Origin of the sequence: Caballeronia sp. ATUFL_F2_KS9A (genome assembly GCF_023630765.1) — a bacterium.
GTDB classification, from domain to species: Bacteria; Pseudomonadota; Gammaproteobacteria; order Burkholderiales; family Burkholderiaceae; genus Caballeronia; species Caballeronia zhejiangensis.
On sequence record NZ_JALQEK010000010.1, the window covers coordinates 113003 to 166602 of the forward strand.

The following is a 53600-nucleotide window of genomic DNA, read 5'->3' on the forward strand; positions in this document are numbered from 1 at the left end:
GTCGCGTCGAGATGTCGTACATCGGCGGCTGAGCGCGGCGGATCGTTCGTGCTGAGCGCTCATTCATCGTCCAGCGTCACGGCGCTCGTGCTCGCGGGCGGACGCGGCTCGCGCATGGGCGGCATCGACAAGGGCATGCAGCCGTTTCGCGGTGAGCCGCTCGCGTTGCATGTGATGCGGCGCATCGCGCCTCAGGCGGGCGCGCTTCTGATCAGCGCAAATCGTTCCATCGAAGACTACGCGCGCCTCGGCGCGGCATTCGGCGCGCGCGTTGTCGCGGACGCGCGCGCGGATTTCCCCGGGCCGCTCGCCGGCATCGCCGCTGCGTTGCGCGTTGCGAGCACCGAATTCGTTCTGACCGCGCCTTGCGACGCCCCTTTCGTCGACGAACACATCGGCGCCGCGTTGATGCAAGCACTCGACGCGCACGGCGGCGACGTTGCATACGCAGCAACAATCGACGCGTCGGGCGAAGTCATGGCCCACCCCGTTTTCGCGTTGCTGCGTACATCGCTCGCCGACGACCTGGACGCCTGGCTGGACGCGGGCGAGCGCAAGGTGCGCGCGTGGTACGCGCGCCACAAGGCGGTGGAAGTGCAATTTCACGACGAACGCGCGTTTTACAATATCAACGATTTACAGCAGCTCGCCGATCTGGAACGCCGCTGACTCGTTCAACCGGCTGCCCGCTCACATCGCCATTGCGGGCGCTCAACCACCGCGCGGCCATGTGCTGCTTCGCCGGATTCCGGCCGCGATCCACGCCGATTCATGACCACGTCCAAGGATTTTTCCGCCTGCGTCGCCCACTACGATCCGAATGCGCTGCCCGTTGAAGCCGCGCAGGAAATCGTGCGTCAGTGGGCCATGCCGCGCATGCGGGACGCGCAGATCGAGCGCGTGAGCCTGTTTGACGCGCTCGGCCGCGTGCTCGCCGAGGATGTGATCTCGCCCATCGACGTCCCCGCTTACGACAATTCCGCGATGGACGGCTACGCGTTCGCCGGCGATGTGCTCTCGCGCGGTGGCGATACGGTCGGCTTGTCCGTCGCGGGCACGGCGCTCGCCGGGCGGCCGTTCGAAGGCGCGCCGGGCGCGGATCAATGCGTGCGGATCATGACGGGCGCGCTCATCCCGCCCGGCTGCGACACGGTCGTGCCGCAGGAGTTCGTCACGCGCGAAGGCGACGCGATCCGCTTTTCGCCGGCGACGATCCGTGCCGGCCAGAATCGCCGCCTCTCCGGCGAGGATCTCGCGAAAGGCAAGCCGGCGCTGCTCGCGGGTCGCGTCGTGCGGGCGTCGGATCTCGGTTTGCTCGCGTCGCTCGGTATCGGCGAAGTGTCGGTTCGCAGGCGGCTCACCGTCGCCTTCTTTTCGACGGGCGACGAATTGCGTTCGGTCGGCGAAACGCTGAGCGCTGGCAGCCTTTACGACAGTAATCGCTACACGCTCTTCGCAATGCTCAAGCGGCTCGGCGTCGAAACCGTCGATCTGGGTATCGTGCGCGACGATCGCGCCTCGCTCGAAAAGGCGCTGCGTCATGCGACCGAAAGCGCCGATGTCGTCATCAGTTCGGGCGGCGTGTCGGTCGGCGATGCGGACTTCACGCGCGCGCTGATGAATTCGCTCGGCGACGTCGCCTTCTGGAAGATCGCGATGCGCCCCGGCCGCCCGCTGGCATTCGGCCGGCTGTGGTCGGGCGAGCGCCCGGGCGCGGGCGAGTCGGCGCTCTTCTTCGGGTTGCCGGGGAACCCGGTCGCCGTAATGGCGACGTTCTACTTCATCGTGCGCGAGGCGCTTCTGGCGATGTCGGGCGCGATGCGCCAGCCGCTCACCGTCATCCGCGCGCGCGCCGCCGAGCCGATGAAAAAGCGCGCGGGCCGCACCGAGTTCCAGCGCGGAATCGCGACGCGCGACGACGACGGGCGCTTTCGCGTCGTCACTACCGGTCCGCAGGGTTCCGGCGTGCTGAGTTCGATGAGCGAAGCGAACTGCTTCATCGTGCTCGAGCACGCGCGCGGCGACGTCGAAGCGGGCGACGAAGTCGAAATCGTGCCGTTCGACGGCCTGATCTGATCCGGCGCCGCCGCCAGCCGGTACAAACATTCCTACATCGATAGACGGGGCTTTCCTTCCATGAAAAAGCAGATTTCATTCATCGCACCGGGACAGACCGCCAAGGCGCTGATTCTCGTGTACCTGACTTTCAGCGTGCCCATTGTGCTGCTCGGCGTCGTGGTCGCGTTCGTGCGATACGGCTCGGTGGAAGTGAGCACCGTCACGAGCGCGCTGCTCCTGAACGCGATTCTCGGTTTCATCCTGCTGTGGATCGCGTGCCACGCGTACAACTGGGTGGCCTCGCGTTTCGGCGGCATCGAGATCGTGCTCTCCGACGCGCCGGAGGAAGCGTGAGCGCCCCGATCATCCGCGCGGCCTCGCCCGCCGACGTCGCCGCGATTTTCGGCCTGATGTACGAGCTGGCCGAGTTCGAGAAGCTCACGCATCTGTTCATCGCGACGGAGCAAGGCGTGCATGACGCGCTCTTCGGCGCACGACCGGCCGCTGAAGCGCTCGTCGCGGAAGTCGAAGGCGAAATCGTCAGCTATGCGCTCTTCTTCCAGAACTTCTCGACTTTCCTCGGCAAGCGCGGCCTGTATCTCGAAGACCTCTACGTGCGTCCTTCGATGCGCGGCAGCGGCCTCGGGACGCTGATGCTGAAAAAGCTCGCCGCGCTCGCGGTCGAGCGCCAGTGCGGCCGCTTCGAATGGTCGGTGCTGGACTGGAATCAGAACGCCATCGATTTCTACGAAAAGATGGGCGCGACCGTGCTGCCCGACTGGCGCATCGTGCGCGTGACGGGCGAGCCGCTCGAACGCCTCGCGTCCTGAATCGCGTCCTGCATCACGGCTCGTCGTCGCCTTCGGGCGATGACGGATCGCCGAACGCCTCGCCCAACAACCCCGCCGCCTGTTCGCCGGGCAACGCCTCGACATCCCGAAGGCGCTTGCCCATCTGCCGCGTGCGCGTCTGCGCCGCTTCGATCGAGCGCGTCACCGTTTCGAGCTGCGACTTTGTTCGCGCCAGCACTTCGCCGAACTTGCCGAACTCGGTCTTCACCGCGCCGAGCACCTGCCACACTTCGCTGGAACGCTTCTCGATGGCCAGCGTGCGGAAGCCCATCTGCAGGCTGTTCAGGAGCGCGGTCAGCGTCGTGGGTCCCGCGACGGTCACGCGAAACTCGCGCTGCAACGAATCGCTCAGGCCAGGACGGCGCAAGACTTCCGCGTAGAGACCTTCGGTCGGCAGGAAGAGCAATGCGAAGTCCGTCGTGTGCGGCGGCGCGACGTACTTCTGCGCGATCGATTTCGCCTCCGCGCGCAAGCGCCCTTCCAGCGCGCGCGACGCGTCCTCGACACCGGCCGGGTCCGCGCGTTCCTGCGCATCGATCAGACGCTCGTAGTCCTCGCGCGGAAATTTCGCGTCGATGGGCAGCCACACGGGCGTAGCCACGTCGCCCGGCGCACCCGGCGCGTCGTGCCGGCCAGGCAGCCTGATCGCGAACTCGACGCGTTCGTTGCTCTTCGGAACCGTCGCGACGTTCTTCGCGTACTGATCGGGCGTGAGCAACTGTTCCAGCAGCGCTTCGAGCTGCACTTCGCCCCAGATGCCGCGCGTCTTGACGTTGGTCAGCACCTTCTTCAGATCGCCGACGCCCGCCGCGAGCGTCTGCATCTCGCCGAGTCCCCGATGCACCTGCTCCAGCCTGTCGGAGACGAGCTTGAACGACTCGCCGAGCCGTTGCTCCAGCGTCGCGTGCAACTTTTCGTCGACGGTGCGGCGCATCTCGTCGAGCTTCGTCGCGTTGTTCGCCTCGATGTCCTTCAGGCGCGCTTCGAGCGTCGCGCGCACTTCGCCGAGCCGCCGCTCGTTCGCTTCGGAAAGCTGCGCGAGATGCAGCGACATGGAATCGGCGAAGCGCTTCAACGCGTTGCCCTGATCCTCGCGCGCCTGCTGGCTTTGCTGTGCGAGCTGCTGCGCAAGCGCGTCGAATTGCGCGTTCTGCACGTTCGACGTGCTCGCCAGTTGCGTCGAAAGCGTCTGATGGAATTGCGCGAAGCCGCTTTGCGATTCCATGCGCGAGACGCGCGCGCTCTCCGCGATATCGCCACGCAAGCCGCGTTCGAGCCGTTCCTGCGCGCGCGCGTGTGCCTCGCCCATGTCGTTGACGCGATCGGTGAGCGCTTCGAACTCGTCGAAGATGACCGCGTTCGAATTGCGCCGCATCGTCATGACGAGCGCGACGAGCGAGACCACCAGCGCGATCGCCAGCACGGCGATCGCGCCAAGCAGCAGTTCCATCATTTCTTCAGTACGTCCGGATTGATCGGGTTCGGCGGATTGCCTGCGCGCGGCCCTTCGCCCAGCGCGGCGATGAGATTGTCGGCCGCGAGATTGGCCATCGCGCGGCGCGTGCCTTCGGTCGCGCTCGCGATATGCGGCGTCAGCACGACGTTGTCGAGCAGCAGGAAATCCGGGTTGAAATTCGGCTCGCCCTCGAACACGTCGATGCCCGCCGCCGCGATGCGCTTGTCGCGCAACGCCGCGATCAACGCCGCATCGTCGACGATGCCGCCGCGCGCGATATTCGTCAGCGTCGCCGTCGGCTTCATCAGCGCGAGTTCGGCCGCGCCGATCGTATGATGGCTTTCCTTCGAGTAAGGCACGACGAGCACGACATGATCCGCGCGCTTGAGCAGATCTTCCTTCGACGCGTACTCGGCATTCAGCTCGCGCTCGATTTCCGGCGCGACGCGCGAACGGTTGTGATACATCACGCGCATGTTGAAGCCGGCCGCCCGCCGCGCCAGCGCCTGCCCGATGCGCCCCATGCCGATCACGCCGAGCGTCGAGCCGTAGACATCGGTGCCGAGGAACGAGTCGAACGACCACTTCTGCCACTTGCCCGCGCGCAGAAAGTGCTCGGATTCGGTGACGCGACGCGCCGCCGCCATCATCAGCGCCCAGCCGAAATCGGCCGTGGTTTCGTTCAGCACGTTGGGCGTGTTGGTGCCGAGCACCTTGTGCGCGTCGAACGCCTGCATGTCGAAGTTGTTGTAGCCGACCGCCATGTTCGCAACGACCTTCAGATTCGGCGCGCCCGAAAGCTCTTTCTCGCCGACCATCTCGCCCGCCGTGAACGCGCCGTCCTTGTCGGCGAGACGCCGCGCGAACTCTTCCTGCGGGAGCACGTCGCCGAGATTCACATCGACATCGAAATGCTGCTTCAGTCGCTCGATCACGTCGGGAAAAGTGGGACGCGCTACCAGCACTTTCTTCTTCATCGGTTGCTCCTAGAAAAATAGCCAGCCCAGAACGGCGAAAAGCGGCAAGAGAATCGCGCCCGACCACGCCATGAAACCGAAGAAACTCGGCATGCGTACGCCGCGCGATTCGGCGATCGCCTTCACCATGAAATTCGGCGCATTGCCGATATACGTGTTCGCGCCCATGAAGACCGCGCCCGCGGAGATGGCGGCGAGCGTCGTGGCGTCGCTGGTCATGAGCGTGCGTGCGTCGCCGCCCGCGAGATTGAAGAAGACGAGGTAGGTCGGTGCGTTGTCGAGAAACGACGACAGAAGACCGGTCGCCCAGAAATACGCGATGTCGACGGGCTTGCCCTGCGCATCCGACACCGCGTGCACGATGCCCGCGAACGCGCCCGATTCACCCGCGCGCAGGATCGTGATGACCGGCGCGATGGTGATGAAGATCGCCGCGAAGAGCTTCGCGACTTCCTCGATGGGCGCCCAGTCGAACGCGTTCCCCGCGCGCGCGCTTTTCGGCGTGAGCGCGAGCGATGCGAGCAGCACGGCGACGAGCAGCACGTCGCGCACGAGATTCTGCAACTGGACATGCGTGCCGAAGATGTCGAACGTGATGCCGGGTTTCCAGATGCCGCTCATCAGCACGAGCACGACGATCGCCGCGAGCAGCGCGAAATTGATCTTGCCGTCGATGCCGAGCGGAGGCGTATCCGGCGTCGGGTCGAGAAACGCGGGCCGCGCGTCGTGCCTGCGCCAGTAGAAACTGTCCAGCACGAAGAACACCGCGAGGAGCACGGCGCAGACGAAGAGCATCGGCAGCGCGAGATGCACGGTAGTCCAGAAGAAGCCGACGCCGTTGAGAAAGCCGAGAAAAAGCGGCGGATCGCCGAGCGGCGTGAGCGAGCCGCCTGCGTTCGCGACGAGAAAGATGAAGAACACGACGACATGCACGACGTGCTTGCGATTGTCGTTCGCGCGCAAAAGCGGACGGATCAGCAGCATGGCCGCGCCCGTCGTGCCCATGACGCTCGCGAGCGCGGTGCCGAGCGCGAGCAGTCCGGTATTGAGATGAGCCGAGCCGTGCAGGTTGCCGCGCACGCAAATGCCGCCCGCGACCGTATACAGCGCTGCGAGCAGAATGATGAACGGCACGTACTCTTCGAGCATCGCGTGGACGAGCACGCTGCCCGCCGTGTCGACACCGAACGCAAGCCCGAACGGCGCGAGGAACGCGATCGCCCACCCCGCCGCGATCTTGCCGAAATGGTGATGCCAAACCTTCGGCGCGACGAGCGGAAACACCGCGATGGAAAGCAGGATGCCGACGAACGGTATGCCCCATGTGGCCGGGAGCGTCGCGCCGTCGAGCGTCGCAGCAGCGGCCGGCGCCGCGATCAGCGCCAGCATCGCGCAAGGCACGTACAAAACCAGACGCCGCATCTGACTCACGCTCCGCGCACGACGATCACATGCACGCGATACGGCCCATGCGCGCCGAGCACGATGGTCTGTTCGATATCGCCGGTGCGCGACGGACCCGACACGACGTTCACCGCGCGCGGCAACTCGCCGCGCTCGGCGCGCATCAACGCGAATGCATCTTCATGCGCGGCGACGATGCGCGACGCCGGCACGATCGCGATATGCGTCTGCGGCAAGAGCGCGCCGGATGCGGGCGTCTGCGCGCCCGAGAGCAGCACGAGCGAACCGGTTTCAGCAGTCGCGCAGAAGCAGCCGGTGATGCCGACGAGATCTTCATCGGCAGGCTTGCGAAACGCCGCCCGAATGCCCGCTTCGGACCAGCGCAGATGAGCAAGCGCGGGCCACGCGACGACATTGACGGGAAGGTTCAGCGATTGGAGATAGCGCACGGCTTCGGCGGGCGCATCGTCGATCGATTCGACTTCGGCGACGGTCGTGGAAAGACGCTCCGCTTCGAGCGTGAAGCGCGCGATGAGCTCGTCACGCGTCTGAGGCAACGGAGGACGCGGACCCGCCGGATGTCGCTCGACATACTCGTCTGCGCCAGCGCGCTCGGCATCCGTAGCCGTGCCGCGACGGCCCTGCGCGCTGCGAATGCGCGCGAGAATATTGCGGCGCGCGTCCGATGTATCCATGGTGCCGTCCTCGTGTTGGCGTGCTTGAGATTCGTGCGCGCCGCGATGATTTACGACGCGTCCGAATTATAGCGAGCGGCATACACGCACGAACCTCGGCCGAACGGCATAGGCCGAATGGACGAATGCGCGTCGCTCAGTCGTCGCCGACCGGCTGCTCGATGCCGAAGACCTGACGCAGATAGGCGAGATACGCCTTGTCGTCGCACATGTTTTTGCCGGGCGAATCGGAGAGTTTCGCGACCGGCTGACCGTTGCATCGAACCATCTTGATGACGATCTGCAGCGGCTGATAGCCGAGATCGTTGGTGAGATTCGTGCCGACGCCGAACGCGAGCTGGCAACGTCCGCGAAAACGCTCGTACAGCTGCAGCACCTTCGGGATATCGAGCGCGTCGGAGAACACGAGCACTTTGGTGCGCGGGTCGCAGCGGTTTTCTTCGTAATGCCGGATGAGGCGCTCGCCCCAATCGAAGGGATCGCCCGAATCGTGGCGCGCGCCGTCGAACAGCTTGCAGAAGTACATGTCGAAGTCGCGCAGAAACGCCTTCATGCCGTAGACGTCCGACAGCGCGATGCCGAGGTCGCCGCGATATTCCTTCGCCCACATCTCGAAGCCGAAGATCTGCGAGTCGCGCAGACGCGGGCCGAGCGCCTGACACGCCTGCAAGTACTCATGCGCCATCGTGCCGAGCGGCCGCAAGCCGTGCTTCATCGCATAGAAGCAGTTGCTCGTGCCGGCGAACTGCGCGCCGAGCTTGTCCTTCAGCGTGAGCACGACTTCCTCGTGCCACTGCCCCGAAAAACGGCGGCGCGTGCCGTAATCGGCGATCTTGCAGTCCGAATATTCGGGTGGCGTGGCGAGCAGCTTGATCTTGTCGCGCAGGCGCTCGCGGCCGGTTTCGTACTCGGGCTTGCGCTGCGTGTTGCGGAAATAGACTTCGTTGACGATCGCGAGCACCGGAATCTCGAAGAGAATCGTGTGCAGCCACGGCCCTTCGATCTCGATGTCGATCTCGCCGTTCTTCTTGGGCGACGGCGAAATGCGGATCGACTTTTCATTCAGATGGAAGAGCGCGAGGAAATCGATGAAGTCGCTCTTGATGAAGCGCATGCGCCGCAGATAATCCAGTTCCTCTTCCTTGAAGCGCAGATTGCAAAGCTGGCGCACTTCGTCGCGAATTTCATCGATATACGGCACGAGATCGACATTCGGCGTGCGGCAGCGGAAGCGATATTCGACATGCGCCGCGGGGAAGTGATGCAGCACGACCTGCATCATCGTGAACTTGTAGAGGTCGGTATCGAGCAGCGAATTGATGATCATGGTTCTGACGGGAACATCCACGCGAATGGACCGCGCGCTTTGCCTGCTTGCCAGCGCGCAGCCCGAGGCCTTTAGGGTCATGTTACCCGAATGTCCGCGCGGACATGATCCGCGCCCTGCCCTTTTGCGACGCCGCGCATACATACATCACGAATCGATATAAAGAGCGCTTCGCGCGCCGCGCGCCCACTTTTACCGTTACGCTACAATATGCGTTTCGGCAAGCGCACCTTCCGGCCCATGCAGCCGCCAGGGCGCCGCCCCCACGAATTCCGCATGCAGGAGCCTGAATGACTCACGTTGTGACCGAAAGCTGCATCAAGTGCAAGTACACCGATTGCGTGGACGTGTGCCCGGTGGATTGCTTCCGCGAAGGTCCCAACTTTCTCGCGATCGATCCCGACGAGTGCATCGACTGCGCCGTGTGCGTCGCCGAGTGCCCGGTGAACGCTATCTACGCCGAAGAAGATGTGCCTGGCGACCAGCAGCATTTCACCGAACTGAACGCTGAACTCGCGCGTAACTGGCCGAGCATCACGAAGACGAAAGGCTCGCTTCCGGAAGCGGACGAGTTCAAGGACGTCAAGGAAAAGCTGAGTCTGCTCGAGCGTTGATTGTTGCGCTCGCCGACGCACGCGCTTCATTTGATTGCAAAAAATGCGTATCAAATGAAGATTGAGCGTTGACACGCCAAAAGCAGCCCCCTATAATTCCGCTTCTCTGCTGTAGATGTTCCCCGATAGCTCAGTCGGTAGAGCGCCGGACTGTTAATCCGTAGGTCCCTGGTTCGAGCCCAGGTCGGGGAGCCAAAAACTCCAGCAAGTCGGTTTCAAAAGAACTCGGTCAATTGGCTGAGTTTTTATTTCAGTTGTAGATGTTTCAGTTGTTCCCCGATAGCTCAGTCGGTAGAGCGCCGGACTGTTAATCCGTAGGTCCCTGGTTCGAGCCCAGGTCGGGGAGCCAAAAGCTTCTGTCAAAAAGCCCAGTCGCATGACTGGGCTTTTTGCTTTGTGCGCTGACTTCATCGCTTCACGCAAGCCACACGACGGTCAGCGAGCGCACGCCCTGCGCGCCGCGAATCAGCACGCCTTCGATATCCGCCGTCGCCGACGGCCCCGTCACGAGTACCGCATAGCGCGCCGCTTTGAAATCGTCGCGTCGATACACCTGCTGCAAGCCCTCGACGAGTTGCGCCGGGTCGAGCAGCACGACGAGATGCTGCGACAGATAGCCGATCGCGTTCACGACGTACTCTTCTTCGCTGAACCACACCGAGCCCGTTTCAGCCACGCCGAAGCGCCCTCGCACGATGCCCACATCGACATCCTGAAGCGATGCCGGCACGGTATCGGATGAAAGCGGCCGCGTGCCGTCGACGCCCGGAACCGCCGATGCAATCACCTTCGCATCGGCAAAGCGTGTCGCGATCAGCGCGTTCACGTCTTCGAGACTGGCCGCTTCGACGCATGTGCCGCCCATCGCGGTGAGCGCGGTCGTAAAGCGCGCCTTCAGTTCGCCTTCCGGCGACGGGAACACGGGCACGTCCGGACGCGGACGCGATGGGGGCTGCGCCGCGCGGATCTTCGAGAGAAAAGCTTCGCGAGTCGTCATTTATCGAGCTTCCGGTTTTTCCTGTACCACTCGTGAAAAGTCTCGGCGGGCGCTTCGGGCAGATCGCGGCCGCGTCCCCAGATATTGAGCGGGTTGTAGAGCACGAAGTTGGGCAGGCGCTTCAACGCGCCGCCGAGCGATGCGACCGTCGCACGATAGAGCGTCGGGCTCGCGAGCAGGCGCCCCGCCATCTTCAGCACTTCCTGCTTCACGAACGGCACTTCGTGCTTCTCGGCGATGACCTCGCGCCACTTGTAGATCTGCTCGTGAATGTTCACCTTCACGGGACAGACATTCGTGCAACTGCCGTTCATCGTCGACGCGAACGGCAGCGCGCTATAGCGCTTCAAGTCGTGCGTCGGATTGATGATCGCGCCGATCGGACCGGAGTACGTCCCGCCATACGAAAGCCCGCCGCTTCTGCGATACACCGGACACGTATTCATGCACGCGCCGCAGCGGATGCATTTGAGCGAGTACCAGAAATCGTCCATCGCAAGGCGTTCTGAGCGGCCGTTATCGACGAGGATGAAGTGCATCTCCGTGCCCGGACGCGGCGCGCGAAAATGCGACGTGTACTGCGTGATCGGCGAGCCGAGCGCGCTTCTCGACAACATTCGAACGAACACGCCGAGATCGCTGATCGTCGGAATGATCTTTTCGATGCCGATCGACGCGATATGCAGCGGCGGCACGTTCGCCGAAAGATCCGCGTTGCCCTCGTTCGTGCACACGACGACCGTGCCCGTCTCCGCGACCGCGAAGTTGCAGCCCGTCATGCCCGCCGTCTTCTCGCGCACGAAATATGGCCGCGTGTTCATGCGCTGGCTTTCCGCGAGATAGTGGATGTCGCTGTTCCGCGGATCGGTGCCGATCGTCTTGCCGAACAGTTCGGCCACGTCCGCGCGCAGCTTGTGCACGGCCGGCACGACCATATGGCTCGGATCCTGATGATCGAGTTGCTGGATGCGCTCGCCGAGATCAGTTTCCATCACCGTGATGCCGCGCGGTTCGAGATAGTCGCGCATGTAGCACTCGTCGGTGAGCATCGACTTGCTCTTCACGAGCGACGTCATGCCGCGCTCGCTCATCAGCTTGAAGACGAGCGCGTTGTGCTCCTCGGCGTTCGCCGCGAAATGCACGACGACGCCGTTTTTCTCGGCCTGATCGACGAACTGCGCGATGTAATCGGCGAGATTGGACAGCGTGTGTTCCTTGATCGCCGATGCGAGATTGCGCATCGTCTCCCATTCGGGGATGCCGTGCGCCTGCGCGTCGCGCTTGCTGCGCAAGTCCCACAGACGCTTGTCGTGGAACGCGACGTGATCTGGCTTCTGCAGGAACGCGCCCGCCGCCTTCGCGTGATCGATACGAACGCTTTTGCTCATGCGCGCGCTCCGTTCAGAACCTGCGCGATGTGGATGAACTTCGCATCGGCTTTCATGCGCTCGGCGCAGCCTTGCTGATGCATGAGACACGACATGTCGCCCGACACGATGTACTCCGCGCCCGCGCCGACGTGATCGCGCACCTTGTCCTGACCCATCCGCACGGAGACGGCCTCTTCCGTCACCGAGAACGTGCCGCCGAATCCGCAGCATTCGTCGGGACGCGCGGGCGCGACGAACTCGATACCCCTCACCCGTTCGAGCAGCGTGCGCGGCTTCGAATACGGCGTTCCGGCCACTTCAGAATTCGACGTTTCGCGCAGATGCCGCACCGCGCTGCAACTGTTGTGCAGCCCGACCTTGTGCGGAAATTCGGCCCACGGAAACTCGCGCACCTTCAGCACGTCGTGCAGGAATTCGACGAGCTCGAACGTATTGCGCCGCACCTTCTGCACGGCGCTCGTCTGCTCGATCGCGGTGAAATGCTCGCGTACGTGATGCGTGCAACTCGCCGATGGCCCGACGACATAGTCGTAGTCGGCGAAATTGCGCGCGAACACGCGCTCGGCGCCGGCAGCCTCCTTGTGTGCGCCGCTATTGGCCATCGGCTGGCCGCAACAGGTCTGATCCTGCGGATAGTCGACGTCCACGCCCAGCCGTTCGAGCAGTTCGAGCGTGGCGATGCCGACTTGCGGATAAAAAGCGTCGATGAAACAGGGGACGAACAAGGCGACTTTCATGACGGGTTCGGCGATTTGGTAAGCTTGGTCTGACCAAGACTTTAATGAGATGCCTCTTTCGTGTCAAACTCGGGCATTCCCCGGCTTTCACCTCGCATTCACGTCGAACGATGACTTTCCAGCCCGTCCATGCGCATTCCTACGCCCGCGTGCGTCTCTCCGATGTCGTGTCGGGACAGATCCGGGAATTGATTTCGAACGGCACGCTGCTGCCGGGCCAGCGCCTGCCCGCCGAGCGCGATCTGGCGGAGCAGTTGAACGTGTCGCGTCCGTCGCTGCGGGAGGCGTTGATCCGTCTGGAGTCGGACGGATTCATCCGCGCGGCCGGGCGCGGCGGTTTTGTCGTATCGGATGTGACCGCGCCGCTCGTGTCGCATCCGCTCGCCGCCCTGCTCGAGCAACAGCCGAACGCGAGCGCCGACGTTCTCGAACTTCGCCACGGCCTCGAAACGCTCTCGACCGCCTACGCCGCCGAGCGCGCCACCGACGACGATCTGGCGCGCATCGCCGCTGCCTTCGACGCGCTGCAAAACGCCGTCGCCGAAAAAAGCACGCGCATCGCGGAGAGAGACGCGGCGTTCCATCTCGCCATCGCGGACGCGACGCACAACGTCGCGCTCACGCACGTCATGCACGGACTCAATGAACTGGTGCGCGAATCGATGCTCACGTCGCACCGTCTCGTCGATTACGACGACGAAGTCGAAGCGAACCTGATGACGCAGCATCGCGCGATCTTCGATGCGATCGTAGCGCGCGATCCGGCGCGGGCGCGGGAGTGCGCGGGCGCGCATCTCGATTACGTGCGCACGCTGTATCGCGATGTTCCCGCGAAGAAAAACCGCGCGGCCTGATCCAATCACATTACGAATCTGTAAGCCGCAAGAAAGTGATGATAGGACGTCGCCTACACGCATTTCGGACACGCACGGCTAACGCGGGCGGCGCATCCTCGCGATACTGAAACCGTCGAAAACAACATGCGAAGGAGGACAACATGCCTTATCTACTCGGATGGCTGCTCGGCGTGCCGGTCATCGTGCTGGTGATTCTGTATCTGATCTTTCATTGACCGCATGCGGGCACGAGATGCATCGAAGAGCCAAGGGCGTCGATACAATACGACGCCCTTTCTCTTTTCCGAAGGATGACGATGAACCGCTCCGTCCTCGCGCTCGCCGCATCGCTCGCACTTTTCTCCGGCGCCGGACTCGCGCACGCGGAGGAAATCGCGAGCGTCAACACCAACTTCCGCTTCACCGGATCGGACCGCGTGACCGTCGATGCGTACGACGATCCGCTCGTCCAGGGCGTCACCTGCTATGTGTCCCGCGCGCGCACGGGCGGCGTGAAAGGCACGCTGGGCATCGCCGAAGATCCGACCGAAGCGTCGATCGCGTGCCGCCAGGTCGGGCCGATCAAGATCGCCGAACCGCTCAAGCAGAAAACCGACGTGTTCTCGGCCGGCATGTCCTTCATCTTCAAGACGCTGCATGTGGTGCGCGTCGTCGATACGAAACGCAATACGCTCGTCTATCTGACTTACAGCGACCGCATCGCGACCGGCAGCCCGAAAAACAGCGTGACGGCGGTTCCGATGCCCGAGGGCACGACCATACCGGTGAAGTGACACGCAACTGTCCGGCCGGGCGCGAAGCAAAGTTGTAAACTGGGCGATTCCGCTTATCTCAGAATTGCTCGATCATGCACGCCGACCGTTTCCGCAACGCCGCACGCTACTGGCGCTCGCCGCTCGTGCCGGACGCGGACATGGTCACGGCCGAATACTACGATCACGAATTCTCGCCGCACTGGCATGACGCCTATACGGTGCCCGTGATCGAGGCCGGCGCGGAGTGCTTCGACTATCGCGGCGCGCATCACGTCGCCGAAGCCGGTTCGGTGCCGGTGATCAATCCCGGCGAAGTGCATACCGGCGCGCGGGCCGTCGATGCGGGCTGGCGCTATCGCGTGTTCTATCTGCCGGTGCCGTTCGTCGAAACTCTCGCGCGCGACCTGTCGGGGCGGCCGGAATCGTCGCCGTGGTTTCCGGATGAAATCATCCGCGATCCCGATCTCGCGCGGCGTTTGGAGATCGCGCATCGCCTGCTGGAAAACGGCGCCGACCCGCTCGCCGCGGAACTGGCGCTCGTCGATGCAGTGACGACGCTGCTCGGACGCCACGCGCTCGAACGTCCGCGCATCGCGCCGCTCGCCGCCGACGCGCACCGCGTCACGACGATGAAATCCCGCCTCGCCGAGGATCTCCTCGAACCCGTCACGCTCGCCGAACTCGCGCAGACGGTCGGTCTCTCGACCTTCCACGCCGCGCGCCTCTTCACGCGCGAAACCGGTCTCGCGCCGCATGCGTGGCGCAATCAGCTGCGGATCGTGCGCGCGCTGCCGGCGTTGCGCGCGGGCGCATCCGTGACGGATGTCGCGGCGGCGAGCGGTTTCACGGATCAGAGTCACTTCACGCGCCATTTCAAGCGCACGTTCGGCGTGCCGCCCGGCCGCTGGCGTTAGGCGGTCCGGCCTCGGGAAAGCGCAAGAACGTACAAGCATTCTCATCGACGTTTTGCGTATCCTCGCTTCCATAGGAGGAAATCTTGAAAGCAACACCTTTGCGCGAATTCGCCGCCGGCGCACGCGACACCATCCCGATGATGATCGGCGCCGCGCCCTTCGGCGTGATCTTCGGCACGCTCGTCACCGCAAGTCCGCTCACGCTCTGGCACGGCCAGTTGATGTCGCTCGTCGTGTTCGCGGGCGCGGCGCAGTTCATCGCGGTCGGCCTGATCGCGTCGCACGCGAGCTTCGCCGTCATTCTGGCGACGACGCTCGTCGTCAATCTGCGTCATGTGCTCTATTCCGCGACGCTCGCGCCGTATGTCGCGCATCTGCCGCGCCGCTGGCGCTGGGCGCTCGCGGGCATGCTCACCGACGAAGTTTTCGCCGTCGCCTACGCGCACTATCAGAAGCGCGCGCCGGGCGAGATCGGGCCGCACTACTTCTTCGGCTCCGGCGTCGCGATGTATCTGAACTGGCAGTTGTGGACGCTCCTCGGCCTCCTGTTCGGCGCCGCGTTTCCCGGACTGAAATCGCTCGGGCTCGACTTCGCGATGGTCGCGACGTTCATCGCGATCATCGTGCCGCAGCTCGTCGCCGTGCGCTTCGTCGCGGCGGCGCTCGCATCGGGCGTGCTGTCCTTCGCGTGGCAAGACTGGCCGTACAAGCTCGGCCTGCTCGCGGCGGTGTTCGTCGGCGTGGCCGTCGGCATGGTGCTCACGCTGATGGAAAACCGTCCGCAAGCGAAGGGCCACGCGAAACATCGTCTGAAGAACGCGAAGGAGCGCACGCAATGAACTACGTCACGCTGATCTTCGGCATGGCGGCCGTTACGTTCGCGATCCGCGCCGCCGTGTTCGTGCTGGGCGAACGCCTGCCCTTTCCGCCGATCGTCCGCACCGCGCTTTCGTTCGTGCCGGTGACGGTGCTCACCGCGATCATCGTGCCGATGACCGTCTCGCCGCACGGCAACGGCGCGGAAATCACCTGGCGCAATCCGCAGCTCGTGGCTGCGATCGTCGCGATCATCGTTTGCGCGTTCACGAAACGGCCGCTTTTGACGATTGCCGTGTCGCTCGCGGTGTTTTTCGCGTGGCAGTTCGCCGTGCTGCGCTAAACGTTTTCTCTCCATCAGCCGTTAAACGGCTTTCAAAGAGCATCGAAGAATCCTCAAGTTCCCGAAGCGCGCGCCGATAACAGAAACGAATGGACTCCGCCTGAGACGCGGCGCCGACAGCTTTTCCCGCCTTCGGAGATCGAAGGCGGAACCGGGAACCAACATGCGTCAAATCACCTTATCGTTACGCGACGAGACCATCGCTTCGCTGCAGCGCGATTTCGAAGCGTTCACGCGTCTGTCGCTGAAGCTGGATCCGCAATTCGTCACGCCTTCGTTCGAGGACTTCCTGCGCGCGAAGCTCCTGGACAACAACACGCCGCTCACCGAGCAGGCGGTGCAGCGCATGCTCACGCACGGCCAGTACGCGTGGGCGAAGCGCGCGCTCGACAAGGAGTTTCCGGACGTCGTCGAGATCCTGATCCGGCAGGCAGCCGAGCACGGCTTCGCGTTCGCGATCCGCGCGGACTGGACCGCCGAGGATCTCGTCAAGGCATCGCGCGCGTGGGCGACGGCGATCGTCACCGAAGCGGACGGCGACGTATCGCAAGTCGACATGCTCGCCTCGCAGATCAAATCGGCGGCGGCGGATATTCGCGAAGTCGAGGAAAAGATGCAGACGCCCGCATGGCGTCTCGCCGATTCGCTACGTCAGCGCGTGTATGAAACCAAAATTTCGGTGGAGACGAGCATCGGTTCGACCGCGCGCGAGAAGCTCGGCGAACTGCGCTGCCTGCTGCGGCTCGGCATCTTCTATGGCTCGATCCAGAAGCAGGAAGCGCAGCAAGTGCTGGAATATCTGCGCTCGCTGCGGCCCGAGCTTTTCGTCGAAGAGCCTTACGACGGCTACACACGCTTCGCAGCATGGCTGCGCAGCATCTTCTCGCCGTCGCCGCGCGCGCCGCGTGCATCGCGCGCGCAGCGCTGAGATTCAGGTCAGTCCCACATTCCCTTTAGGCGCGCCGCGATATCGATCTTCGCTTTCGCGGCCGCAGCCAGCCCCGCCGCCGTCGGCGCAGCGGGCGCGATGACGGGCGGCCACGCGGCCGCTTCGAAGTTCTGCATCAGATGCGGCGGAATGAAACGCGTGCGCTGCGCCCATACGTGACGGTCGCCGAGATGCGTCTGGTTGTACACGTAGAAGCGCTGCGGCGTGATGATGTGCAGGTCTTCCTTCGCGCGCGTCATCGCGACGTATAACAGCCGCCGTTCCTCGTCGAGTTCTTCGTCGCTGCCCGTGCCGAGATCGGACGGAATGCAGCCGTCGACGCCGTTCAGCACGAACACGTTGCGCCATTCCTGGCCCTTCGCCGAATGGATCGTCGAGAGAATCAGATAGTCTTCGTCGAGCAGCGGCACGCCGGATTCGTCGCTGGTCGCGTCGGGCGGATCGAGCGTCAGTTCGGTGAGAAAGCGCTCGCGCGTGGGATACGTCGCCGCGATGCTTTCCATCTGCAACACGTCGCCGATGCGGATCGCCGCGTCCTCGTGATTGCGTTCCAGATGCGGCTCGTACCAACGCCGGATCATTTCGAACTCGGCGGGCCAGCCGGAGTCGCGGCCGCAGAGCTTCGCCATCAGGCCGACGAAACGCGGCCAGTCCTCCGACGCGCGCGCGGGCGCCTGAAACGCGGCGATCGCATTCGACGCCACCGCGTCCGGCGCGCTCACGCTGTCGAGCAGGCGCCCGGCGATCGCCGGTCCGACGCCCGGCAACAACTGCGCGACGCGAAAGCCCGCGACGCGATCGCGCGGATTCTCGGCCCAGCGCAACACCGCGAGCACGTCCTTGACATGAACGGAATCGAGAAACTTCAGTCCGCCGAACTTCACGAACGGAATGTTCCGGCGCGTCAATTCGATTTCGAGCGCCGCGCTGTGATGCGCGGCACGAAACAGCACCGCCTGCGCCTTGAGCTTCATGCCGCCTTCGCGCGCTTCGAGCACTTTTTCGACGACATAGCGCGCCTGATCGGCTTCATCGGCGACGGCAACGACGCGCGGCTTTTGCGCCGATGCCTTGTCGGTCCACAGATTCTTCGTGTAGCGCTCGGTCGCGAGGCCGATCACCGCGTTCGACGCTTCGAGAATCGGCAAGGTCGAACGATAGTTGCGGTCGAGCGTGACGGTCGCGGCGGGCGGATCGAAGTGGCCGGGAAAATCGAGGATGTTGCGCACCGTCGCGCCGCGAAACGAGTAGATGGATTGGGCATCGTCGCCGACGACGGTAAGGCCGCGCCCGTCCGGTTTCATCGCGAGAAGAATGGATGCCTGCAGACGGTTCGTGTCCTGATATTCGTCGACGAGAACGTGATCGAAGCGGCTCGCGAGATCGGCGGCAATCGACGGCTCCGCCGCGAGATGCGACCAGTAGAGCAGCAGATCGTCGTAATCGAGCACGCTTTGCGCCTGTTTCGCGCTGACGTACGCGGCGAAGAGGCGCTTCAGGTCCGCTTCCCACTCGCGGCACCACGGATACGACTGATCGAGCACGGTCGCCAGGGACGCGCCGGTGTTGACGACGCGCGAGTAGATCGCGAAGCACGTCGATTTGGCGGGAAAGCGCTTTTCCTTCGACGACAAACCGAGCTCGTGCCGCACGAGGTTCATGAGATCGGCCGAATCCTCGCGATCGTTGATGGTGAACGACGGCGCGAGCCCGACGAGATCGGCGTAATCGCGCAACAGCCGCGCGCCGACGCTATGGAACGTGCCCGACCACGACAAACCCTGCGCGATTGCGCTTCTCGTGCCGAGCGCGTTCATTGCGATGCGCGACACCCGCCGCGTCATTTCGAGCGCCGCGCGGCGCGAAAACGTGAGCAGCAGGATGCGATGCGGATCCGCGCCTTTCACCAGCAGATGCGCGACGCGATGCGCGAGCGTGTTGGTCTTGCCCGATCCCGCGCCCGCGATGACGAGCAGCGGCCCGCCCGCGCGCCCCGGTTCGTCGACGCCGAATTCGACGGCCTGACGCTGCGCCTCGTTGAGCTTCGCGAGATAGTCGGCGACCTGTTTCGTGGTGGATTCGTCGGCGGTGTCGGGGAGCGTGAGCACGGGAGAAAGGCGGCGGGAAATGAGTGACGCACACTGTATATCCATACAACCCGCACGCGCAAGCCTTTGGCTCGACAAGGGTTTTGGCCCCAAATGCAACGAGCCCGGCTCGCACGGAACCGGGCTCGCATCGCTGCAAAAGATTTGCGTCAGTCGGCCTTCTTCGCGTTCTTGAGCTTCGCTTCGGCGGCGGCTTCATTGGCGTCCGATTGCGCCTCGGTCTTTTGCTTGTCGGCCTTGGCTTGCGCGACGGCCGCCTTCTTGTCGGCCTTGCTCTGTTCCTTCGCGGCCTTTTGATCGGCGGCAGTCGGCGTATCCGACGCCGTTTGTGCGAACGATGCCACGCTCGCGCTCGCGAACGTCCCCGCGATCAGCGCGGCCAGCAGTGCATGAGTTTTTCGATTCATGGTCTTCTCCCTTGTTCGATGCCGCGAGCCGCGCCAAACGCGAGCTCGCGGCGATTCCCGGTTCGCCCGCTTAATGCTGCAAGCCGGTGTCCTTCGGTGCGTTCGGCTCGGTCGCGTTCAATTCGGCCTTGGCGGCGTCCTTGTCCGCCTTGCGATTGATCTTCGCGTTCTTCACCTCTTCCTTGTACTGCGCCTTGGCCTGCTCGGTTTGCGCCTTCAATTCGGCCTTCGACGCCTTCTTCGACGCGCTGTATTCGGCGTTCGCCTTCGCATTGGCATTGCGGCGCTCGACGAGCGGATCGGTCGGCGCGGGCGCGACGAGGTTCTGCGGCGGCGGCGTCATCGGCTGTTGGGCTTGCATCGGCTGCACTTGCGCTTGCGTTTGAGTCTGCACCGGTGCGGACTGGGTCGCGGTTTGCGCATAAGCGCCCGAAGCGGCGAAAGTGGCGAAAGTGGCGATGGCGGAGCCGATAAAAAGGATTCGTGCGCGAGTCATGAGCTAGTCCTCTCTTTAGTTGGCGTCGGCGGCGCTCTTACGACGATGAAACGAGCGATCCGCGCGACTTTTGTCGATTGGAAAGATGACCGAAGCTGCATCGATCAAATGGTCGGACCGGCGGTCAATCGGGCAAGTTCGCGAAAATCAGTCACTGTTACCGACGGTTTCATCTGGCTACATTTGCCAACGAGCGCGCTTGAGTGGGGATTACCGGTCCTCGCGATCCCTGAGCACGGCGCATGCCCGGCCACATCGTCGGTATCTCGCTCTTCCCAGCAGCCGCAGAGCGGGTTTCATCCGTTGAAGCTCGACGCGCAAGTTGCGACCACGGGCGAGAAACAGACGGTGGGCCGCATAACAGCAGGTAACGGCCCCGACGCTAACAAGACAATCAACAGGGCAACGATGTGACAATCGGTGACAGTTCATGGCACCGATATTGAACTATCGCACGGTACGATGATAATCATTAGTCCTGCCACTTAAATCGAGGCAGGCGCAACCTGACTGTCGGTCAGGCCGATAGAAAGGCTTCGCGTTCCTGTCCCGGTCTGAACGTCAGTGCGAACCCGATTTCCTTTGGATTTTCTGAATAAGAATCGAGATGGCAACATCAGCAACTGCTGCAAGACCCGCTTCGGCGCCGCAACCTGCGTCTGCACCCCAGCCCGCTTCAGGTGGCCAACGCAGTGCGCCTGCAGTCCCTCGTAACGCACCGCAAGCGACGCCGCCCGACACAAAGGTCAAGAAGTTGTCGTTTGCCTTCCCGTTCCTGAAGAAGGGGCAGAGGGATACGGATGCGGCAGTCAGGTTCACCGACGAACACGAGATTTACCAACTGCTCTCGGAGAAGGAACCCGGCGGAACCTTCTTGGTGAGTAAGAAAGGCTTTTGGCACGGCGGTATCCACATCACCGACAGCGGCGCGGGCAGCAAGCTGGATTTGAAGCAAGGCGTGCGATGCATTGCAGATGGCCACGTCATTGCATACCGGGTGGACCGGACTTATCCGGTGAGCCAACTCGGAAACGTGCAAGCGCCCTATAGCACCGGATTCGCTTTGGTTCGCCATTCGATGGAGTTCCCGAAAGGCACGAAGCTGACTTTCTATAGCCTGTACATGCATCTGCAAGCGTACGAGGAGTATGAGCGCGATACGGGCAAGGCCAAACCGGCGTATCTATCTGCGCTTGCTCAGTACAAAGTCACGTCCTATGCGCGGGACAAGGCAGCTCCGAGCCGAACCGGTCAGGCGCCAGATGCTAGTCAGCAAGGTTTGAGAATCCGCAGCGCTCCGAAGACGGGCCGTGGAGCAAGTCCGGCGCTTGGCATTCTGCCCCAAGGTGCGTCTGTGAGTATTGGCGAGCGGCAACATGGCTGGGGCAAGATCACGGACGCGCATGGTGCGCAACCGTACGCGGCCCAGGTGGGCGATGCTCCGCCCACCACAGTAGTGGGCGGTTGGATATTTCTAGGTAGCGAGAACGGTGGTCCGGTGGTGCAGGAAATCCTGCCTGACGATGCCTTCGATCGCGTCATGGTTACGTTGTTGGCCGGTGGAGCAGACGACGCGAATGCGCAGGGCATCGCCGTGAAAGCGGGCGAATTGATAGGTCATCTTGGCCGCTTTGATTCATTGAATGCGAATCCGCCGTCCGCCACGAAAATGGCGCACATCGAGGTGTTCTGTGACGACAGCGTCAAATCGTTCATTGAGCAAAGCAGGACGTGGGTCGCGTCCCACAGCGCGCATCCCGACGAGTGGAAGCGGCTGGGGCTTTCTTCCGAGCCGACGCTATTGCGTATCGCGGAGGGGACTAAGCTCTATCGCAACGCGGAGCAGGCGGGTAGTGAACCGCCGGTGACGGGCGTGGTGCAGCGGTGGTCACTGGCCGAACTGGCGCGGGATACGAACAAGCGACACGCTGAAGCGACGGCGGATCGCAACGGACGAAAGATGAACTGGTGGCGCGTTGGCAGCGCGGATCAGCGAGGACAAGCGATCGAGGGATGGGTGCGTGAAGAGCAGTTCGCGGGCGGAACTGTGACGCGAGAGTTCGCCCAGAAATGGGTGGACTTCGCTTGTATCGACGGGGCACAAGATCCGGCTCACACCATGTTCTCGAGGACCAAGGCGTGGGTGGACTTTGCCAGTCATACCGGTGCTGCAGATGCGAAGGCCTTGAGCAAGTTGAGTCCCATGATGCAGGCGGTGTACCGAAAGCTGTTTCCGCAAGGCGATGGCAGCCGTGCTGCAGACGACTTGTGCTTAGCCTATGCAGGTGAGTCAGGCCACTATCCATGGCTGATGCAAGCGGCATCCCGATTGATTGTGAAGCATGAAAGCGAGTGGACAAATCCGCAGAAGTGGCGACAGCTCTACACGGAAATCGAGAACGCCACGCCGAACCCCCAGTACAAAGAAGAGCAGAAGCGTATCGAGAAGCTCGTGTGGTGGGATGAGGTGAAGGCGAAGGTTCCGGGATTTCCTCAGGCGGATGTGTTTCATCTGCATCCTGTGGGATTGGTGGGGAATTTTCGGACCAAATTCCAATTCACACTGGAAATGATGCAACGCGTATTTCCTCTCGCCCAAGCAAATGTCCTTCAAGAGTTGATCGACGAGTTGAACGCGCACCTCGAGGTGTATGCCTTGGACACCCCATCCAGAAGAGCTCATTTCTTCGCTCAGGTGATGCAGGAAACAGGGAAATCGATGACAGTCGAAGAAGGTTTCGTCTGGAAAGCAAGCGCACTAGTTGCAAGCTTCTCGTATTTCCGCAGAAACCCTCAACAGGCGACGACGCACGGGTACCAGACTAACAGACCGATTAAAGCGGACGGCTTGCCGATGAATCAAGTTGATTTTGAAGCAATTGCAAACGGCGCATATGGCGGGCGCGCGGAACTCGGGAATGGCGACTTCGAGAGCGGAGACGGTTGGAAATACCGAGGACGCGGAATGAAACAACTGACAGGCCGCGCCAATTACCGATCTTTTACACGCTGGAATCAGGCGCATCAGGACGAATGGCCGGAAGACCGCGTTGATTATGAGGACAGCCCCGATCTATTGTGCCAACCGAAATACGCTGCGAGGTCCGCCGCGTATTTTTGGGTGGCAAATGGGTTGCCAGCGATTGCCGATCGAGGAACGACCGCAACGCAGGTAAATGAGATTACCGCTATTGTGAATCGCAATACCAACAGCTATGCTGCGCGTGTGGCGAACTTTGAACAGATTTGGATTCGAGGGGATTTCAACTAAATGCTGCGATCATTGAATTCTTGCTGCGTTTTCGCGATTTTAGCGATGCCAGTTGTTGCATCTGCCGAGGCGCGAACGGAGCAGACGCTCTGTCACGCTTTTGAGGAAATTTATTTCAGTTGTCAAATGGACAAAAAAATCGTATCGATCTGTGCGTCAGGAAACATCTCCCCCGATAATGGTTACGTCCAATATCGTTACGGTACTGTGAACCAGCTTGACCTGCAGTATCCGGATGTGCCGCTTTCGCCCAGACATCGTATTGCGATCAGCGATACTTCTGGAGGGAACGCGCAATATACTCATGTAAAATTCAGACAAAGTGGTTTTGACTATGTCTTGTATCAGGGCTTTCCAAGCGGACTGTACGTAAAGAAAAATGGAAGGACCGTTTTTAACAAGACCTGCCAACCAGGTGAATTTCAGAAACTGAATCAGCGCGCCTATAGAGGTATAGAAACCGTAGCTCCCCAAGATGGCGTCGATCAATGATTTGACGTTGTCCAAGACCCGGTGGCGCAAGCGCGGGCGAGAACAGCAGCAAAGCGCTGGTTTTTACGGCGTCGACCTCGATAGTGTGCAGGATGGGTTCGCCGCTGCACATGGCAATGAACCGAACGTATAGGGAGCCGAGGCATAGTCCCGCGGTGTCGAGCACGGCGCATGCCCGGCGTGGTTTATCATTGAGCCCTTCCCGCATTCCCGCGTTGCCCGCCTCATGCCGCCACTCCAATTCACCCTCACGGGCGACTTCATCGAACTCCACAATCTGCTCAAGCTGATGGGCCTCGCGGACAGCGGCGGCTCGGCGAAGGCACGCGTCGCCATGGGCGATGTCACCGTCGACGGCCAGGTGGAACTGCGCAAGACCTGCAAGATCCGCGCGGGTCAGCGAGTGAAGCTCGACGGCCAGACGATTTACGTGCGCGCGCCCGCTTAAGCGCGCGGCGATTTGCGCGCACACGCCGCGCAATTGCGAAAATCCGGGCATAAGCAAACGCGTCATCGACATGCCGCACGCGACGCAATAAGCTGACGGTCTGTTCTTTCGTTCTGGTTTCAGCGTCGGTTCCCGTCAGCGCGTTTGCGCTTCGATTCTTGCCCCCTCGCGTTCCAGTCCGGCCGCACTCATTGCGGCCTTTTCGTTTCGATCCGATCAACATGCAACCGCCAGTCACGCGCGCCGCGCGCGCGCATCAAGGACCGCCGAGCCTCTCGCGTCACGCCGTCGACACGGCGCGTCTCGCCGCGCCGCTTGCCATCGCGCAGCTCTCGCAGATGGCGATGGGCGTCACCGACACCATCCTGCTCGGCTCGCTCGGCCCCGATGCCCTCGCCGCGGGCGGCCTCGGCGCGAATCTCTTTTTCGTCGTCGTGACGCTCCTGCAGGGCGTGCTGACGTCCGTTTCCGTGTCGGTGGCGCATGCGCGCGGCGCGAACGCCGATCATCGCGTGCCAGGCATCTACTGGACCGGGTTCGTGCTCTCCTTGCTGCTCGCCGTGCCCGCGTTCGTGCTGCTGAGCTACGCCGAACCGATCCTGCTCGCGTTCCACGAACCCGCGACGCTCGCGAAGAACGTCGGCGAATACTGCGCGGTGCTGCGCTGGGGGACACCCGGCAGTCTGATCGGCGTCGGGATGATGCGCGCGTTTCTGCCCGCCATCGGCGCGGCGCGCAGGCTCTTGTGGATCTCCATCGGCGGCGTGTTCGTCAACGGCTTTCTCAACTACGGCCTGATCCACGGCGCGTACGGCCTGCCGCGCGAAGGCTTCCTCGGCTCGGCGGCGGCGACGACGATCACCGTATGGGGCATCGCGATCGCGCTCGTCGCGGTGCTGCATCTGCGGCCGCGCTACCGGCATTTCGTCGCGCGCGCGCGCCCGCGCCTGCCGCTGATGGGCGAACTGTTCAGCATCGGCTGGCCCGTCGCGATCACCTACGGGGTCGAATCGACGCTCTTTCTCGCCACCGGCATGATGGTCGGCCTGCTCGGCGAAGCGCCGCTCGCCGCGCATCAGATCGCGCTCAACGTCGCGTCGGTCGCGTTCATGGTGCCGCTGGCGATCGGCCAGGCGGCGAACGTGCGCGTCGGCTACTGGGTCGGCGCGGGCGTGCCTGTCGCCGCGCGTCACGCGGGCTTCGTCGCGCTCGCGCTCGGCGTCGGCTTCATGATGTGCTCCGGGCTCGTGCTGATCGCCGTGCCGCGCGCGATCGTCGGGCTGTATCTGCATCTCGACGATCCCGCCAACGCGCATACCGTCGCGCTCGCGGCGTCGCTGCTCGGCGTCGCGGCGGTGTTCCAGATCGTCGACGGCATGCAGACGGTCGGCTCCGGCTGCCTGCGCGGCCTGAAGGACACGCGCATTCCGATGCTCGCCGCCGCGTTCGGCTACTGGGGCGTCGGCTTTCCGACCGGCTATGTGCTCGCGTTCCACTTCGAACTCGGCGCGAAGGGCCTGTGGTGGGGCCTCGCGGCCGGGCTCGCGAGCGTCGCCGTGCTGATGACGCTGCGCTTCCATCGCATCAGCCGGCGCTTCATCGAAACCGGCATCACGCCACGGCCGGACGACGCCGGCGCCGCGAGCGCCGCGCCGCACGGTCACGTCTGATAAGCACACGATCCGCGCGCCGATTTGCATAGCACGAATGCTTGGTTGGGCCGCGCGGCGCGCATTGCTACGATGAACCCGTCTCCTCCTTGAGACATCTGTGACAGGGGTTGTAGGCCCGCTCTAGCCAGCGGGCTTTTTTTCGTCCGTACGCCACCGCCCAGTGCAACGTTCGGCGCTTTCCCGATTTCCCATAGAATAATTTCGAGATCCGGCGCGAGTACGCTCCTTGCTACTTTCGTGCTGAAGACCGAAAACGCGAAAACGTCGCCGAGCGCTTCACGAGCGGCGACCAGAACGGGGAATCGAAGTGTCGGAAAACCGGGGATTGCGGGAAATCGCGCGCCGCGACGCGCGCGCACGAACATTCGGCGCCGCCGTGCGCAACATCGCCGTCATCGTGACGATGACGACGCTCGTCGCCGCTTGCGAGACGCGCCCGCCCGCGACGGCGTTCGACCGGCCGGAGAGCCACGCGCTGGCATCGACGGAAACGACGCCCCTCGCGACCGCCCTCGCGCCGCTGCAAAAACGGCATCCGGACGAGTCGGCGGTGCGCCTGCTGCCGACCGGCACCGACGCGCTGCAGGCGCGCATCGCACTCGCGCGCGCGGCGACGAAGACGCTCGACATGCAGTACTACATCGCCAACGAGGACAACACCGGCAAGCTGCTGCTCGGCGCGGCGCTGTATGCGGCGGATCGCGGCGTGCGCGTGCGCATGCTCGTCGACGATCTGAACTTCAAGGACATCGACCAGATCATGGCGGCGCTCAATTCGCACGACAAGATCGAGATTCGCGTGTTCAACCCGTACGGCAGCGCGCAACGCAGCTTCTCCGAGCGCACGCAGAATTTCTTCACAAATCTCAGTCACTTCACGCGCCGCATGCACAACAAGGCGATGATCGCGGACAACCAGATCGCGATCGTCGGCGGCCGCAATCTCGGCGACGAGTACTTCAGCGCGAGCCCGACCTTGCAGTTTCGCGATCTCGACGTCTTCGCCGCCGGTCCGGTCACGCAAGAAATATCCGCGAGCTTCGACGATTACTGGAACAGTTCGCTCGCGTACCCGCTGCGCGCGCTCAACAAGCAGAAGTTCGACGCCCGCGAACTCGACAAGACCCGCGACGACTTGCGCAAGCACTGGCGCGAGCAGGCCGATCCGCTGAACGCGAAGCCGCTCAATGCGACGCCGCTCGCGCAGCAGATCGCGCGCGAGGAAATGGGCCTCGTGTGGGCGCCGACGGAGTTCCGGGTCGATTCGCCATCGAAGATCGAGCATCCGAGCGACGACTACAAAAGCCCGCCGATGGAGCGCCTCGTCGCTCTGCTGAAGGACGCGCAGAGCGAATTCCTGATCCTGTCGCCCTACTTCGTGCCGCACGACGCGGGCGTGAAGGCGCTCGCCGGTCTGACGAAGCGCCGCGTGCGCGTCGCGGTGCTGACGAATTCGCTCGCCGCGACCGATGCCGTCGCCGTGCAGGCGGGCTACGCGCCGTATCGCATTCCGATGCTGCAAAGCGGCGTCGAACTGTACGAGTTCAAGCCGATTCAGGTCGAAGGCGAAAGCAGTCCGCGCGCGGGTCTCTTCGGCTCTCAGTCGCGCGCGAGCCTGCACGCGAAGGCCTATGTGATCGATCGGAGTATCCTCGTGATCGGCTCGATGAATCTCGATCCGCGTTCGGCGAAGCTCAATACCGAGCTCGCGCTCGTGATCCACAGCAAGCCGATCGCCGAGGAAGCCGCGAAACTCTTCGAGAACGGCATTTCGCCGAAGGTGAGCTGGCAGGTGCAACTGGCGAGCGCGGCGGTGACGGAGGAGCTTCGGCGCACGGGCGCACCGCAGTCGGGCCTCGTCTGGATCACCGAGGAAAACGGCAGTCTCGTCACCTACAATTTCGATCCCGAGGCAGGTCTTTATCGCAATGCGATGACGGGCCTCTTCATGATGCTGCCCGTCGACAAGCAGCTTTGATCCAACTTCGTAAGGAAACTCACGCCATGTCACACGATGCGAAGGGCGACGTACGGATGGAGAAGGACACGTTCGGCGAGATCGCCGTGCCGAACGACAAGCTCTGGGGCGCGCAGACGCAGCGCTCGCTGCAAAACTTCAAGATTTCGACGGAAAAGCAGTCGCCCGAGCTGATCACCGCGCTCGCGATCATCAAGCACGCCGCCGCGGAAGTGAACGAAGGCCTGAAGGTGCTCGACTCGAAGAAGGCGAAGGCGATCGTTCAGGCGGCCGAGGAAATCATCGACGGCAAGCATCCCGACGAATTTCCGCTCGCCGTCTGGCAAACCGGCTCGGGCACGCAGACCAACATGAATCTGAACGAGGTGATCGCCAATCGCGCGAGCGAAATCATGGGCGGTCCGCGCGGCGAGGAGCGCCTCGTGCATCCGAACGACGATGTGAATCGCGGCCAGTCGTCGAACGACGTGTTTCCGACCGCGATGCACGTCGCTGCGGCCGTGGCGATCAAGAAGCATCTGCTGCCGTCGCTGAAAACGTTGCGCGATACGCTCGACAAGAAGGCGAAGGCGTTCGACAAGATCGTGAAGATCGGCCGTACGCACTTGCAGGACGCGACGCCGCTCACGCTCGGGCAGGAGTTTTCGGGATACGTCGCGCAGCTCGATCAGAGCATGAAGCACGTCGAGGCGACTTTGCCGCATCTGTATCAGCTCGCGCAGGGCGGCACGGCGGTCGGCACGGGGCTGAACGCGCATCCGGAATTCGCGGTGAAGGTCGCGCAGGCGATCGGCAAGCTCACCGGCCTGCCGTTCGAGACTGCGCCGAACAAGTTCGAGGTGATGGCCGCCGCCGATGCGCTCGTCGCCGCGCACGGCGCGCTGAAGACGGTCGCGGCGAGCCTGATGAAGATCGCCAACGACATCCGCTGGCTGGCGAGCGGACCGCGTTGCGGGTTGGGCGAGCTGTCGATCCCGGAGAACGAGCCGGGCAGCTCGATCATGCCGGGCAAGGTGAACCCGACGCAATCCGAAGCCGTCACGATGCTCTGCTGCCAGGTCTTCGGCAACGATGTCGCGGTGAACTTCGGCGGCGCGAGCGGCAACTTCGAGCTGAACGTGTTCCGGCCGATGATCGCGCACAACGTGCTGCAATCGGTCCGCCTGCTCGCGGACGGCGCGCAGAGCTTCAACGATAACTGCGCGGTGGGCATCGAGCCGAACGAGAAGCGCATCGACAGTCTGCTGAACGAATCGCTGATGCTCGTGACGGCGCTGAATCCGCATATCGGCTATGACAAGGCCGCGCAGATCGCGAAAAAGGCGCACAAGGAAGGCACGACGCTGAAGGCCGCCGCGCTCGCGCTCGGTCACGTGACCGAGCAGCAGTTCGATGAATGGGTCAAGCCGGAGGAAATGGTGGGAAAAAGGTAAGCGCGTTCTTGCCCGAAGAGCGGCGGGTTACACCTTCCCCGCTGCCACCTCTTCCGGCTTCAGCTCGACGATTGCATCGAGCGCGTCCTTCACGTCCATCGCGTATTTCGCGAGGCGCTTTTCCTCTTCCGTTTCCGGCACGAACGCAGGCACGGGCGTCGGCTGGCCTTTTTCATCGACGGCGACGAAAACCATCAGGCAATCGGTCGTCTGCTCAAGCTCGCCGACTTTCGGGTCGCCCGCATGCACGGAAATGTGGATGTGCATGCTGGTGCGCCCCGTCGTCACGACGCGCGCGCGCAACTCGACCAGATTGCTGACGAGAATCGGCCGCCGAAAACGGATGTTGCCGACGCTCACCGTGACCGCATAGCGCCCGGACCACATCGCGGCGCAGGCGTAGGCGGTTTCGTCGATCCATTTCATCAGCGCGCCGCCGTGCACCTTGCCGCCGAAATTCACCGAAGTCGGCTCGGCGAGAAAGCGGAAAGTGGTTTCCGCACGGCTTTTCGGGACGGCTGGAATGGGGGATGAGGTCGGCGTATTCATGGGAAGCCCGTCTGATGCGGAAAATGAATGCCGATTATAGGGTCGGCAATATTCAATCGTGGACGGTGATGCCCTGATCGATCGTGCCGTACATCGTGATGCTGCCGCCGCTGCCCGCCGCTGACGACGGCGCGCCCGCGCAGCCCGCGCAGAGCACGAGAACGCCTATAGCGCTCGCGAGAATGAATCTGGCCACGGAATTCTCCCCTGCTGCCTCGAAATGCCAGCGGTCATTCTAGCGCCGCGCCTCGCGCATCGACATTTCGGCGCACGGTGAAACATCGGTTGCGCGATCGCGCTAGAGTGGACGCATCGACTACTTCGCCCGATACGGAAATCGCCATGAACCCCGCTTTCGACGACGCCGATTCCCGCGCGCGCCATTTTCCCGGCCTGTCGCGCATCGGCGCGCTGATCGCGGATCCGGGCCGCGCCGCCATGCTCTGGTCGCTGATGGACGGCACCGCGCGCCCCGCCGGCGAACTGACGATGATCGCGGGGCTGTCGCCATCGGCGGCAAGCGGGCATCTCGCGCGGCTGACCGAAGGCGGACTGCTCGCGCTCGAAGTGAGCGGACGGCATCGGTACTACCGGATCGCGACGGCGGATATCGCCGCGGCCATCGAAGCGCTCGCCAATCTCGCGCGGGCGAGCGCGCCGCAGCGCGCGCCGGAACGGCCGCCTTCCGCCGTGCCTGTCGAAATGCGTTTCGCGCGCACCTGCTACGACCATCTGGCGGGCGAACTCGCCGTGCAGCTCTTCGAGCGGATGATCGCGCGCAACTGGCTCGCCGCCGCCGATCGTCACGACGCCGCGCACGGCCCCGCCGCGCTCGACGCCACGCCCGAAGGCGCGCAGGCGTTCGCCGAACTCGGCATCGATCTGAAGGCGCAGCGCGCGCGGCGGCGACGGTTCGCGTGCACCTGCATCGACTGGAGCGAGCGCCGGCCGCATCTGGGCGGCGCGCTCGGCGCGGCGTTTCTCGACGCGTGCGAGTCGCACGGCTGGATCGAGCGCACGGCGAAACGCCGCGTCCTGCGCGTGACGCCCGCGGGGCATCGGCATTTCGAAGGCTTCCTGTCCGCGCGATAAAGCTTTGTTACGCGCGCCTGCGAGCCGTTACAAACGGCATCGTACGGATACAGGCGCCGGCGATACATTGATCCGACAGGTCTCGCGAACTCAGTGCGCCGAACGGAACGCACGCGCGGCCGCCGGAGAACGTAATGAAGATCAAGATCGCCGCTTTGTGCGTGCTTTTGTCGGCATCGGGGCTTAACGCGTTTGCGCAAACCGGACAAGGCGATCCGCCCGGACGCATCGCGCGGCTCAACTACATGGCGGGCACGGTGACGACCGAGCCAGCGGGCGCATCCGACTGGTCCTACGCGCAGATCAATCGTCCGCTGACGACGGGCGATCAACTCTGGAACGACGAGAACGCGCGCTCCGAACTGCATATCGGTTCGACGGCGGTGCGGCTCGGGTCATCGACGGCGCTGTCCGTCCTCGCGCTCGACGACGACACCGCGCAACTCAAGATCGCCCAGGGCACGCTGTCGACGCGCGTGCGCGAACTCCCGCCCGGCACGACCTACGAGATCGATACGCCGAACACCGCGCTCGCGATCACGACGCCCGGCGAGATGCGAGTCGAAGTCGCGCCCGATGGCCGCGCGACGACCGTGACGGTGCGAAGCGGCGGCGTGACCGCGTACGGCGACGGTGGCTCCGTGCAACTCGCGGGCGGGCAGCAGATGACGTTCGAGGGCACGAATCTGCAGCAGGCATCGGCGAATGCGGCGCCCGCGCCCGACGCGTTCGATCAATGGGCCGCCGGGCGCGACGCATCCGAAGATCGCTCGATTTCGGCGCGATATGTATCGCGCGACGTGCCCGGTTATCAGGATCTCGACGCCAACGGAACGTGGCGCAACGATCCGTCGTACGGGCCGGTCTGGACGCCGACCGCCGTGTCCGCCGGCTGGGCGCCGTATCGTCAGGGACATTGGGCCTGGCAGGATCCGTGGGGATGGACATGGATCGACGACGCGCCGTGGGGCTTCGCGCCGTATCACTATGGCCGCTGGGCGTATATCGGATCGCGATGGGCGTGGGTGCCCGGCCCGATGGACGTCAGCGCGCCGCCCGCGTACTCGCCTGCGCTCGTCGGTTTCGTCGGCGATGGCGATGGCGATGGCGGCCCCGACTGGAACGTCGCGCTGACGGTCGGCGGCATCGCGGCGGCGGGCGTCGCGTGGTTTCCGCTCGGACCGGGCGAAGCGTGGCGTCCGCATCGGGATGGCTGGAGTCCGCGTTATTTCGAACGCGTGAACCGCAATGTCTATGTGCGCAATACGTACGTCAACTATCACGCGCCGCGCGGGCTGACGGCCGTGCCGACGAACCTGTTCGTGCTTGGCCAGCCGGTCGGACGTCAGCCGTACGCGGTCGATCCGTCGCGCTGGCGCCATCCGCGCTTCTTCGCGGGCGCGCCGGGCATTGCGCCGACGCGCGACAGCTTCGCGCCCGGTGGGCGACGCGCGAGTTATCAGCCGCCGCAGGCCGGATTCGGACGACCGGTGGTCGCGACACGCGCGCCCGTCGCGCCGCCGGCTTTTCATGACCGGTACGTGCAGCAGAATCGCGATCCGCGCGGCGGGTACGGCGCGCGCAACGAACAGGTGCATCTCGTCGCCACGCATGGACCGGCGCGGTCGGTCATCGCGGGCGGCGCGTTGCCGGCGCCGGTTCCCGCTCAGCCTGCGCAGCCGCATGGCTACGGCGTTGCGCATCCGCCGCAGGCTGCGCAATTCGGCGCGAACGATCCGCGCTTCGCGCATGGGGATTCATCGCGCGGACATGCCGTTTCGCGCGAGCCGCGCGCGCCGCAGCAGGCGCATCAACCGATGTGGCAGCGTCAACGCGCAAACGATGCGCCGCACGTCGATCAACGCATGCCGATGCATTCGATGCAGCCGCAGCCCAGTCACGCGTCGCCGGAGGCGTATCGCCAGGCGCGGGTCGAACAGCCGCGCCATGAGATGCCGCCGCCTCATCCGCAGCCGGAAGCGCAGCGGCCGCAGCCTCACCAGGAGCCAACGCGTCAGCCGATGCATCAGGAAGTTCGTCAGGCTCCGCCGCCGCAGATGCAGAATCGGGAGCCTCATCAACCGCAACAGCCGCAACAGCAACGTGGCGGCGGCAACGAGCACCATCGCGGTTAAGACCTCAAAAACAAAACGCGCGGCCTCGACCGCGCGTTTTCTTGTGCAAACCGACGAAACCCGGCTTATACGGCCATCGGCGCCGTGAGCGCGTCGTGATGCTTGTAGCCTTCGAGCGCGAAATCCTTCGGCTCGATCTTCTCCAGCCATTCCGGTTCATAGCGCTTCGTCACCGCGTAATCCGGCACGCGATCGGAGATGATCAGTTGCGGCGAAGGCAGCGGCTCGCGCTTGAGTTGCTCGTGCAGCATGTCGAGCTGGTTTTCGTAGATGTGCGCGTCGCCGATGAAGTACGTGAACCAGCGCGGCTTGTAGCCCGTCAGCCGTCCGACGAGATGCAGGAGCGCCGCGCCTTCGGTCAGATTGAACGGCGTGCCGAGGCCAACGTCGTTGCTGCGAATGTACAGACACAGCGAAATCTCGCGCGTCACCGCGTTCGGGATGAACTGATACAGCAGATGGCACGCGGGCAGCGCGATCTCGTCGAGCTTCGCCGGATTCCACGCGTGAAACAGAATGCGCCGGTCGGTCGGGCGCTCGATGATCGTGTCGAGACATTGACGCAACTGATCGATCGCCTTGTACAGCAGCACCTGCTCGCGCCCGTTTTCGACGAAACTCGTCACGAGCTGATAGCCGCGATTCGTGGCGTCGGCGATCTGGTCGCCCGCGCAGGCGTCGACGAGCTTGTACGCGGGCCACTTGCGCCACTGCACGCCGTAGACGTCGCCGAGATCGTCCGGACCCTGGCGATACGGATTCTCGAGCCACTCCGGATTCTCGTTGGCGTTGGCGTCCCACACCTTGCAGCCGAGCGCGCGAAAGTCCGCCGCGCTCTTCGACGCGCGCAGAAAGCCCACGAGTTCGCCGATCGCCGACTTGAACGCGAGCTTTTTCGTGGTCACGGCCGGGAAGCCTTGCTGCAGGTCGAAACGCAGCATCGCGCCGGGCATGCTGATCGTGCGGATGCCCGTGCGGTTTTCCTGCCAAGTGCCGGTATCGAGAATCGTCTGGACGAGCTCGAGATACTGTTTCATTCGATGTTCCCTGGGTACGCTGCGCGCCCTCGCGAGCGGAAGGCGTAAACGATCGATTTTACCAAGCGATGGATGCGGGCGCTTAGTGCAGCGGCACGAAAAAACGGGCGCCTTGTGGCGCCCGTCCGGTGTTCGTCCGCGACCTGGCTGTCAGCCGCGCGTGGCGTGTTCCGAGGGCGCATCGACCTCGATGTGACGCATGCCATGCGCGCTCAACAGCCGATACAGCGTCACGCGCGAGATGCCCAATTCGTGCGCGGCGTCGCCAAGACGCCCGCGATGGCGCAGCAGCGCGAGTTCGATCGCCTGTCGTTCGGCGGCCTCGCGCGCCTGTGCGAGCGAGACCGGCGCGACTTCGACGTATTCGCCGAGTTCGAGATCGCGCGCTGTGATCTGACGCCCTTCCGACATCACGATGGCGCGCCGCACGCGGTTGATGAGCTCGCGCACGTTGCCCGGCCAGCCGTAGTTGTGGATCGCGGCGATCGCATCCGGCGAGAATCCGCGCAGCCGACGGCTCGCGTCCTTCTTGAAGCGGTCGAGCATGTGCTTCGCGAGCAGCTCGATGTCCTTGCCGCGCGCGCGCAGCGGCGGCTCGTCGATCTGCAGCACGCACAGCCGGTGATACAGGTCCGCGCGAAAGCGCCCTTCGATCATCGCGGTCTGCATGTCGACGTGCGTCGCGGAAATGATGCGCACGTCGACGGGCGTCGAGCCGTGTCCGCCGAGGCGCTCCACCTTGCGCTCCTGCAGGAAGCGCAACAGGCTCGCCTGGCTTTCGAGCGGCAGGTCGCCGATTTCATCGAGGAACAGCGTGCCGCCATTGGCCGCTTCGACACGGCCGATCTTGCGTTGATTCGCGCCCGTGAAAGCGCCGCGTTCGTAACCGAAGAGCTCCGATTGCAGCAGATGCGCGGGAATCGCGCCACAGTTGATCGCCACGAACGGCTGATCGCGGCGCGCCGAGCGCTCGTGAATGGCAACAGCCGTGAGTTCCTTGCCGGTGCCGGATTCGCCGGAGATGAACACGGGCGCATCGGTCATCGCGACCTTGCGGATCGAGCGGAAGAGCGCGAGCATCGCGTCGCACGAACCGACCATTTCGCCCTCGGCGCGGCCCTCGCTGCGCGCATCGTTCGACGCGGCGTCATGCAGCGAAACCATGCCGTACGCATGACCGACGGAATCGACGATGCGGTCGTTGGACGTCGGCAGCGTCACGTAATCGAAGCAATAGTCGCGAATGAGACGCCGCACGGCAGCGTCTTCCAGTTGCCCGGCAACCGTGGCCGCGACCCAGCCCACGTTGGTCATCGTCAGCGACGATTCGAACGCCGCCAGTTCATGAGATTCGAAATGACTCGACAGATCGAGCAGCCCGCCGGTCGCCAGATCGCTGCGCAAAGCCTTACGCGTGTCGCGCGCGTTCGCGACGATTTCGATATGCCAACCGCGCTCCTCGAATCGCGCGCACAGCGTCTCGCTTGGATCGCGAGTCACATAGATGAGTTGCCGCCGAGCGACGTCCATTATTCAGATCCTTTGTTCAACATTCGTTGAAAAGGTCACGTAGTTCAAGGCTCGCGCTACATCGCAAACTTCGTTGCCCTCGCACGTTGCTCGCAAACGTCTGGAGAGGATTTGCCATTCGAACCGTCGCCCCCGGGACACGGCGCGAAACACCACGCACCCTTCCACGAAACCCTTTATGTCTGATTCTGCGCCGTTTTTGAGAGACTACTATAACCCAGAAACCCCGGAAACAAATATCGCGAGAGTCGCCGGTTTAGCCAGAAAACCTTGACAGGACGGCCTTGGCAAGAATTTCTCACACGATTATCAACGAGATTGCGCACAATTTAATAAGACAAAATCTTATACCGATTTCGCCGGAAGTTCACGTTTTTCTGCCTTCATGTTTCAGCAGTGAAACGTTTACAGCCGAATTTTTGCTGCGGACTTTCGTCGGATTTTCGCGATTCATTGCGCAGCAACGCTCTGCCGGACATGGCACGCAATTCGCTCCAATAGAACCGCGCTCGAAGGTAAGAAATACTCGCTGCCGAACGAGCGTTCATCTTTATCCCTGCATTCGACTCCCGCTTAATCGTTTTACCGAGAAAGCGATTACTTTATTTCCGGATATTTCCGTGGCGGGAATTTATTACTTGGTTATGTCGTCACGATGGCACGCGATAGTTCTTTAAGGCGCGGAGAAACAACCGACGCGCATCAAAATGGCGAGAACGCGGACGAATCCACCGCGTCGGGCCTGCCCGACGATCGTCCGACTGGCTCGGGCGTCAGCGTGACGCTATGGGACGAGATCGCGCCGCCCCCATGGCACACGACGCTGCCGCTCGGCGACGAAGCGCCGGAGGCGTAGGCCCGCGCGGCGCGCCGAGCGCTGGCCGCGCCGCAAGCGTCGGTTAGAATCGTCACCCGGCCGCGCTGCCCGCGCGCGCCAGCTTGCCGGACTTCTATTCCATGACGACGCTGACTCTGATCGTCGCCCGCGCGCGCAATGGCGTGATCGGACGCGAAAACCAACTGCCCTGGCGCCTGCCCGAGGATCTCGCCTTCTTCAAGCGCACGACGATGGGCGCGCCCATCATCATGGGCCGCAAGACGCATGAATCCATCGGCAGGGCGCTGCCGGGGCGGCGCAATATCGTCGTGTCGCGCGACGGCACCCGGCGCTACGAAGGCTGCGATGTCGTGACGAGCCTCGAAGCGGCGCTCGCGCTCGAACCGGCGAAGGAAGCGTTTCTGATCGGCGGCGCGCAGTTGTATCAGGATGCCATTGCGCGTGCGGACAAGATGATCGTCACCGAGATCGACGCCGATTTCGATGGCGACACGCGCTTTCCCGCGCCCGATCCCGAGTTGTGGCGCGAAGTGTCGCGCGAGCCGCATCGCGCAGCGGCGCCGAACGATTTCGCGTTCGCCTTCGTGACTTACGAGCGCATCGCCTCGTCGGAATGAAGCCGGAATGAAAAAAGGCTCCGGATGCGCTCCGGAGCCTTTCTGTTCTCGACCGGCGCGGCTTACTGGCCCGCGACCGTCATCCGCTCGATCAGCACCGAGCCGATTTCCTTCGTGCCGCGCACGACGGTATCCGCGCCGATTGCCTCGATATGGCGGAACATCTCCTGCAGCGTGCTCGCCACGGTGATTTCCTCGACGGCATGCACGATCTTGCCGTTCTCGACCCAGAAACCCGACGCGCCGCGCGAGTAGTCGCCCGTCACGTAGTTCACGCCCTGCCCCATCAGTTCGGTAAGCAGGAGGCCGGTATCGAGCTTCTTCAGCATCGCTTCGAAGTCGTCCTCGGGCTTCGTGTGCGCGCTCGTCATCGTCAGATTGTGCGAGCCGCCCGCGTTGCCGGTCGTCTGCATGCCGAGCTTGCGCGCGGAGTACGTCGAGAGGAAATAGCCCTGCACGACGCCATCCTCGACGACGTTACGGCGTTGCGTACGCACGCCTTCTTCGTCGAACGGGGCGCTGCCCATGCCGCCCTTCACATGCGGATCCTCGACGATCTGGATATGCGGCGCGAACACCGGCTTGCCGAGGCTATCGACGAGGAACGTAGTCTTGCGATACAACGCGCCGCCGCTCACCGACTGCACGAACGCGCCGAGAATGCCCGCCGCGAGCGGCGCTTCGAACAGCACGCGGCACTTGCGCGTGTCGAGGCTCTTCGCGTTGAGCCGCGCGAGCGCCCGCTCGGCGGCGTAGCGGCCGACGGCTTCGGGCGCCGCAAGCGCGGATGCATCGCGTTTGGACGTGTACCAGTCGTCGCGCTGCATGTCGCGGCCGGCCGCGGCGATCGGCGCGCACGCAATGTAGTGACGCGAGTACGGATAGCCCGCCATGAAGCCGCGCGACGTCGCGAGCACGAACTGCGAATGCTGCGCGGAAACGCTCGCGCCTTCCGAATTGGTCACGCGCTTGTCGACGGCGAACGCTGCGGCCTCCGCGCGGCGCGCGATCTCGGCGGCCTCTTCGGCGTCGATGTCCCACGGGTGATAAAGATCGAGGTCCTGCGGCGACTTTTCCAGCAACTCGGCTTCCGCGAGGCCGGCCGCGCTGTCCTCCGCCGTGAAGCGCGCGATGTTGTACGCCGCCGCGACCGTGTCGCGCAATGCGTCGCGCGTGAAGTCCGCAGTGCTCGCGTTGCCGCGCTTCTTGCCGATGAACACGGTCACGCCGACCATCTTGTCGCGATTGTGCTCGATGGTCTCCACTTCGCCGCGCCGCACGCTCACCGACAGGCCGTCGCCCTCGGAGATCTCGGTGGCCGCATCGCTCGCGCCGAGTTCCTTCGCGTAGCGCAGGATGTCGGAGGCGATCTCCTTCAGCTCGTCCTGCGTATGCGGGAAGTAGCGTTGCTTGACGTCCATGTCTGCTGCCATTTTTGGTTGCCTTTGGAAGTCGGGCGTGTCGCGCCCGCGCATGTCGTGATTGCTTCGGGATTCCCTGCCAGATGCGCTCGTCGTCGAGCACCGCAAAGCGGGACCGGCGTATCACGCGATCATAGCAAGGACGGCGTGCATTCACCCGCCAAGGTTTGTCGCAGCGCCGGCCGCGACCCGGCAAAAGCGATGCGGGCGCAAGCTACAATGTCGGGATGAACCGTAAAACCCGCATTCAACCGATCGATTCCGGCCGCGACGACGATCGCGAGGCCGACGAAAACGGCTACGACCGTCCGAGCAAATCCCAGCTCAAGCGCGAAATGCACGCGCTGCAGGAGCTGGGGGAAGCGCTCATCGCGCTGCCCAAGGATGCGCTCAAACGCATGCCGATGCCCGAGGATCTCGGCGACGCCGTGCGCGAGGCACGCCGCATCACCGATCACGAAGGCAAGCGCCGTCAGTTGCAGTACGTCGGCAAGGTCATGCGCTCGCTGACCGAAGACGAAGTCGCCGCGCTGCGCACCGCGCTCGACACCCATCGCGGCGTGAACAAGGCCGAAACCGCGCGCATGCACTGGATCGAGCGCACGCGCGAACAATTGCTCGCCGATGACGCCGCGCTCACCGAATTCATCCGCACGCATCCGGGCGTCGATCCGCAGGAAGGCCGCACGCTGATCCGCAACGCGCGCAAGGAGCGCGAGCAGCAAAAGCCGCCGCGCTATTACCGCGAACTCTTCCAGTGGATCAAGAACGCGTCGGGCGCGCAAGACGACGATGTCGAAGACGACGAGGACGATCGCGATGACGACGCGTGACGAACTGATAGTCGGACTGGTGTCGATCAGCGATCGCGCGTCTTCCGGCGTCTACGAGGACAAGGGCTTGCCGTCGCTCGTCGAGTGGCTCGGCGCGGCGCTCTCGACGCCGTTTCGGGCCGAGACGCGGCTGATTCACGACGACGCCGCGACCATTTCCGCGACGCTCGTCGAGCTCGTCGATACGCACCGCTGCGATCTGGTGCTGACGACAGGCGGCACCGGCCCGTCCCGCCGCGACGTGACGCCCGAGGCGACGCTCGCCGTCGCCACCAAGCCGATGCCCGGCTTCGGCGAGCAGATGCGCCAGATCAGCCTGAATTTCGTGCCGACGGCCATTCTCTCGCGGCAAGTCGCGGTGATTCGCGAAACGGAAGACCACGCTGCGCTCATCATCAATCTGCCGGGCCAGCCGAAGTCGATCCGCGAAACGCTCGAAGGTCTGAAAGACGCAGACGGCAGAACGAAAGTGCCGGGCATTTTCGCGGCCGTGCCGTATTGCATCGATCTGATCGGCGGGCCGTATATCGAAACGCGGCCGGAAGTGGTCGCCGCGTTTCGTCCGAAGAGCGCGATCCGCCCGCCGAAGAATTAGGACGCGGCTGCGCTCGCCGACGGAATCAGGAAATGCTGGCGGTAGTACTTGAGCTCGTCGATCGACTCGTGGATATCGGCGAGCGCCGTGTGCATCGCACGCTTCTGAAAGCCCTTGTAAATCGCCGGCTGCCAGCGGCGGCACAGTTCCTTCAACGTGCTGACGTCGAGATTGCGATAGTGGAAGAACGTCTCCAGTTCGGGCATCCAGCGCGCCATGAAGCGTCGGTCCTGGCAGATCGAGTTGCCGCACATCGGCGACTTGCCGGGCGGCACGTAAGCCCCGAGAAAATCGCGGATCTGGCGCGTGGCTTCGGCTTCATCGACCGTCGACGCCTTCACGCGCTCGGTCAGCCCCGAGCGGCCGTGCGTGTTGCGATTCCACTCGTCCATGCGGCCGAGCGCTTCTTCCGTCTGATGAATCGCGAGGACCGGGCCTTCGACCATCTTGTCGAGCGTCGAATTCGTGACGACCACCGCGATCTCGATGATGCGATCGTTGTCCGGATCGAGGCCGGTCATCTCCATGTCGAGCCACACGAGGTTCATGTCGCTGCGCACGAGCGCGTTTTCTTCTGATTCGGGCGTGGTGGAGATGTCGGTCATGAAAAGCGGCCTGAAAGATGGGAAAGCCGTGCCGCACAGTTTCTGAGCGCGCCGGCACGGCCTAGAACCTATAATTCTCGCATAGTTCAATCGGAATTCCCGGATGACCAACCTCACTCTCGCCTTCTCGACGATCTTCGTCGTCGCCCTCGTCGCGATGGTTTCGACCAAGCTTTGGCTCGCATCGCGCCAGATCCGCTACGTCGCCGCGCATCGCAACGGCGTGCCCGCGCAATTCAGCGGCACGATTCCGCTCACGGCGCATCAGCGCGCCGCGGATTACACCGTCGAGCGCACGCGCCTCACCATGATCGAAGTCGTCACGAGCGCGGTCGTGCTCGTCGCGCTGACGCTGCTCGGCGGCGTCCAGGCGCTCGATCTCGCCATTTCGGACTGGCTCGGCCGCGGCTATCTCGGACAGATCGCGCTGGTGGCGTCGGTGGTGGCGATCACGAGCGTCATCGATCTGCCGTTCGACTACATCCGCCATTTCGTGATCGAGGAAAAGTTCGGCTTCAATCGCATGTCGAAGAAGCTCTTCTTCGTCGATCTCGTCAAGGGCACGGTGCTCGCCATCGTGATCGGCGCGCCGCTCTTGCTGCTCACGCTCTGGCTCATGGATCGCGCTGGGACCTTCTGGTGGCTGTGGACGTGGATGGTCTGGGTGGCTTTCCAGCTGCTCGCGATGATCATCTATCCGACCTTCATCGCGCCGCTCTTCAACAAGTTCGAACCGCTGAAGGATGAAGCGCTCGTCGCACGCATCACGAATCTGATGTCGCGCACGGGCTTCGCCGCGAAAGGCCTGTTCGTGATGGACGGCAGCCGCCGCTCGGCGCACGGCAACGCGTATTTCACCGGCTTCGGCGCGGCAAAGCGCATCGTGTTCTTCGACACGCTGCTCGCGCGGCTTTCCGGCAACGAAATCGAAGCGGTGCTCGCGCACGAACTCGGCCATTTCAAGCGCCGTCACGTTCTGAAGCTGATGGTCGTCATGTTCGGCATCAGCCTCGCGATGCTCGCGCTGCTCGGCTGGCTCATTCAGACGACGTGGTTCTACGAAGGTCTCGGCGTGCGGCCGTCGCTCGTCGGCAGCAATAACGGGCTGGCGCTCGTGCTCTTCATGCTCGTGCTGCCCGTGTTCATGTTCTTCATCACGCCGCTCGGCAGCCTGACATCGCGCAAGAACGAGTTCGAAGCCGATGCTTTCGCCGCCAGCCAGACCGATCCGAAGGATCTCGTGAACGCGCTCGTGAAGCTGTATGAAGACAACGCGTCGACGCTCACGCCCGATCCGATCTACACCGCGTTCTACTACTCGCATCCGCCCGCCTCGCAGCGCATCGACCGCCTGATGCAGCACGCCGCATGACGCGCGGGTTCAAGCGGTCAGGTGCGGCGGCACGGCTCGAAGGCACGGTGATCGCCGCGCACGGGCGGCACTATCTCGTCACGCCCGAAGACGGCGGCGCGATGCTCCAGTGCTTCCCGCGCGGCAAGAAAAGCGAAGTGGCCGTAGGCGATCGCGTGTTCTACGAGCAGTCGTCGGCGGATCAGGGCGTGATCGTCGAGATCGCCGAACGGCGCAATCTGCTCTATCGCTCCGATCAGTTCAAGTCGAAGCTCTTCGCGGCGAATCTCGATCAACTTCTGATCGTGCTCGCCACCGAGCCGCATTTCAGCGAAGACCTGCTCGGACGCGCGCTGATCGCGGCCGAGGCGCACGGTCTGGAATCGCTGATCGTATTGAACAAGATCGATGTCGAAAGCGCGTTGCCGCTCGCGCGCGAACGTCTCGCGCCGTATCGCGAACTCGGCTACACGGTGATCGAGCTCTCGGCGAAGATGGCGCCCGGCGACGTTCATCCGCAACTCGACGCACGCCTCAAAGACCGCTCGACGATCCTGCTCGGTCAATCCGGCATGGGCAAATCGACGCTCGTGAACCTGCTCGTCCCCGATGCCGACGCCGCCACACGCGAGATTTCGTCCGCGCTCAACAGCGGCCGTCATACGACCACATTCACGCGTCTCTACGATCTGCCAGGCGGCGGCTCGCTGATCGATTCGCCGGGCTTTCAGGAATTCGGCCTGCATCATCTGTCGGAAGGCCAGCTCGAGCGCGCCTTCGCCGATTTCCGGCCTTATCTCGGACATTGCCGCTTCTACAACTGCCATCATCTGCACGAGCCGGGATGCGCGGTGCTCGAAGCCGTCGAAGCGGGAAAGATTCGCCCCGAACGTCACGCGCTCTACGCGCAACTCGTGCACGAAGCCAGCCAGATCGTTCGATGAAGCGGCTCACGCGCGCTCCCGATCTCATCACGGCGCAGCATTGGGTGAACGTGCTGTCGGCCGCGGGCGTGCCGTGCGAGTTGCACAACCGTTATTTGAATGGCGCGATGGGGGAGATTCCGGCCGATCAGTGCGCGCCGGAAATCTGGATCGTCGACGATCGCGACGAAGCGCTGGCCTTGCGCCTTCTGGAGCGCGCGAGAAAAGGGCCGGACGCGAACGCCCGGCCTTGGAAGTGCAAGCATTGCGGCGAGTGGCTGGAGCCGCAGTTCACCGTCTGCTGGAATTGCCAGACGGCGCGCGATCCGCTCGACGATTGATTACGCCAGCCACACGGCGATCGTCAGCATCAGCAGCAGCAACATCCACAAAATGACTGCCCGCCATACGAGGCCGACAGCCGATTGCAGCGTGCGCGGCGTGCAATCGTCGCCGACGGGCAACGGACTGGCATCGCCGACGGCAAGCGCTTCGACCGAAAGCGGCTCGGCGAGCGGCCCCGCGAGACGCGCGCCCAGCGCACCGCTGCCCGCTGCCAGCAACACGCCTTCGTTTGCGTCCGGCCATTGGCGCGCGTGATTGCGCCACGCGTAAATGGCGTCCTCGAAATTGCCGACGATCGCGAAACCGAGCGACGTCAGACGCGCGGGCACCCAATCGATGATGAAGAACGCGCGTTGCGCGAACGACGAGAACTCCGCGGTGCGCTCGGGATTCGGCTTCGACCACGCGCGCGCGAGGTATTCGGCGATGCGATAGAGCACCGCGCCCGCCGGGCCGATCGGAATCAGAAACCAGAAGAACACGCCGAACACGTGCCGGTGCGATGCCACGACCGCATGAACCAGCGTATGCCGGACGATTTCGCTGACGGGCATGTCGACCGTATCGATGCCGGTCCACTCGGCCAGCACTTCGCGCGCGCGCGGAACGTCGTCGTTGTTGAGCGCGAGATGGATATCGGTGAAATAGTGGCTGAACTGCCGGAAACCGAGCGTGAAATAGACGATCACCACGTTCCAGAAGAACGCCAGAACGAAGTTGATCCGATAGAGCACGTAATAGACGAGCCCGACGAAGAGCGTCCACGGCAGCACGACCACGAGCCACGCGACGATGCCATGCTTCTCCTTGCCGGCATCGAAACCGTGCGCGGTGGATTCCGCATGATATTGAAGCAACGCCGAAATCGGATTGTGCGGCGATAACGCGCGCATCTGCTCAATGACGAGAGCCAGCAATACGGAGAAAAAAGTCATGCGAAGCGCCGAAACGGTCGGATAGTTCGAGTTTCGCGTAACGATAGCACAGCACCCGACGCCTTTAATGCGCTAAGTATTTGCGCAACGCGCAACAAGGGCGCGGACTTTTCGCGCCGTCACGCGCGAGCCACGAGGAAGCGATAGAAATTGCGCAACATGCCAGCCGTTGCGCCCCAGATGAAATATGGAGCCTTCCCGTCGCCGGGGCTGTATGGCATGGCAAAAAAACGACGCTCGCCGCCTTCCCAGCGAAAGACCCGCACTTCATGATTCGCGGGATTCATGAGCCACGCGAGCGGCACTTCGAAGATATCGGCGACTTCGCGTGTATCGGCCTTCAATGTGAATGGCGGATTCACGAGCGCGACGACCGGCGTCACCTTGAAACCCGTGCCCGTCAGATACTCGGGCATCGCGCCGATGACCTCGCAATGCTCCGCGCCCAACCCCACCTCTTCGTAGGCTTCGCGAAGCGCGGTGGCGGCGGCATCGGCGTCTTCGGGCTCGCGTCGGCCGCCCGGAAAACTGATCTGCCCCGCGTGATCCGACAGATGATCGGCGCGCTGCGTCAGCAGCACGGTCAAGCCGCCCTCGCGCACGACGAGCGGCACCAGCACGGACGCCACGCGCGGATCGCCGCCGATCGCCTTGATGCGCTGCTCGCGCTCTTCCTGCGCCCAGTCGAGATCCATCGCGAAACGCGCGCGCAAGCCTTCAGGCGTGAGGCGCTCGGGCGGAACGGGCGGGAGTGTCTCGCCCGTCGAGAGGACGGGCATCGTTTCGGGTTCGAGGATGCGGGGAGTCGAAGTCTTTCCGGTGGACACGGGTCGAGAACGGTTCTGTGGAAGCCTCAATTTGAACACACCAAAGAAAAAAGCACCCGAGGGGTGCTTTTTTCGTACTGCGTCTGGCGAGGGACTTACTCTGCGGAAGCAGCAGACTTGTCCTTGAACACCAGCTTTTCCTTGATTCGAGCCGACTTGCCCGAACGCTCGCGCAGGTAGTAGAGCTTCGCACGGCGGACATCGCCACGACGCTTCACGACGATGCTCGCGAGCAGCGGCGAGTAGGTCTGGAACGTACGCTCGACGCCTTCGCCCGACGAGATCTTGCGGACGATGAAGTTCGAGTTCAGGCCACGGTTACGCTTCGCGATGACGACGCCTTCGTAAGCCTGAACACGCTTGCGCGTGCCTTCGACCACGTTCACGTTGACGACGACGGTATCGCCCGGCGCGAAGTCGGGGATGCTCTTCTCGCCCAGAACGCGTGCGATCTCTTCCTTCTCGAGTTGCTCAATCAGATTCATTACTGACTCCTTGTGCCATCTTGCCGGAGTTGTGTGCCTTGTATTGAGTCAGGCCCCGGTAGAGGATGGGTTTGCTTCAGGCGCCGATACCACTCGACGCCCCCATTTTCCCGCTCGTCCGCTCGAAACCTATGCGGGCTTCGACGCTTCCTTCGCGAGTTCTGCGAGCCACGCCTCATCGGCACGGCTCAACATCTTGCTGCGACGCGCCCGTTCGATCAGATCGGGTCGCTTGTTGAATGTGTTGCGCAATGCTTCGCGCCTGCGCCAGGCGTCGATTTCCTTGTGATGGCCGCCGAGCAGCACATCGGGAACGCGCACGCCGTCGTACTCTTCCGGACGCGTGTAGTGCGGGCAATCGAGCAGCACATCGACGAAACTGTCCTGCACCGCCGATTGCGCGTCGTTCAGCACACCCGGCAACTGACGCACTACGGCGTCCATCAGCGCCATGGCGGGGAGTTCTCCGCCGGACAGCACGAAGTCGCCGAGGCTCACTTCTTCGTCCACTTCACGGTCGATCAGGCGCTGATCGATCGCTTCGTAACGGCCGCACAGCAATACGAGACCGGGTTCCTGCGCGAATCGCATCACGCGATCGTGATCCAGCTTCGCACCTTGCGGCGACATCATCACGACGCGCGTCGACGTGATGCCCTGCTCGCGCTGCGCAGCCTTCGCCGCATGGATCGCGTCTTCCAGCGGGCGCGCCAGCATGACCATGCCGGGGCCGCCGCCGTAAGGGCGATCGTCGACGGTGCGGTAGTTGTCCGTGGTGAAATCGCGCGGATTCCACGTGCGCAGACCGAACCGCTCCTGCTTCACCGCCCGGCTGGTGATGCCCCAGTCGGTCAGCGCGCGAAACATTTCGGGAAAGAGCGTTACGACATCGAACTGCATCGCTCTCTCCGTAACGTGCCGATGTTCAATAATCGGCGTCCCAGTCGACGACGATACGCTTCGCCGCCCGGTCCACCGTCTTCACATATACGCCGACGAACGGAATGAGCCGCTCGCCGGTGACGGGCGCGCCGTCCTTGTTCGTATCCGGATACTCGATCCGCAGAATGGAATGCGCGCCGTTGTCGATAAGATCGGCGACGCGACCAAGCGCAACGCCAGCTTCATTTTCGACATCGAGGCCGATCAGATCGACCCAGTAAAATTCGTCGTCGCTGTCGAGCTTCGGGAAATCGCCACGCGCGATATTCACCGTATGGCCCTTCAGCGCGAGCGCCGCATCGCGGTCATCGCAGCCGGCCAGACGCGCGACGATGGTATCGGCGTGCACTTTCGACTGCAGGCAGCGCGCGGACTTGCGATCGCGGCCTTTGACGAGCCACCAGCGTTTGGCGCTCAGCAGCGCGTCGCCGCCCTGCTTGCCGTTCGCGTGCGGAACGATCTTGACCCAACCCTTCAGACCGTACGCATCGGCGATAAAACCGACTTCGACGGCGTCTTCGGGCAAAGCCTCGACCCGCTCGATTGCGGCTTCCGGCTGAATGCTGCCTTTATCGCTGCCTTTGTTGCTACCCGAAACGTCGCCCGCCACGCGGCGCGCGCCCGGCTTGCGGACGAACGCGCCAAACGTGGCGGAACTTTCATCTTGCCCCGGCTTCGTTCGGCCGATGTTTTCCGATGCGCGGCCGGATTCAGAATCGCGCGCGGACATCGGCGAACCTTTGGGCAGGTTTCGAGCGTTTACTACAGCGTCGGCTCAGCGAACTCAAGCAGCCGGCTGGGCTTGCTGAGCTTGCTTGACGAGACGCTCGACGGTCGGCGACAGTTGCGCGCCAACGCCTTGCCAGTACGTCAGGCGATCTTGCGCGATGCGCAGCGATTCGCCCTTGGTCGCGACCGGGTTGTAGAAACCCACGCGCTCGATGAAGCGGCCGTCACGGCGGCTACGCGAGTCGGTTGCGACGATGTTGTAGAACGGGCGCTTCTTCGAGCCGCCACGAGCCAAGCGGATGATGACCATGCTGAAATCCTTGAAAACCGGGGTTCGGAACAACGAGAACAGGCGATTATAGCCGGATTCCGACGCTCTAACAAACACTTAACGCATTTTTTGCATGTGACGCCAAGTTCGGCAAGAATTCGGCGCGTTGCCGGATACCGGAAATCACGCCGATGCGGCAACGTGCCATGGGCGGCGTGCTCGGCGGTAGGCGTAAAATGTCAGACCGGCGTCCGCCTCAATCCACCACCGCTTTCGCTGATGACTTCCTCGTCCGTCGCCACGCAATCCGGCTCCAAGCCGGCCGGCAAGCAGGTTCCGCCATACTTCCGCTCGAAAACGCTGACCGCCGCGCTGGCGTTCCTGTTCGGCTATATCGGACTGCATCGCTTCTACCTCTATGGAATGCGCGACAAGTACGGCTGGGCGCATATCGTCGGTATCGTAATGGGTGCGTTCGGCTATCTGCTGCTCGCCGAAACGGAGCGCACGTCGATTCTCGGCTGGGCGCTGGCGTTTCCCGGGTCAATCTCGCTGCTTGCGGCTTTCCTCTCCGCGCTCGTCTACGGCCTGCGCCCGGACGCCAAGTGGGACGCGCAATTCAACGCGCACACGGGACGCGAAAGCCGCTCCGGTTGGACCGTGATCTTCGTCGTGATCTTTTCGCTGCTGATCGGCGCATTTCTGCTGATGACCGGTCTCGCGCTCACGTTCCAGACTTATTTCGAAGGCCAGGTCGCAGCCGCGAAGACTTTGTCGCAATAGAACGTCAGAACAAATCGAGCTGCGGGCTCGCCGGCGGCGACGGCCGTTTCGCCGGTCGCTGAAACTCGGACATATCGAGAATCCCGCGCTGTCTTGCATTAAGCCCAAGACGTTTCGTCGCCTTCTGAAAGCGCTGTTTCAGCATGTCGGCCCAAAGGCCCTCGCCTTTCATGCGCTTCGAGAAATCCGAGTCGTAATCCTTGCCGCCGCGCATATCGCGCACGCGGCTCATCACGCGGTCCGCGCGGTCGGGAAAATGCGCGGCGAGCCAATCCTTGAAGAGCGGCGCGACTTCCCATGGCAGACGCAGCACGATATAGCTCGCGGTCGTCGCGCCCGCCTCTGCGCACGCTTCCAGCACACGCTCCAGGTCCGGCTCCGTCACGAACGGAATGACCGGCGCGATGCTCACGCCCACTGGAATGCCCGCCTCCGCGAGCGTGCGAATCGTGCGCAGACGCCGCGAAGGTGTAGCCGCGCGCGGTTCGAGCGTGCGCGCGATATCGGCATCGAGCGTGGTGACTGTGATCGCCGCCATCATCTGGCCGCGTTCGGCCATCGGCGCGAGCAGGTCTATGTCGCGCTCGATCAGCGAGCTCTTCGTGATCGCCGCGAACGGATGGCCGCAGTCGTGCAGCATCTGAATGACGCGCCGCGTGAGTTGCAGATCCCGTTCGACCGGCTGATACGCGTCCGTGTTGACGCCGAGCGCGATTGGCTCGGGCTCGTAGTTCGGCTTCGCCAGTTCGCGTTCGAGCAATTCGGGCGCGTTGATCTTCGCGTAAATGCGGCTTTCGAAATCGAGGCCGGGCGACAGTCCGAGATAGCTGTGCGTCGGACGAGCGAAACAGTAGATGCAGCCGTGCTCGCATCCGCGATAGGGATTGAGCGATACCGAGAACGGAATATCCGGCGAACTGTTGCGCGTGAGGATGGTTTTGGCGCGCTCTTCGAACACCTGCGTGCGCAGCGGCGGTGCGCTCTCGTCCTCGGCATCCGCGGCGTGCAGCCAGCCGTCGTCGACGCGCTCGCGCTCGTCCTTCTCGTAGCGGCCCTGGATGTTCGTGACCGCGCCGCGCCCCTTCAACGGAGCGGGCGGCGCGACGGGATATTCACGATCCGGCGATGACATTTGCGACAAAATCCAACGATTGATACTGTACAAATATACAGTATCGACGTTTCGTCGCAAGCGAAAAATCACGTCTCGACGAGAATCTTCAGCGTCTCCTTGATCTCCTCCATCACCACATAGCTCTTCGACTGAACCGCGCCCGGCAGTTGCAACAGGATGTCGCCGAGCAGCTTGCGATAGTCCGCCATTTCGCCGATCCGCGCCTTGATCAGATAGTCGAAATCGCCCGACACGAGATGACACTCGAGCACTTCGGGAATCTTCTGCACTTCGCGCCGGAACTGCTCGAACATGTTGCCGCTTTTGTGATCCAGCGTGATCTCGACGAACACGAGCAGCGCCGCGCCGAGTTCGGTCGGATTCACGCGCGCGTAATAGCCGACGATGACACCGTCGCGCTCCATGCGTTTCACGCGCTCGATACACGGCGTCACGGACAATCCGACGCGCTCCGCCAGATCCTTCATCGCGATGCGGCCGTCCTCCTGAAGGATGTTCAAGATCTTGTGGTCGAGCTTGTCGAGCGTGCGGACCGGATTTCGCTGCGTTCGCATTTCTTTTTCCTAAAAATCGACCAAATACAATAACTAAAACTGCTTTGATCTCAATACTATAGGCGATAACACTAGACGGACAGCGTGTCGCAGGTTTGGCCGGCTGTCCAGCGAAATCGAATTGGAGATCACATGCGAATCGTTATTCTCGGAAGCGGCGTCGTCGGCGTGACGAGCGCGTATTACCTTGCTCGCGCCGGCCACGAAGTCACGGTCATCGATCGCGAAGCCGGCCCCGCGCTCGAAACGAGTTTCGCGAACGCCGGACAGATCTCTCCCGGTTATGCATCGCCGTGGGCCGCGCCGGGCGTGCCGCTCAAAGCCGTGAAGTGGATGTTCGAAAAGCACGCGCCGCTCGCGATCCGCCTCGACGGCACGATGAATCAGTTGCAATGGATGTGGCAAATGCTGCGTAACTGCACGCAAGATCGCTACACGGTGAACAAGGGCCGCATGGTCCGCCTCGCCGAATACAGCCGCGACTGCCTGCAGGCGCTGCGCGCGGACACGGGCATTTCCTATGAAGGCCGCACGGGGGGCACGCTGCAACTGTTCCGTACGCAGCAGCAATTCGATGGCGCGGGCAAGGACATCGCCGTGCTGAAAGACGCGAACGTGCCGTTCGAGCTGCTCACCGCAGACGAACTCAAGAAGGCCGAACCCGCGCTCGCCGCCGTGTCGCACAAGCTGACGGGCGGTCTGCGTCTGCCGAACGATGAAACCGGCGACTGCCAGATGTTCACCACGCGGCTCGCCGCAATGGCCGAAGCGCTCGGCGTCAAGTTCCGCTACAACACGTCGATCGACGCACTCGCCGTCGCGAATGGCCGCATCGCCGGCGTGCAGTGCGGCAAGGAACTGGTGACGGCGGATTCGTACGTCGTCGCGCTCGGCTCGTATTCGCCGAAACTGCTCGGCGATCTCGTCAAGATTCCGGTCTATCCGCTGAAGGGCTATTCGATTACCGCGCCGATCGTCGATGCGAACCGCGCGCCTGTGTCGACCGTGCTCGACGAAACGTACAAGATCGCGATCACGCGTTTCGACGACCGCATCCGCGTGGGCGGCATGGCGGAAATTGTCGGATACGACAAGAAGCTGAAAGCGGCGCGTCGCGAAACGCTCGAAATGTGCGTGAACGACCTCTTCCCGGGCGGCGGCGACACCACGAACGCCACGTTCTGGACCGGCCTGCGCCCGATGACGCCTGACGGCACGCCGATCGTCGGCCGCACGCCGGTGCCGAACCTGTTCCTGAACACGGGCCACGGCACGCTCGGCTGGACGATGTCGTGCGGCTCCGGCCAATTGCTCGCCGATCTCATGTCCGGCAAGCAGCCCGCGATCCGCGCGGACGACCTTTCGGTGCATCGCTATTTCGGCGACGTCGGCGTGAAGACGCGTCCGGGATACGCGAACGCGTAATTCGCGTTGTCGCATCAAAGCAAAGCAAAGGCGCCTTCGATGAAGGCGCTTTGTCGTTTCTAGAACTGATCTTCGCTGAGTGCGAGCACGCCTTCCCCGCCGTTCGCGCTGATGATGGACGCCTCGATCCCAGGAGCCAGCGACAGAATGTGCTCCGCGAAAAACTCGGCTGTCGCGATCTTCGCGGAATGAAAGCGCTCGTCTTCCGCGCGCTTCGCCTGCGAGACGAGCATCGCGCGCGCCATCTGCCATCCGGACAACACGATGCCCGCAAGCCGCAGATACGGCACGCTGCCCGCGAACACCGCGTTCGGGTCGCTCTTGAACTTCGCGACGATGAACTCGATCGCGCGCGCCAGCGACAGACTTCCCGCGCTCAAATGTCGATGCATCGACTTGAACGGCTTGCCATCCACTTCGGCGAGCGCGGCGATCGTCTGATCGATCTGCGCGAGCAGCGCTTGCGCCGCACGGCCACCATCGCGCACGGTCTTGCGGCCGACGAGGTCGTTCGCCTGAATCGCCGTCGTGCCTTCGTAGATCGGCAGAATGCGCGCGTCGCGATAATGCTGCGCCGCGCCCGTCTCCTCGATGTAGCCCATGCCGCCATGCACCTGCACGCCGATACTCGCGACATCGACCGACATTTCCGTGGAAAAGCCCTTCACGATCGGCACGAGATATTCGTAGATCGCCTGATGACTCTTCCTCGCGTCATCGTCCGGATGGCCGTGCGCGAGATCGCTGTGCGACGCTGCGACGTAGGCGAGCGCGCGGGCGCCTTCGGTGTAGGCGCGCATCGTCGAGAGCATGCGGCGCACGTCGGGGTGATGGATGATCGTCACCGGCTCCTTCGCGCTGCCATCGACGGGACGGCTCTGCACGCGCTCCTTCGCGTACGCGACCGCCTGTTGATACGCGCGCTCGGCGATCGCGACACCCTGCATGCCGACCGCAAAACGCGCCGCGTTCATCATGATGAACATGTATTCGAGGCCGCGATTCGCCTCGCCGATCAGATACCCGGTCGCCCCGCCGTGATCGCCGTATTGCAGCACGGCCGTCGGGCTCGCCTTGATGCCGAGCTTGTGCTCGATCGACACGCAATGCACGTCGTTGCGCTCGCCGAGCGAGCCGTCGTCATTGACGAGGAACTTCGGCACGAGAAAGAGCGAGATGCCTTTCACGCCCTCGGGCGCATCGGGCGTGCGCGCGAGCACGAGATGGACGATGTTCTTCGCCATGTCGTGTTCGCCGTACGTGATGAAGATTTTCGTGCCGAAGACCTTGTACGTGCCATCGCCCTGCGGCTCGGCCCGCGTGCGCACAAGCGCGAGATCGGAACCCGCCTGCGGCTCGGTGAGGTTCATCGTGCCGGTCCATTCGCCGCTAATGAACTTCGGCAGATAGCGCGCCTTCTGCTCGTCGCTGCCGGCGGTGAGGAGCGCCTCGATTGCGCCGTCGGTGAGCAGCGGGCACAGCGCGAAAGAGAGATTCGCCGAGTTGAGCGCTTCGATGCACGGCGTCGCGATGAGCTTCGGCAAGCCCTGTCCGCCGAAGTCCGCCGGATGCACGACGCCTTGCCAGCCGCCTTCCGCGAACTGGCGGAACGCGCTCTTGAAGCCGGGCGTCGTCGTGACTTCGCCGTTCGCCCAGGCGCTTGGATTGCGATCGCCTTCGACGTTCAGCGGCGCGATTACTTCGCTGCAAAAGCGCGCGGCTTCTTCGACGACGGCCTGCGCCGTATCGAAGCCCGCGTCTTCGTGACCGGGCAGCGCGGCGATGCGGTCGATATCCGCCAGCTCCTTCACTACGAACAACATGTCCTTGACGGGTGCGCGATAGCTCATCGTCCTGTCTCCTCCTGTTTCAATTTTCGGGTACAAAAAAAGGGCGCAACGTTCGTCGCGCCCTTTCTTATTTTTTGGTGAGTGTTCGACTCACATGGCGCGGTTAGCCGAGCTCTTTCACCAGTTCCGGCACGACCGAGAACAGATCGCCGACGAGACCGTAATCGGCGACGCTGAAGATCGGCGCTTCGGGGTCTTTGTTGATCGCGACGATGACCTTCGAGTCTTTCATGCCGGCCAAGTGCTGAATCGCGCCCGAGATGCCGACCGCAACGTACAGTTGCGGCGCGACGATCTTGCCGGTTTGACCGACCTGAAAGTCGTTCGGGACATAGCCGGCATCGAC

At 63.3% G+C, this 53600-nt stretch carries 57 protein-coding genes and 2 tRNA genes (1 of these 59 cut by a window edge); 32 read left to right on the forward strand and 27 right to left on the reverse strand.

The annotated features are described in order from the left end of the window. The 5 genes from moaA to NCS67_RS09095 form a co-directional block, all read left to right on the forward strand. Positions 1–32, forward strand: partial view of a GTP 3',8-cyclase MoaA gene (gene moaA / locus NCS67_RS09075; RefSeq protein WP_250434962.1) — the 3' end only. The gene continues 1075 nt to the left of window position 1, outside the view; 32 of the gene's 1107 nt are visible here — the last part of the coding sequence; its start codon lies beyond the left edge, outside the window; it ends in the stop codon at positions 30–32. 82 nt (positions 33–114) lie between these two features. After that, on the forward strand, positions 115–669 hold the full coding sequence (gene mobA, locus NCS67_RS09080; protein WP_235366333.1) for a molybdenum cofactor guanylyltransferase MobA: 555 nt from the start codon (positions 115–117) through the stop codon (positions 667–669). A gap of 102 nt (positions 670–771) precedes the next feature. Next, positions 772–2076: a molybdopterin molybdotransferase MoeA gene (gene moeA, locus NCS67_RS09085; protein WP_250434963.1), complete on the forward strand. Its 1305-nt coding sequence runs from the start codon at positions 772–774 to the stop codon at positions 2074–2076. 60 nt (positions 2077–2136) lie between these two features. After that, entirely contained in the window at positions 2137–2412 is a 276-nt protein-coding gene (locus NCS67_RS09090; RefSeq protein ID WP_008342276.1) for a hypothetical protein, read from the forward strand. 56 nt (positions 2413–2468) lie between these two features. Then, entirely contained in the window at positions 2469–2888 is a 420-nt protein-coding gene (locus NCS67_RS09095) for a GNAT family N-acetyltransferase (protein ID WP_051078884.1), read from the forward strand. A gap of 13 nt (positions 2889–2901) precedes the next feature. Here the strand turns inward: NCS67_RS09095 and NCS67_RS09100 are convergent, their stop codons facing one another. From NCS67_RS09100 to pncB, 5 genes are all read right to left on the reverse strand, one after another. After that, complete coding sequence (locus NCS67_RS09100) at positions 2902–4362, reverse strand: DNA recombination protein RmuC (protein WP_250434964.1); 1461 nt, start codon at positions 4360–4362, stop codon at positions 2902–2904. Further along, positions 4359–5342, reverse strand: a complete 984-nt coding sequence (locus tag NCS67_RS09105) for a 2-hydroxyacid dehydrogenase (protein WP_008342282.1) — start codon at positions 5340–5342, stop codon at positions 4359–4361. Before NCS67_RS09105 ends, NCS67_RS09100 begins: the two co-directional genes overlap by 4 nt. A gap of 9 nt (positions 5343–5351) precedes the next feature. Next, positions 5352–6764, reverse strand: a complete 1413-nt coding sequence (locus NCS67_RS09110; protein ID WP_250434965.1) for a sodium:proton antiporter — start codon at positions 6762–6764, stop codon at positions 5352–5354. Between the two features lie 5 nt (positions 6765–6769). Next, a complete protein-coding gene (locus NCS67_RS09115) occupies positions 6770–7441 on the reverse strand; it encodes a LutC/YkgG family protein (RefSeq protein ID WP_250434966.1) in 672 nt (223 codons plus the stop codon). 136 nt (positions 7442–7577) lie between these two features. Then, positions 7578–8768, reverse strand: a complete 1191-nt coding sequence (gene pncB, locus NCS67_RS09120; RefSeq protein WP_008342288.1) for a nicotinate phosphoribosyltransferase — start codon at positions 8766–8768, stop codon at positions 7578–7580. A gap of 290 nt (positions 8769–9058) precedes the next feature. Here pncB and fdxA point away from each other — a divergent pair, with 290 nt between their 5' ends. The 3 genes from fdxA to NCS67_RS09135 all read left to right on the forward strand — a co-directional run bounded on the left by fdxA (position 9059) and on the right by NCS67_RS09135 (position 9731). After that, on the forward strand, positions 9059–9382 hold the full coding sequence (gene fdxA, locus NCS67_RS09125) for a ferredoxin FdxA (RefSeq protein WP_008342289.1): 324 nt from the start codon (positions 9059–9061) through the stop codon (positions 9380–9382). Positions 9383–9501: 119 nt separating this feature from the next. Further along, positions 9502–9577 (forward strand) — tRNA-Asn (locus NCS67_RS09130). Positions 9578–9655: 78 nt separating this feature from the next. Then, positions 9656–9731: transfer RNA gene (locus NCS67_RS09135), tRNA-Asn, on the forward strand. A 66-nt stretch (positions 9732–9797) separates the two neighbouring features. Here the strand turns inward: NCS67_RS09135 and NCS67_RS09140 are convergent. Genes NCS67_RS09140 through NCS67_RS09150 form a run of 3 tightly spaced genes read right to left on the reverse strand, consistent with a single transcriptional unit; the run spans position 9798 to position 12507 of the window. Further along, positions 9798–10379 carry a LutC/YkgG family protein gene (locus tag NCS67_RS09140; RefSeq protein ID WP_250434967.1) on the reverse strand — a complete coding sequence of 194 codons (582 nt, stop codon included), beginning with the start codon at positions 10377–10379 and terminating at the stop codon, positions 9798–9800. Further along, complete coding sequence (locus tag NCS67_RS09145; RefSeq protein ID WP_250434969.1) at positions 10376–11767, reverse strand: lactate utilization protein B; 1392 nt, start codon at positions 11765–11767, stop codon at positions 10376–10378. Before NCS67_RS09145 ends, NCS67_RS09140 begins: the two co-directional genes overlap by 4 nt. Then, complete coding sequence (locus NCS67_RS09150; protein ID WP_034472657.1) at positions 11764–12507, reverse strand: (Fe-S)-binding protein; 744 nt, start codon at positions 12505–12507, stop codon at positions 11764–11766. Before NCS67_RS09150 ends, NCS67_RS09145 begins: the two co-directional genes overlap by 4 nt. Before the next feature lie 110 nt (positions 12508–12617). Here NCS67_RS09150 and NCS67_RS09155 point away from each other — a divergent pair, with 110 nt between their 5' ends. The 6 genes from NCS67_RS09155 to NCS67_RS09180 all read left to right on the forward strand — a co-directional run bounded on the left by NCS67_RS09155 (position 12618) and on the right by NCS67_RS09180 (position 17120). Then, positions 12618–13361 (forward strand): FadR/GntR family transcriptional regulator, encoded by a 744-nt coding sequence (locus tag NCS67_RS09155; protein ID WP_034472660.1) that lies wholly within the window; start codon positions 12618–12620, stop codon positions 13359–13361. Between the two features lie 299 nt (positions 13362–13660). Continuing rightward, the gene (locus NCS67_RS09160; protein ID WP_008342297.1) at positions 13661–14137 is read left to right on the forward strand and encodes a CreA family protein; all 477 of its coding nucleotides are present in this window, start codon (positions 13661–13663) and stop codon (positions 14135–14137) included. 74 nt (positions 14138–14211) lie between these two features. After that, positions 14212–15033: a helix-turn-helix transcriptional regulator gene (locus NCS67_RS09165; RefSeq protein WP_250434971.1), complete on the forward strand. Its 822-nt coding sequence runs from the start codon at positions 14212–14214 to the stop codon at positions 15031–15033. 137 nt (positions 15034–15170) lie between these two features. Further along, positions 15171–15872 (forward strand): AzlC family ABC transporter permease, encoded by a 702-nt coding sequence (locus tag NCS67_RS09170; protein WP_250434995.1) that lies wholly within the window; start codon positions 15171–15173, stop codon positions 15870–15872. Beyond that, positions 15869–16192, forward strand: coding sequence for an AzlD domain-containing protein (locus NCS67_RS09175; protein ID WP_008342300.1), 324 nt, complete (start codon positions 15869–15871; stop codon positions 16190–16192). The genes NCS67_RS09170 and NCS67_RS09175 overlap by 4 nt, the downstream gene beginning before the upstream one ends. Before the next feature lie 163 nt (positions 16193–16355). After that, positions 16356–17120: a DUF4088 family protein gene (locus NCS67_RS09180; protein WP_008342301.1), complete on the forward strand. Its 765-nt coding sequence runs from the start codon at positions 16356–16358 to the stop codon at positions 17118–17120. A gap of 8 nt (positions 17121–17128) precedes the next feature. On the opposite strand, the gene NCS67_RS09185 is transcribed toward NCS67_RS09180, so the two are convergent. From NCS67_RS09185 to NCS67_RS09195, 3 genes are all read right to left on the reverse strand, one after another. Further along, complete coding sequence (locus NCS67_RS09185) at positions 17129–19249, reverse strand: ATP-dependent helicase (protein ID WP_250434973.1); 2121 nt, start codon at positions 19247–19249, stop codon at positions 17129–17131. A 149-nt stretch (positions 19250–19398) separates the two neighbouring features. Next, complete coding sequence (locus NCS67_RS09190) at positions 19399–19656, reverse strand: hypothetical protein (RefSeq protein WP_250434974.1); 258 nt, start codon at positions 19654–19656, stop codon at positions 19399–19401. Between the two features lie 70 nt (positions 19657–19726). Further along, positions 19727–20152, reverse strand: a complete 426-nt coding sequence (locus NCS67_RS09195; protein WP_250434975.1) for a hypothetical protein — start codon at positions 20150–20152, stop codon at positions 19727–19729. 45 nt (positions 20153–20197) lie between these two features. Between NCS67_RS09195 and NCS67_RS09200 the strand changes: the two genes are divergently transcribed. From NCS67_RS09200 to fumC, 7 genes are all read left to right on the forward strand, one after another. After that, complete coding sequence (locus tag NCS67_RS09200; RefSeq protein WP_250434976.1) at positions 20198–20566, forward strand: hypothetical protein; 369 nt, start codon at positions 20198–20200, stop codon at positions 20564–20566. A gap of 193 nt (positions 20567–20759) precedes the next feature. Next, the gene (locus NCS67_RS09205) at positions 20760–23423 is read left to right on the forward strand and encodes a glycoside hydrolase family 19 protein (protein WP_250434977.1); all 2664 of its coding nucleotides are present in this window, start codon (positions 20760–20762) and stop codon (positions 23421–23423) included. A 45-nt stretch (positions 23424–23468) separates the two neighbouring features. Beyond that, positions 23469–23915, forward strand: a complete 447-nt coding sequence (locus tag NCS67_RS09210; RefSeq protein WP_250434978.1) for a hypothetical protein — start codon at positions 23469–23471, stop codon at positions 23913–23915. Between the two features lie 226 nt (positions 23916–24141). After that, positions 24142–24363 carry an RNA-binding S4 domain-containing protein gene (locus NCS67_RS09215; RefSeq protein WP_250434979.1) on the forward strand — a complete coding sequence of 74 codons (222 nt, stop codon included), beginning with the start codon at positions 24142–24144 and terminating at the stop codon, positions 24361–24363. Between the two features lie 221 nt (positions 24364–24584). Continuing rightward, positions 24585–26033 (forward strand): MATE family efflux transporter, encoded by a 1449-nt coding sequence (locus NCS67_RS09220; protein ID WP_034472804.1) that lies wholly within the window; start codon positions 24585–24587, stop codon positions 26031–26033. Positions 26034–26439: 406 nt separating this feature from the next. Beyond that, positions 26440–28014, forward strand: a complete 1575-nt coding sequence (locus NCS67_RS09225; protein WP_250434996.1) for a phospholipase D family protein — start codon at positions 26440–26442, stop codon at positions 28012–28014. A gap of 26 nt (positions 28015–28040) precedes the next feature. Beyond that, a complete protein-coding gene (fumC, locus tag NCS67_RS09230) occupies positions 28041–29447 on the forward strand; it encodes a class II fumarate hydratase (RefSeq protein WP_175980381.1) in 1407 nt (468 codons plus the stop codon). A gap of 27 nt (positions 29448–29474) precedes the next feature. Here fumC and NCS67_RS09235 read toward each other — a convergent pair whose 3' ends face one another. Both NCS67_RS09235 and NCS67_RS09240 read right to left on the reverse strand, forming a co-directional pair. After that, positions 29475–29996, reverse strand: a complete 522-nt coding sequence (locus NCS67_RS09235; RefSeq protein WP_250434980.1) for an acyl-CoA thioesterase — start codon at positions 29994–29996, stop codon at positions 29475–29477. A gap of 52 nt (positions 29997–30048) precedes the next feature. Continuing rightward, positions 30049–30192 carry a hypothetical protein gene (locus NCS67_RS09240; protein WP_200889189.1) on the reverse strand — a complete coding sequence of 48 codons (144 nt, stop codon included), beginning with the start codon at positions 30190–30192 and terminating at the stop codon, positions 30049–30051. Between the two features lie 146 nt (positions 30193–30338). On the opposite strand from NCS67_RS09240, the gene NCS67_RS09245 reads away from it, so the two are divergent. Both NCS67_RS09245 and NCS67_RS09250 read left to right on the forward strand, forming a co-directional pair. Then, entirely contained in the window at positions 30339–31088 is a 750-nt protein-coding gene (locus NCS67_RS09245; protein WP_008342310.1) for an ArsR/SmtB family transcription factor, read from the forward strand. 134 nt (positions 31089–31222) lie between these two features. Continuing rightward, positions 31223–33223 (forward strand): DUF6600 domain-containing protein, encoded by a 2001-nt coding sequence (locus NCS67_RS09250; RefSeq protein ID WP_250434982.1) that lies wholly within the window; start codon positions 31223–31225, stop codon positions 33221–33223. A 65-nt stretch (positions 33224–33288) separates the two neighbouring features. On the opposite strand, the gene NCS67_RS09255 is transcribed toward NCS67_RS09250, so the two are convergent. Beyond that, positions 33289–34260: a thymidylate synthase gene (locus NCS67_RS09255; RefSeq protein ID WP_008342312.1), complete on the reverse strand. Its 972-nt coding sequence runs from the start codon at positions 34258–34260 to the stop codon at positions 33289–33291. Positions 34261–34410: 150 nt separating this feature from the next. After that, positions 34411–35790, reverse strand: a complete 1380-nt coding sequence (locus tag NCS67_RS09260) for a sigma-54 dependent transcriptional regulator (RefSeq protein WP_008342313.1) — start codon at positions 35788–35790, stop codon at positions 34411–34413. Between the two features lie 655 nt (positions 35791–36445). Between NCS67_RS09260 and NCS67_RS09265 the strand changes: the two genes are divergently transcribed. Both NCS67_RS09265 and NCS67_RS09270 read left to right on the forward strand, forming a co-directional pair. Next, a complete protein-coding gene (locus tag NCS67_RS09265; protein WP_250434983.1) occupies positions 36446–36646 on the forward strand; it encodes a hypothetical protein in 201 nt (66 codons plus the stop codon). Between the two features lie 101 nt (positions 36647–36747). Continuing rightward, positions 36748–37245 carry a dihydrofolate reductase gene (locus NCS67_RS09270; protein WP_008342320.1) on the forward strand — a complete coding sequence of 166 codons (498 nt, stop codon included), beginning with the start codon at positions 36748–36750 and terminating at the stop codon, positions 37243–37245. 62 nt (positions 37246–37307) lie between these two features. On the opposite strand, the gene pmbA is transcribed toward NCS67_RS09270, so the two are convergent. After that, complete coding sequence (pmbA, locus tag NCS67_RS09275; protein WP_008342321.1) at positions 37308–38678, reverse strand: metalloprotease PmbA; 1371 nt, start codon at positions 38676–38678, stop codon at positions 37308–37310. Positions 38679–38893: 215 nt separating this feature from the next. On the opposite strand from pmbA, the gene yjgA reads away from it, so the two are divergent. Next, on the forward strand, positions 38894–39499 hold the full coding sequence (gene yjgA / locus NCS67_RS09280) for a ribosome biogenesis factor YjgA (protein ID WP_034472813.1): 606 nt from the start codon (positions 38894–38896) through the stop codon (positions 39497–39499). Further along, positions 39486–40094, forward strand: a complete 609-nt coding sequence (gene mog, locus NCS67_RS09285; RefSeq protein ID WP_008342326.1) for a molybdopterin adenylyltransferase — start codon at positions 39486–39488, stop codon at positions 40092–40094. The genes yjgA and mog overlap by 14 nt, the downstream gene beginning before the upstream one ends. On the opposite strand, the gene orn is transcribed toward mog, so the two are convergent. Next, positions 40091–40699 carry an oligoribonuclease gene (gene orn / locus NCS67_RS09290; protein WP_250434985.1) on the reverse strand — a complete coding sequence of 203 codons (609 nt, stop codon included), beginning with the start codon at positions 40697–40699 and terminating at the stop codon, positions 40091–40093. The two genes, mog and orn, sit on opposite strands and share 4 nt — an antisense overlap. 103 nt (positions 40700–40802) lie before the next feature. Between orn and NCS67_RS09295 the strand changes: the two genes are divergently transcribed. From NCS67_RS09295 to NCS67_RS09305, 3 genes are read left to right on the forward strand one after another with little or no spacing between them, the layout of a single operon-like run. After that, positions 40803–42071: a M48 family metallopeptidase gene (locus tag NCS67_RS09295; protein WP_008342330.1), complete on the forward strand. Its 1269-nt coding sequence runs from the start codon at positions 40803–40805 to the stop codon at positions 42069–42071. Further along, positions 42068–42994, forward strand: coding sequence for a ribosome small subunit-dependent GTPase A (gene rsgA / locus NCS67_RS09300; protein WP_250434988.1), 927 nt, complete (start codon positions 42068–42070; stop codon positions 42992–42994). Before NCS67_RS09295 ends, rsgA begins: the two co-directional genes overlap by 4 nt. Then, positions 42991–43314 carry a putative signal transducing protein gene (locus tag NCS67_RS09305; protein WP_034472677.1) on the forward strand — a complete coding sequence of 108 codons (324 nt, stop codon included), beginning with the start codon at positions 42991–42993 and terminating at the stop codon, positions 43312–43314. The genes rsgA and NCS67_RS09305 overlap by 4 nt, the downstream gene beginning before the upstream one ends. Here NCS67_RS09305 and NCS67_RS09310 read toward each other — a convergent pair whose 3' ends face one another. From NCS67_RS09310 to rpsP, 6 genes are all read right to left on the reverse strand, one after another. After that, on the reverse strand, positions 43315–44253 hold the full coding sequence (locus NCS67_RS09310; RefSeq protein ID WP_008342334.1) for a CobD/CbiB family protein: 939 nt from the start codon (positions 44251–44253) through the stop codon (positions 43315–43317). Positions 44254–44372: 119 nt separating this feature from the next. Then, positions 44373–45032, reverse strand: a complete 660-nt coding sequence (locus NCS67_RS09315; protein ID WP_008342336.1) for a CoA pyrophosphatase — start codon at positions 45030–45032, stop codon at positions 44373–44375. A gap of 143 nt (positions 45033–45175) precedes the next feature. After that, complete coding sequence (rplS, locus tag NCS67_RS09320) at positions 45176–45565, reverse strand: 50S ribosomal protein L19 (RefSeq protein WP_008342338.1); 390 nt, start codon at positions 45563–45565, stop codon at positions 45176–45178. A gap of 129 nt (positions 45566–45694) precedes the next feature. Then, the gene (gene trmD, locus NCS67_RS09325) at positions 45695–46465 is read right to left on the reverse strand and encodes a tRNA (guanosine(37)-N1)-methyltransferase TrmD (RefSeq protein ID WP_008342340.1); all 771 of its coding nucleotides are present in this window, start codon (positions 46463–46465) and stop codon (positions 45695–45697) included. A 25-nt stretch (positions 46466–46490) separates the two neighbouring features. Then, the gene (rimM, locus tag NCS67_RS09330; protein WP_034472683.1) at positions 46491–47237 is read right to left on the reverse strand and encodes a ribosome maturation factor RimM; all 747 of its coding nucleotides are present in this window, start codon (positions 47235–47237) and stop codon (positions 46491–46493) included. Positions 47238–47291: 54 nt separating this feature from the next. Then, the gene (gene rpsP / locus NCS67_RS09335; protein WP_008342343.1) at positions 47292–47546 is read right to left on the reverse strand and encodes a 30S ribosomal protein S16; all 255 of its coding nucleotides are present in this window, start codon (positions 47544–47546) and stop codon (positions 47292–47294) included. A gap of 240 nt (positions 47547–47786) precedes the next feature. Between rpsP and NCS67_RS09340 the strand changes: the two genes are divergently transcribed. Continuing rightward, positions 47787–48290, forward strand: coding sequence for a TM2 domain-containing protein (locus NCS67_RS09340; RefSeq protein ID WP_250434990.1), 504 nt, complete (start codon positions 47787–47789; stop codon positions 48288–48290). A gap of 4 nt (positions 48291–48294) precedes the next feature. Here NCS67_RS09340 and NCS67_RS09345 read toward each other — a convergent pair whose 3' ends face one another. Both NCS67_RS09345 and NCS67_RS09350 read right to left on the reverse strand, forming a co-directional pair. Continuing rightward, positions 48295–49422 carry a PA0069 family radical SAM protein gene (locus tag NCS67_RS09345; RefSeq protein WP_250434991.1) on the reverse strand — a complete coding sequence of 376 codons (1128 nt, stop codon included), beginning with the start codon at positions 49420–49422 and terminating at the stop codon, positions 48295–48297. Between the two features lie 68 nt (positions 49423–49490). Continuing rightward, on the reverse strand, positions 49491–49979 hold the full coding sequence (locus NCS67_RS09350; RefSeq protein WP_008342349.1) for an Lrp/AsnC ligand binding domain-containing protein: 489 nt from the start codon (positions 49977–49979) through the stop codon (positions 49491–49493). Positions 49980–50111: 132 nt separating this feature from the next. On the opposite strand from NCS67_RS09350, the gene NCS67_RS09355 reads away from it, so the two are divergent. Beyond that, positions 50112–51404 carry a D-amino acid dehydrogenase gene (locus tag NCS67_RS09355; RefSeq protein ID WP_034472691.1) on the forward strand — a complete coding sequence of 431 codons (1293 nt, stop codon included), beginning with the start codon at positions 50112–50114 and terminating at the stop codon, positions 51402–51404. 59 nt (positions 51405–51463) lie between these two features. On the opposite strand, the gene NCS67_RS09360 is transcribed toward NCS67_RS09355, so the two are convergent. Together NCS67_RS09360 and NCS67_RS09365 are read right to left on the reverse strand one after the other, a co-directional pair. Continuing rightward, a complete protein-coding gene (locus tag NCS67_RS09360) occupies positions 51464–53254 on the reverse strand; it encodes an acyl-CoA dehydrogenase (protein ID WP_250434992.1) in 1791 nt (596 codons plus the stop codon). A gap of 103 nt (positions 53255–53357) precedes the next feature. Further along, positions 53358–53600 (reverse strand): electron transfer flavoprotein subunit alpha/FixB family protein (locus NCS67_RS09365; protein WP_250434993.1); only part of this gene is annotated, 243 nt, incomplete at its 5' end.

What these genes read in the sequence shown, in the direction of transcription:
- NCS67_RS09310 (WP_008342334.1), bottom strand. Translation starts at nt 44,253, where the DNA reads ATGACTTTTTTCTCCGTATTGCTGGCTCTCGTCATTGAGCAGATGCGC.
- NCS67_RS09115 (WP_250434966.1), bottom strand. Translation starts at nt 7,441, where the DNA reads ATGGATACATCGGACGCGCGCCGCAATATTCTCGCGCGCATTCGCAGC.
- NCS67_RS09110 (WP_250434965.1), bottom strand. Translation starts at nt 6,764, where the DNA reads ATGCGGCGTCTGGTTTTGTACGTGCCTTGCGCGATGCTGGCGCTGATC.
- trmD (WP_008342340.1), bottom strand. Translation starts at nt 46,465, where the DNA reads ATGCAGTTCGATGTCGTAACGCTCTTTCCCGAAATGTTTCGCGCGCTG.
- mog (WP_008342326.1), top strand. Translation starts at nt 39,486, where the DNA reads ATGACGACGCGTGACGAACTGATAGTCGGACTGGTGTCGATCAGCGAT.
- fdxA (WP_008342289.1), top strand. Translation starts at nt 9,059, where the DNA reads ATGACTCACGTTGTGACCGAAAGCTGCATCAAGTGCAAGTACACCGAT.
- NCS67_RS09305 (WP_034472677.1), top strand. Translation starts at nt 42,991, where the DNA reads ATGAAGCGGCTCACGCGCGCTCCCGATCTCATCACGGCGCAGCATTGG.
- rpsP (WP_008342343.1), bottom strand. Translation starts at nt 47,546, where the DNA reads ATGGTCATCATCCGCTTGGCTCGTGGCGGCTCGAAGAAGCGCCCGTTC.
- NCS67_RS09210 (WP_250434978.1), top strand. Translation starts at nt 23,469, where the DNA reads ATGCCAGTTGTTGCATCTGCCGAGGCGCGAACGGAGCAGACGCTCTGT.
- NCS67_RS09155 (WP_034472660.1), top strand. Translation starts at nt 12,618, where the DNA reads ATGACTTTCCAGCCCGTCCATGCGCATTCCTACGCCCGCGTGCGTCTC.
- NCS67_RS09250 (WP_250434982.1), top strand. Translation starts at nt 31,223, where the DNA reads ATGAAGATCAAGATCGCCGCTTTGTGCGTGCTTTTGTCGGCATCGGGG.
- NCS67_RS09095 (WP_051078884.1), top strand. Translation starts at nt 2,469, where the DNA reads ATGTACGAGCTGGCCGAGTTCGAGAAGCTCACGCATCTGTTCATCGCG.
- yjgA (WP_034472813.1), top strand. Translation starts at nt 38,894, where the DNA reads ATGAACCGTAAAACCCGCATTCAACCGATCGATTCCGGCCGCGACGAC.
- NCS67_RS09355 (WP_034472691.1), top strand. Translation starts at nt 50,112, where the DNA reads ATGCGAATCGTTATTCTCGGAAGCGGCGTCGTCGGCGTGACGAGCGCG.
- NCS67_RS09180 (WP_008342301.1), top strand. Translation starts at nt 16,356, where the DNA reads ATGCGTCAAATCACCTTATCGTTACGCGACGAGACCATCGCTTCGCTG.
- moeA (WP_250434963.1), top strand. Translation starts at nt 772, where the DNA reads ATGACCACGTCCAAGGATTTTTCCGCCTGCGTCGCCCACTACGATCCG.
- NCS67_RS09175 (WP_008342300.1), top strand. Translation starts at nt 15,869, where the DNA reads ATGAACTACGTCACGCTGATCTTCGGCATGGCGGCCGTTACGTTCGCG.
- NCS67_RS09295 (WP_008342330.1), top strand. Translation starts at nt 40,803, where the DNA reads ATGACCAACCTCACTCTCGCCTTCTCGACGATCTTCGTCGTCGCCCTC.
- fumC (WP_175980381.1), top strand. Translation starts at nt 28,041, where the DNA reads ATGTCACACGATGCGAAGGGCGACGTACGGATGGAGAAGGACACGTTC.
- mobA (WP_235366333.1), top strand. Translation starts at nt 115, where the DNA reads ATGGGCGGCATCGACAAGGGCATGCAGCCGTTTCGCGGTGAGCCGCTC.
- NCS67_RS09150 (WP_034472657.1), bottom strand. Translation starts at nt 12,507, where the DNA reads ATGAAAGTCGCCTTGTTCGTCCCCTGTTTCATCGACGCTTTTTATCCG.
- NCS67_RS09160 (WP_008342297.1), top strand. Translation starts at nt 13,661, where the DNA reads ATGAACCGCTCCGTCCTCGCGCTCGCCGCATCGCTCGCACTTTTCTCC.
- NCS67_RS09200 (WP_250434976.1), top strand. Translation starts at nt 20,198, where the DNA reads ATGAAACGAGCGATCCGCGCGACTTTTGTCGATTGGAAAGATGACCGA.
- NCS67_RS09260 (WP_008342313.1), bottom strand. Translation starts at nt 35,790, where the DNA reads ATGGACGTCGCTCGGCGGCAACTCATCTATGTGACTCGCGATCCAAGC.
- NCS67_RS09090 (WP_008342276.1), top strand. Translation starts at nt 2,137, where the DNA reads ATGAAAAAGCAGATTTCATTCATCGCACCGGGACAGACCGCCAAGGCG.
- NCS67_RS09215 (WP_250434979.1), top strand. Translation starts at nt 24,142, where the DNA reads ATGCCGCCACTCCAATTCACCCTCACGGGCGACTTCATCGAACTCCAC.
- NCS67_RS09165 (WP_250434971.1), top strand. Translation starts at nt 14,212, where the DNA reads ATGCACGCCGACCGTTTCCGCAACGCCGCACGCTACTGGCGCTCGCCG.
- NCS67_RS09140 (WP_250434967.1), bottom strand. Translation starts at nt 10,379, where the DNA reads ATGACGACTCGCGAAGCTTTTCTCTCGAAGATCCGCGCGGCGCAGCCC.
- NCS67_RS09360 (WP_250434992.1), bottom strand. Translation starts at nt 53,254, where the DNA reads ATGAGCTATCGCGCACCCGTCAAGGACATGTTGTTCGTAGTGAAGGAG.
- NCS67_RS09190 (WP_250434974.1), bottom strand. Translation starts at nt 19,656, where the DNA reads ATGAATCGAAAAACTCATGCACTGCTGGCCGCGCTGATCGCGGGGACG.
- rimM (WP_034472683.1), bottom strand. Translation starts at nt 47,237, where the DNA reads ATGTCCGCGCGCGATTCTGAATCCGGCCGCGCATCGGAAAACATCGGC.
- orn (WP_250434985.1), bottom strand. Translation starts at nt 40,699, where the DNA reads ATGACCGACATCTCCACCACGCCCGAATCAGAAGAAAACGCGCTCGTG.
- NCS67_RS09145 (WP_250434969.1), bottom strand. Translation starts at nt 11,767, where the DNA reads ATGAGCAAAAGCGTTCGTATCGATCACGCGAAGGCGGCGGGCGCGTTC.
- NCS67_RS09315 (WP_008342336.1), bottom strand. Translation starts at nt 45,032, where the DNA reads ATGCCCGTCCTCTCGACGGGCGAGACACTCCCGCCCGTTCCGCCCGAG.
- NCS67_RS09270 (WP_008342320.1), top strand. Translation starts at nt 36,748, where the DNA reads ATGACGACGCTGACTCTGATCGTCGCCCGCGCGCGCAATGGCGTGATC.
- NCS67_RS09350 (WP_008342349.1), bottom strand. Translation starts at nt 49,979, where the DNA reads ATGCGAACGCAGCGAAATCCGGTCCGCACGCTCGACAAGCTCGACCAC.
- NCS67_RS09225 (WP_250434996.1), top strand. Translation starts at nt 26,440, where the DNA reads ATGACGACGCTCGTCGCCGCTTGCGAGACGCGCCCGCCCGCGACGGCG.
- NCS67_RS09100 (WP_250434964.1), bottom strand. Translation starts at nt 4,362, where the DNA reads ATGATGGAACTGCTGCTTGGCGCGATCGCCGTGCTGGCGATCGCGCTG.
- rsgA (WP_250434988.1), top strand. Translation starts at nt 42,068, where the DNA reads ATGACGCGCGGGTTCAAGCGGTCAGGTGCGGCGGCACGGCTCGAAGGC.
- pncB (WP_008342288.1), bottom strand. Translation starts at nt 8,768, where the DNA reads ATGATCATCAATTCGCTGCTCGATACCGACCTCTACAAGTTCACGATG.
- NCS67_RS09170 (WP_250434995.1), top strand. Translation starts at nt 15,171, where the DNA reads ATGATGATCGGCGCCGCGCCCTTCGGCGTGATCTTCGGCACGCTCGTC.
- NCS67_RS09245 (WP_008342310.1), top strand. Translation starts at nt 30,339, where the DNA reads ATGAACCCCGCTTTCGACGACGCCGATTCCCGCGCGCGCCATTTTCCC.
- NCS67_RS09235 (WP_250434980.1), bottom strand. Translation starts at nt 29,996, where the DNA reads ATGAATACGCCGACCTCATCCCCCATTCCAGCCGTCCCGAAAAGCCGT.
- NCS67_RS09340 (WP_250434990.1), top strand. Translation starts at nt 47,787, where the DNA reads ATGACTTCCTCGTCCGTCGCCACGCAATCCGGCTCCAAGCCGGCCGGC.
- NCS67_RS09265 (WP_250434983.1), top strand. Translation starts at nt 36,446, where the DNA reads ATGGCACGCGATAGTTCTTTAAGGCGCGGAGAAACAACCGACGCGCAT.
- NCS67_RS09220 (WP_034472804.1), top strand. Translation starts at nt 24,585, where the DNA reads ATGCAACCGCCAGTCACGCGCGCCGCGCGCGCGCATCAAGGACCGCCG.
- NCS67_RS09205 (WP_250434977.1), top strand. Translation starts at nt 20,760, where the DNA reads ATGGCAACATCAGCAACTGCTGCAAGACCCGCTTCGGCGCCGCAACCT.
- NCS67_RS09345 (WP_250434991.1), bottom strand. Translation starts at nt 49,422, where the DNA reads ATGTCATCGCCGGATCGTGAATATCCCGTCGCGCCGCCCGCTCCGTTG.
- NCS67_RS09105 (WP_008342282.1), bottom strand. Translation starts at nt 5,342, where the DNA reads ATGAAGAAGAAAGTGCTGGTAGCGCGTCCCACTTTTCCCGACGTGATC.
- NCS67_RS09195 (WP_250434975.1), bottom strand. Translation starts at nt 20,152, where the DNA reads ATGACTCGCGCACGAATCCTTTTTATCGGCTCCGCCATCGCCACTTTC.
- rplS (WP_008342338.1), bottom strand. Translation starts at nt 45,565, where the DNA reads ATGAATCTGATTGAGCAACTCGAGAAGGAAGAGATCGCACGCGTTCTG.
- NCS67_RS09255 (WP_008342312.1), bottom strand. Translation starts at nt 34,260, where the DNA reads ATGAAACAGTATCTCGAGCTCGTCCAGACGATTCTCGATACCGGCACT.
- pmbA (WP_008342321.1), bottom strand. Translation starts at nt 38,678, where the DNA reads ATGGCAGCAGACATGGACGTCAAGCAACGCTACTTCCCGCATACGCAG.